The sequence below is a fragment of the Devosia rhodophyticola genome, assembly GCF_028816475.1.
Taxonomy (GTDB): Bacteria; Pseudomonadota; Alphaproteobacteria; order Rhizobiales; family Devosiaceae; genus Devosia; species Devosia rhodophyticola.
Map to the genome: position 1 here is coordinate 1,998,005 of NZ_CP118247.1, position 55,181 is coordinate 2,053,185.

Annotated in this window: 59 protein-coding genes, 2 tRNA genes and 3 pseudogenes (1 of these 64 cut by a window edge); 28 read left to right on the plus strand and 36 right to left on the minus strand. The window is 58.5% G+C overall.

The window, feature by feature from the left end; translation table 11 throughout:
• The 6 genes from PSQ90_RS09820 to PSQ90_RS09845 form a co-directional block, all read right to left on the minus strand.
• A protein-coding gene (locus PSQ90_RS09820; RefSeq protein WP_282210148.1) for a hypothetical protein crosses the window boundary here: on the minus strand, nt 1-127 show its 5' portion. It extends 89 nt beyond the left edge of the window; 127 of the gene's 216 nt are visible here — the first part of the coding sequence; the start codon lies at nt 125-127; its stop codon lies off the left edge, out of view.
• Nucleotides 128-132: 5 nt separating this feature from the next.
• A complete protein-coding gene (locus PSQ90_RS09825) occupies nt 133-315 on the minus strand; it encodes a hypothetical protein (protein WP_282210149.1) in 183 nt (60 codons plus the stop codon).
• Nucleotides 316-409: 94 nt separating this feature from the next.
• Nucleotides 410-1,093: a rhomboid family intramembrane serine protease gene (locus PSQ90_RS09830; protein ID WP_282210150.1), complete on the minus strand. Its 684-nt coding sequence runs from the start codon at nt 1,091-1,093 to the stop codon at nt 410-412.
• 33 nt (nt 1,094-1,126) lie between these two features.
• Nucleotides 1,127-1,720 (minus strand): cob(I)yrinic acid a,c-diamide adenosyltransferase, encoded by a 594-nt coding sequence (locus tag PSQ90_RS09835; protein ID WP_282210151.1) that lies wholly within the window; start codon nt 1,718-1,720, stop codon nt 1,127-1,129.
• A gap of 4 nt (nt 1,721-1,724) precedes the next feature.
• Entirely contained in the window at nt 1,725-1,925 is a 201-nt protein-coding gene (locus PSQ90_RS09840) for a twin transmembrane helix small protein (RefSeq protein ID WP_282210152.1), read from the minus strand.
• Nucleotides 1,926-2,004: 79 nt separating this feature from the next.
• Complete coding sequence (locus PSQ90_RS09845; protein ID WP_282210153.1) at nt 2,005-2,856, minus strand: LysR family transcriptional regulator; 852 nt, start codon at nt 2,854-2,856, stop codon at nt 2,005-2,007.
• A gap of 88 nt (nt 2,857-2,944) precedes the next feature.
• Between PSQ90_RS09845 and PSQ90_RS09850 the strand changes: the two genes are divergently transcribed.
• Nucleotides 2,945-3,895, plus strand: coding sequence for an NAD-dependent epimerase/dehydratase family protein (locus PSQ90_RS09850; protein WP_282210154.1), 951 nt, complete (start codon nt 2,945-2,947; stop codon nt 3,893-3,895).
• Here the strand turns inward: PSQ90_RS09850 and gluQRS are convergent.
• Nucleotides 3,892-4,746, minus strand: a complete 855-nt coding sequence (gene gluQRS, locus PSQ90_RS09855) for a tRNA glutamyl-Q(34) synthetase GluQRS (RefSeq protein ID WP_282210155.1) — start codon at nt 4,744-4,746, stop codon at nt 3,892-3,894. The genes PSQ90_RS09850 and gluQRS overlap by 4 nt on opposite strands.
• Before the next feature lie 29 nt (nt 4,747-4,775).
• Here gluQRS and PSQ90_RS09860 point away from each other — a divergent pair, with 29 nt between their 5' ends.
• The 3 genes from PSQ90_RS09860 to PSQ90_RS09870 all read left to right on the plus strand — a co-directional run bounded on the left by PSQ90_RS09860 (nt 4,776) and on the right by PSQ90_RS09870 (nt 6,833).
• Nucleotides 4,776-5,432, plus strand: coding sequence for a DNA-3-methyladenine glycosylase family protein (locus tag PSQ90_RS09860; RefSeq protein WP_282210156.1), 657 nt, complete (start codon nt 4,776-4,778; stop codon nt 5,430-5,432).
• 81 nt (nt 5,433-5,513) lie between these two features.
• The gene (locus tag PSQ90_RS09865; RefSeq protein ID WP_282210157.1) at nt 5,514-6,185 is read left to right on the plus strand and encodes an alpha/beta hydrolase; all 672 of its coding nucleotides are present in this window, start codon (nt 5,514-5,516) and stop codon (nt 6,183-6,185) included.
• Between the two features lie 90 nt (nt 6,186-6,275).
• The gene (locus PSQ90_RS09870) at nt 6,276-6,833 is read left to right on the plus strand and encodes an HNH endonuclease (RefSeq protein ID WP_282210158.1); all 558 of its coding nucleotides are present in this window, start codon (nt 6,276-6,278) and stop codon (nt 6,831-6,833) included.
• Here the strand turns inward: PSQ90_RS09870 and PSQ90_RS09875 are convergent.
• From PSQ90_RS09875 to PSQ90_RS09900, 6 genes and pseudogenes are all read right to left on the minus strand, one after another.
• Nucleotides 6,806-7,372 (minus strand): annotated as a pseudogene (locus PSQ90_RS09875) (AAA family ATPase). The gene PSQ90_RS09870 and the pseudogene PSQ90_RS09875 overlap by 28 nt on opposite strands.
• Before the next feature lie 22 nt (nt 7,373-7,394).
• Nucleotides 7,395-7,907 carry a disulfide bond formation protein B gene (locus tag PSQ90_RS09880; protein ID WP_282210159.1) on the minus strand — a complete coding sequence of 171 codons (513 nt, stop codon included), beginning with the start codon at nt 7,905-7,907 and terminating at the stop codon, nt 7,395-7,397.
• A 77-nt stretch (nt 7,908-7,984) separates the two neighbouring features.
• Entirely contained in the window at nt 7,985-8,821 is an 837-nt protein-coding gene (locus tag PSQ90_RS09885; protein WP_282210160.1) for a DUF72 domain-containing protein, read from the minus strand.
• Between the two features lie 104 nt (nt 8,822-8,925).
• The gene (locus tag PSQ90_RS09890; protein ID WP_282210161.1) at nt 8,926-9,585 is read right to left on the minus strand and encodes an amino acid ABC transporter permease; all 660 of its coding nucleotides are present in this window, start codon (nt 9,583-9,585) and stop codon (nt 8,926-8,928) included.
• Nucleotides 9,582-10,232 (minus strand): amino acid ABC transporter permease, encoded by a 651-nt coding sequence (locus PSQ90_RS09895; protein ID WP_282210162.1) that lies wholly within the window; start codon nt 10,230-10,232, stop codon nt 9,582-9,584. The genes PSQ90_RS09890 and PSQ90_RS09895 overlap by 4 nt, the downstream gene beginning before the upstream one ends.
• 2 nt (nt 10,233-10,234) lie before the next feature.
• Nucleotides 10,235-11,044, minus strand: a complete 810-nt coding sequence (locus tag PSQ90_RS09900) for a substrate-binding periplasmic protein (protein WP_282210163.1) — start codon at nt 11,042-11,044, stop codon at nt 10,235-10,237.
• A 153-nt stretch (nt 11,045-11,197) separates the two neighbouring features.
• On the opposite strand from PSQ90_RS09900, the gene PSQ90_RS09905 reads away from it, so the two are divergent.
• Nucleotides 11,198-12,112 (plus strand): ABC transporter substrate-binding protein, encoded by a 915-nt coding sequence (locus PSQ90_RS09905; protein ID WP_282210164.1) that lies wholly within the window; start codon nt 11,198-11,200, stop codon nt 12,110-12,112.
• 35 nt (nt 12,113-12,147) lie between these two features.
• Here PSQ90_RS09905 and PSQ90_RS09910 read toward each other — a convergent pair whose 3' ends face one another.
• Entirely contained in the window at nt 12,148-13,365 is a 1,218-nt protein-coding gene (locus PSQ90_RS09910) for a mandelate racemase/muconate lactonizing enzyme family protein (protein ID WP_282210165.1), read from the minus strand.
• A 151-nt stretch (nt 13,366-13,516) separates the two neighbouring features.
• Here PSQ90_RS09910 and PSQ90_RS09915 point away from each other — a divergent pair, with 151 nt between their 5' ends.
• The 10 genes from PSQ90_RS09915 to PSQ90_RS09960 all read left to right on the plus strand — a co-directional run bounded on the left by PSQ90_RS09915 (nt 13,517) and on the right by PSQ90_RS09960 (nt 24,106).
• Complete coding sequence (locus PSQ90_RS09915; RefSeq protein ID WP_282210166.1) at nt 13,517-14,602, plus strand: LacI family DNA-binding transcriptional regulator; 1,086 nt, start codon at nt 13,517-13,519, stop codon at nt 14,600-14,602.
• Nucleotides 14,602-15,633: a mandelate racemase/muconate lactonizing enzyme family protein gene (locus PSQ90_RS09920; RefSeq protein ID WP_282210167.1), complete on the plus strand. Its 1,032-nt coding sequence runs from the start codon at nt 14,602-14,604 to the stop codon at nt 15,631-15,633. The genes PSQ90_RS09915 and PSQ90_RS09920 overlap by 1 nt, the downstream gene beginning before the upstream one ends.
• Nucleotides 15,634-15,682: 49 nt before the next feature.
• Nucleotides 15,683-17,143 carry a sulfatase family protein gene (locus PSQ90_RS09925; RefSeq protein WP_282210168.1) on the plus strand — a complete coding sequence of 487 codons (1,461 nt, stop codon included), beginning with the start codon at nt 15,683-15,685 and terminating at the stop codon, nt 17,141-17,143.
• A gap of 115 nt (nt 17,144-17,258) precedes the next feature.
• Nucleotides 17,259-18,854, plus strand: a complete 1,596-nt coding sequence (locus PSQ90_RS09930) for an ABC transporter substrate-binding protein (RefSeq protein WP_282210169.1) — start codon at nt 17,259-17,261, stop codon at nt 18,852-18,854.
• Nucleotides 18,855-18,916: 62 nt separating this feature from the next.
• Nucleotides 18,917-19,864 carry an ABC transporter permease gene (locus tag PSQ90_RS09935; protein ID WP_282210170.1) on the plus strand — a complete coding sequence of 316 codons (948 nt, stop codon included), beginning with the start codon at nt 18,917-18,919 and terminating at the stop codon, nt 19,862-19,864.
• A complete protein-coding gene (locus tag PSQ90_RS09940) occupies nt 19,864-20,757 on the plus strand; it encodes an ABC transporter permease (protein WP_282213025.1) in 894 nt (297 codons plus the stop codon). Before PSQ90_RS09935 ends, PSQ90_RS09940 begins: the two co-directional genes overlap by 1 nt.
• A 26-nt stretch (nt 20,758-20,783) precedes the next feature.
• Entirely contained in the window at nt 20,784-21,809 is a 1,026-nt protein-coding gene (locus PSQ90_RS09945; protein ID WP_407648214.1) for an ABC transporter ATP-binding protein, read from the plus strand.
• On the plus strand, nt 21,806-22,852 hold the full coding sequence (locus tag PSQ90_RS09950) for an ABC transporter ATP-binding protein (RefSeq protein WP_282210172.1): 1,047 nt from the start codon (nt 21,806-21,808) through the stop codon (nt 22,850-22,852). The genes PSQ90_RS09945 and PSQ90_RS09950 overlap by 4 nt, the downstream gene beginning before the upstream one ends.
• A gap of 36 nt (nt 22,853-22,888) precedes the next feature.
• Nucleotides 22,889-23,212: an L-rhamnose mutarotase gene (locus PSQ90_RS09955; protein WP_282210173.1), complete on the plus strand. Its 324-nt coding sequence runs from the start codon at nt 22,889-22,891 to the stop codon at nt 23,210-23,212.
• A 51-nt stretch (nt 23,213-23,263) separates the two neighbouring features.
• Nucleotides 23,264-24,106 (plus strand): amidohydrolase family protein, encoded by an 843-nt coding sequence (locus PSQ90_RS09960; protein WP_282210174.1) that lies wholly within the window; start codon nt 23,264-23,266, stop codon nt 24,104-24,106.
• Nucleotides 24,107-24,119: 13 nt separating this feature from the next.
• Here PSQ90_RS09960 and PSQ90_RS09965 read toward each other — a convergent pair whose 3' ends face one another.
• Entirely contained in the window at nt 24,120-25,151 is a 1,032-nt protein-coding gene (locus PSQ90_RS09965; RefSeq protein ID WP_282210175.1) for an L-idonate 5-dehydrogenase, read from the minus strand.
• A gap of 191 nt (nt 25,152-25,342) precedes the next feature.
• Between PSQ90_RS09965 and PSQ90_RS09970 the strand changes: the two genes are divergently transcribed.
• Complete coding sequence (locus PSQ90_RS09970) at nt 25,343-25,693, plus strand: DUF2200 domain-containing protein (RefSeq protein ID WP_282210176.1); 351 nt, start codon at nt 25,343-25,345, stop codon at nt 25,691-25,693.
• An 83-nt stretch (nt 25,694-25,776) separates the two neighbouring features.
• On the opposite strand, the gene PSQ90_RS09975 is transcribed toward PSQ90_RS09970, so the two are convergent.
• The 6 genes from PSQ90_RS09975 to PSQ90_RS10000 all read right to left on the minus strand — a co-directional run bounded on the left by PSQ90_RS09975 (nt 25,777) and on the right by PSQ90_RS10000 (nt 28,939).
• A tRNA-Leu gene (locus PSQ90_RS09975) sits at nt 25,777-25,860 on the minus strand.
• A 76-nt stretch (nt 25,861-25,936) separates the two neighbouring features.
• A complete protein-coding gene (locus tag PSQ90_RS09980) occupies nt 25,937-26,557 on the minus strand; it encodes a hypothetical protein (protein ID WP_282210177.1) in 621 nt (206 codons plus the stop codon).
• A gap of 58 nt (nt 26,558-26,615) precedes the next feature.
• Nucleotides 26,616-26,924, minus strand: coding sequence for an AzlD family protein (locus PSQ90_RS09985; RefSeq protein ID WP_282210178.1), 309 nt, complete (start codon nt 26,922-26,924; stop codon nt 26,616-26,618).
• Nucleotides 26,908-27,648: an AzlC family ABC transporter permease gene (locus PSQ90_RS09990; protein WP_282210179.1), complete on the minus strand. Its 741-nt coding sequence runs from the start codon at nt 27,646-27,648 to the stop codon at nt 26,908-26,910. The genes PSQ90_RS09985 and PSQ90_RS09990 overlap by 17 nt, the downstream gene beginning before the upstream one ends.
• 91 nt (nt 27,649-27,739) lie before the next feature.
• The gene (aac(3), locus tag PSQ90_RS09995) at nt 27,740-28,522 is read right to left on the minus strand and encodes an aminoglycoside 3-N-acetyltransferase (protein WP_282210180.1); all 783 of its coding nucleotides are present in this window, start codon (nt 28,520-28,522) and stop codon (nt 27,740-27,742) included.
• A gap of 3 nt (nt 28,523-28,525) precedes the next feature.
• Nucleotides 28,526-28,939 carry a winged helix-turn-helix transcriptional regulator gene (locus PSQ90_RS10000; RefSeq protein ID WP_282210181.1) on the minus strand — a complete coding sequence of 138 codons (414 nt, stop codon included), beginning with the start codon at nt 28,937-28,939 and terminating at the stop codon, nt 28,526-28,528.
• A gap of 194 nt (nt 28,940-29,133) precedes the next feature.
• Here PSQ90_RS10000 and PSQ90_RS10005 point away from each other — a divergent pair, with 194 nt between their 5' ends.
• Both PSQ90_RS10005 and PSQ90_RS10010 read left to right on the plus strand, forming a co-directional pair.
• On the plus strand, nt 29,134-30,855 hold the full coding sequence (locus tag PSQ90_RS10005) for an ABC transporter ATP-binding protein (protein ID WP_282210182.1): 1,722 nt from the start codon (nt 29,134-29,136) through the stop codon (nt 30,853-30,855).
• 71 nt (nt 30,856-30,926) lie between these two features.
• Nucleotides 30,927-32,135: a D-alanyl-D-alanine carboxypeptidase family protein gene (locus tag PSQ90_RS10010; RefSeq protein ID WP_282210183.1), complete on the plus strand. Its 1,209-nt coding sequence runs from the start codon at nt 30,927-30,929 to the stop codon at nt 32,133-32,135.
• Here PSQ90_RS10010 and PSQ90_RS10015 read toward each other — a convergent pair.
• From PSQ90_RS10015 to PSQ90_RS10030, 4 genes are all read right to left on the minus strand, one after another.
• Nucleotides 32,132-32,359, minus strand: a complete 228-nt coding sequence (locus PSQ90_RS10015; protein WP_328517497.1) for a sulfurtransferase TusA family protein — start codon at nt 32,357-32,359, stop codon at nt 32,132-32,134. The genes PSQ90_RS10010 and PSQ90_RS10015 overlap by 4 nt on opposite strands.
• Nucleotides 32,349-32,843: a CAP domain-containing protein gene (locus PSQ90_RS10020; protein ID WP_282210184.1), complete on the minus strand. Its 495-nt coding sequence runs from the start codon at nt 32,841-32,843 to the stop codon at nt 32,349-32,351. The genes PSQ90_RS10015 and PSQ90_RS10020 overlap by 11 nt, the downstream gene beginning before the upstream one ends.
• A 137-nt stretch (nt 32,844-32,980) precedes the next feature.
• Nucleotides 32,981-34,147 carry a M24 family metallopeptidase gene (locus tag PSQ90_RS10025; protein ID WP_282210185.1) on the minus strand — a complete coding sequence of 389 codons (1,167 nt, stop codon included), beginning with the start codon at nt 34,145-34,147 and terminating at the stop codon, nt 32,981-32,983.
• Between the two features lie 43 nt (nt 34,148-34,190).
• Complete coding sequence (locus tag PSQ90_RS10030) at nt 34,191-35,237, minus strand: diaminopropionate ammonia-lyase (RefSeq protein WP_282213027.1); 1,047 nt, start codon at nt 35,235-35,237, stop codon at nt 34,191-34,193.
• 174 nt (nt 35,238-35,411) lie between these two features.
• Here PSQ90_RS10030 and PSQ90_RS10035 point away from each other — a divergent pair, with 174 nt between their 5' ends.
• The 3 genes from PSQ90_RS10035 (at nt 35,412) to PSQ90_RS10045 (ending at nt 37,393) form a co-directional block, all read left to right on the plus strand.
• On the plus strand, nt 35,412-35,903 hold the full coding sequence (locus PSQ90_RS10035) for an Lrp/AsnC family transcriptional regulator (protein WP_282210186.1): 492 nt from the start codon (nt 35,412-35,414) through the stop codon (nt 35,901-35,903).
• A gap of 196 nt (nt 35,904-36,099) precedes the next feature.
• Nucleotides 36,100-36,876: a VOC family protein gene (locus PSQ90_RS10040; RefSeq protein WP_282210187.1), complete on the plus strand. Its 777-nt coding sequence runs from the start codon at nt 36,100-36,102 to the stop codon at nt 36,874-36,876.
• A gap of 46 nt (nt 36,877-36,922) precedes the next feature.
• On the plus strand, nt 36,923-37,393 hold the full coding sequence (locus PSQ90_RS10045) for a VOC family protein (protein ID WP_282210188.1): 471 nt from the start codon (nt 36,923-36,925) through the stop codon (nt 37,391-37,393).
• 134 nt (nt 37,394-37,527) lie between these two features.
• Here PSQ90_RS10045 and PSQ90_RS10050 read toward each other — a convergent pair whose 3' ends face one another.
• From PSQ90_RS10050 to PSQ90_RS10065, 4 genes and pseudogenes are all read right to left on the minus strand, one after another.
• Nucleotides 37,528-38,730: an efflux RND transporter periplasmic adaptor subunit gene (locus tag PSQ90_RS10050; RefSeq protein WP_282210189.1), complete on the minus strand. Its 1,203-nt coding sequence runs from the start codon at nt 38,728-38,730 to the stop codon at nt 37,528-37,530.
• Nucleotides 38,731-38,769: 39 nt separating this feature from the next.
• A complete protein-coding gene (locus tag PSQ90_RS10055) occupies nt 38,770-41,133 on the minus strand; it encodes an ABC transporter permease (RefSeq protein ID WP_282210190.1) in 2,364 nt (787 codons plus the stop codon).
• On the minus strand, nt 41,130-41,837 hold the full coding sequence (locus tag PSQ90_RS10060) for an ABC transporter ATP-binding protein (protein ID WP_282210191.1): 708 nt from the start codon (nt 41,835-41,837) through the stop codon (nt 41,130-41,132). Before PSQ90_RS10060 ends, PSQ90_RS10055 begins: the two co-directional genes overlap by 4 nt.
• Before the next feature lie 659 nt (nt 41,838-42,496).
• A pseudogene (locus PSQ90_RS10065) lies at nt 42,497-42,724 on the minus strand (RidA family protein); the annotation flags it as partial.
• Here PSQ90_RS10065 and PSQ90_RS17150 point away from each other — a divergent pair.
• Nucleotides 42,647-43,051, plus strand: a complete 405-nt coding sequence (locus PSQ90_RS17150; RefSeq protein ID WP_407648109.1) for a GIY-YIG nuclease family protein — start codon at nt 42,647-42,649, stop codon at nt 43,049-43,051. The pseudogene PSQ90_RS10065 and the gene PSQ90_RS17150 overlap by 78 nt on opposite strands.
• 163 nt (nt 43,052-43,214) lie before the next feature.
• On the opposite strand, the gene PSQ90_RS10070 is transcribed toward PSQ90_RS17150, so the two are convergent.
• Both PSQ90_RS10070 and PSQ90_RS10075 read right to left on the minus strand, forming a co-directional pair.
• Nucleotides 43,215-43,291 (minus strand) — tRNA-Arg (locus PSQ90_RS10070).
• A gap of 45 nt (nt 43,292-43,336) precedes the next feature.
• Nucleotides 43,337-44,059 carry a hypothetical protein gene (locus PSQ90_RS10075; protein ID WP_282210192.1) on the minus strand — a complete coding sequence of 241 codons (723 nt, stop codon included), beginning with the start codon at nt 44,057-44,059 and terminating at the stop codon, nt 43,337-43,339.
• Nucleotides 44,060-44,310: 251 nt separating this feature from the next.
• Here PSQ90_RS10075 and PSQ90_RS10080 point away from each other — a divergent pair, with 251 nt between their 5' ends.
• The 5 genes from PSQ90_RS10080 (at nt 44,311) to PSQ90_RS10100 (ending at nt 47,744) form a co-directional block, all read left to right on the plus strand.
• Entirely contained in the window at nt 44,311-44,979 is a 669-nt protein-coding gene (locus PSQ90_RS10080) for a thermonuclease family protein (protein ID WP_282210193.1), read from the plus strand.
• A 2-nt stretch (nt 44,980-44,981) separates the two neighbouring features.
• Entirely contained in the window at nt 44,982-45,119 is a 138-nt protein-coding gene (locus PSQ90_RS10085) for an OB-fold nucleic acid binding domain-containing protein (protein ID WP_282210194.1), read from the plus strand.
• Nucleotides 45,116-46,588, plus strand: a complete 1,473-nt coding sequence (locus tag PSQ90_RS10090; protein WP_282210195.1) for a M48 family metalloprotease — start codon at nt 45,116-45,118, stop codon at nt 46,586-46,588. The genes PSQ90_RS10085 and PSQ90_RS10090 overlap by 4 nt, the downstream gene beginning before the upstream one ends.
• Nucleotides 46,589-46,619: 31 nt before the next feature.
• The gene (locus PSQ90_RS10095; RefSeq protein ID WP_282210196.1) at nt 46,620-47,306 is read left to right on the plus strand and encodes a helix-turn-helix transcriptional regulator; all 687 of its coding nucleotides are present in this window, start codon (nt 46,620-46,622) and stop codon (nt 47,304-47,306) included.
• A 69-nt stretch (nt 47,307-47,375) separates the two neighbouring features.
• Nucleotides 47,376-47,744, plus strand: a complete 369-nt coding sequence (locus PSQ90_RS10100) for a VOC family protein (RefSeq protein WP_282210197.1) — start codon at nt 47,376-47,378, stop codon at nt 47,742-47,744.
• Between the two features lie 63 nt (nt 47,745-47,807).
• Here PSQ90_RS10100 and PSQ90_RS10105 read toward each other — a convergent pair whose 3' ends face one another.
• The 5 genes and pseudogenes from PSQ90_RS10105 to PSQ90_RS10130 all read right to left on the minus strand — a co-directional run bounded on the left by PSQ90_RS10105 (nt 47,808) and on the right by PSQ90_RS10130 (nt 54,537).
• On the minus strand, nt 47,808-48,374 hold the full coding sequence (locus PSQ90_RS10105) for a CarD family transcriptional regulator (RefSeq protein ID WP_282210198.1): 567 nt from the start codon (nt 48,372-48,374) through the stop codon (nt 47,808-47,810).
• A 384-nt stretch (nt 48,375-48,758) separates the two neighbouring features.
• On the minus strand, nt 48,759-49,097 hold the full coding sequence (gene fdxA / locus PSQ90_RS10110; RefSeq protein WP_282210199.1) for a ferredoxin FdxA: 339 nt from the start codon (nt 49,095-49,097) through the stop codon (nt 48,759-48,761).
• A 274-nt stretch (nt 49,098-49,371) separates the two neighbouring features.
• The gene (locus tag PSQ90_RS10115) at nt 49,372-49,734 is read right to left on the minus strand and encodes an RNA-binding S4 domain-containing protein (protein ID WP_282210200.1); all 363 of its coding nucleotides are present in this window, start codon (nt 49,732-49,734) and stop codon (nt 49,372-49,374) included.
• A pseudogene (locus tag PSQ90_RS10120) lies at nt 49,731-52,840 on the minus strand (helicase-related protein). The gene PSQ90_RS10115 and the pseudogene PSQ90_RS10120 overlap by 4 nt, the downstream one beginning before the upstream one ends.
• Nucleotides 52,841-53,742: 902 nt before the next feature.
• On the minus strand, nt 53,743-54,537 hold the full coding sequence (locus tag PSQ90_RS10130) for a DUF3108 domain-containing protein (RefSeq protein ID WP_282210203.1): 795 nt from the start codon (nt 54,535-54,537) through the stop codon (nt 53,743-53,745).
• Between the two features lie 243 nt (nt 54,538-54,780).
• Here PSQ90_RS10130 and rpmB point away from each other — a divergent pair, with 243 nt between their 5' ends.
• Nucleotides 54,781-55,065, plus strand: coding sequence for a 50S ribosomal protein L28 (gene rpmB / locus PSQ90_RS10135; RefSeq protein WP_282210204.1), 285 nt, complete (start codon nt 54,781-54,783; stop codon nt 55,063-55,065).
• Nucleotides 55,066-55,181: the final 116 nt, after the last annotated feature.

Genomic DNA, 55,181 nt, shown 5'->3' on the forward strand with positions numbered 1-55,181 from the left:
CAATGGCGGTGCGCACTTTTTGGGCGAGCACCGCAACCCTGGCCAGTTCGGCGCCGGTCGGGGTGGCTTCGCGGTGCACGATGCGGTTGATCATCGCTGGAGGGCTGATGCCGACGGCGTTGGCCATGATGGTTATGCCAGCTTGTCGATTTTAAGACCCTGCCCGGCAGGCGGGGCGGCGCGGCTGACCTCGGCGACCATGTTGGCGGTGGCCTGGTCCAACTCAAGACTTTTCTTGAGCACTGCCTGCTGGACATTTGCCCGGCTGGAGCCATTGGACATGGCAACCATCTGCATTGTCAAATCGGTATCCATTGCGGTCTCCCTAGCCAGTATTGCACCGGCACCCTAGGGGGCGGGTGTGAAAAAAGACTTGGGCTGGATAGATAATTTTATGCAAATGCCGGGTTTATCGTCCGCCCAGCAAGGGCACGGCGCGGCGGCGCAGGATGAACGTCAAGGCGATGCCGGCGGCAAAGCCGCCCAGATGGGCCCACCATGAAACAGGCTCGCCCTGATCAATGATGAGATAAAAAATCTGGCTGGCGATCCAGAACCCCAGCATCCAGAAGGCGGGCACGGGCAGGGGTATGGGAATGACGATGCGGGCCAGAACAAAAACGCGGGCGTGGGGGTACAGCAGCACATAGGCGCCCATGACCCCGGCAACGGCTCCCGAGGCGCCGACCAGCGGACCATTGCCATCAAGATTGAAGGCCAGGTGGGCAAGGGCAGCAAGACCAGTGCAGCTGAGATAGAACAGGAGGAAGCGCCAGTGGCCCATGGCATCCTCGATATTGTCGCCGAAAATCCACAGGAACAGCATGTTGGTGAGCAGATGCAGCCAATCGGCGTGCAGGAAGGCGTAGGTGAAAAGGTTGGCCCAGTCGGGGAGCCAGGCAACCGGCTGGGGGTAAAGGTCGCGCACGACAATCGGGATCATGCCGAAGCCGATGGTTGCCTGTTCAAAGGCTGCCGGGGAAAGATTTGCCTCGATGAGAAAAATCAGGGCGTTGAGTGCGATCAACCCATAGGTGACGTAGGCGACCTTGACGTAGCGGATGGGGTTTGAATCGTGCAGGGGCAGGAACATTGCTTCTCCTTGGCGAATGGTTCCGGCGCCCGATCAGTCCTGTTTTGTGGTTCGTGTATTGTTGCCGGGCACCCACATTACATCCTTGTCGCCGTTGGCATTGGTGACCCGGCCGAGAACGAACAGCAGATCGGAGAGGCGATTGAGATAACGGATGGCTTCGGGGCTGACATCGGGTTCGATGCTGGCCAGTTCGACCACAATCCGCTCGGCACGACGCACGACGGTGCGCGCAATATGCAGCGTTGCCGAGGTGGGGGTGCCCCCAGGCAGGACGAAGCTTTTGAGCGGGGTCAGGTCATCGTTGTACTGGTCAATTTCGCGCTCGACCCAGGCGGTTTGTACCTCGGTTACCCTTAGTGACTTTGGCCCGTCCGGCGCGTCTTCGCCCGGGGTGGCCAGATCGGAGCCAACATCGAACAGATCGTTCTGGATGCGGCCAAGCAATCGGTCGATCTTGGGCATTGAGGTGGTATGCAGACGGGCCTGGCCAATGAAGGCATTGGCCTCGTCGATGGTGCCGTAGGCGGCAACGCGCAGATCATATTTGGCGCGCCGGGGACCGCGTACGAGGCCAGTGGTGCCATCGTCGCCGGTCTTGGTATAGATGCGATTGAGCTTGACCATGGGTTCAGCCCCGTCCGTTGCCGAAGAAGAACAGGGCGCCCATCAACAGGATGAGGGCGACGGCCTGACCCATGACGCGCAGGCGCATGAGTTTTTGACTGGTATTGCCGGGGCCGCCCTTGGCCATGTTCCACAAGCCCATGCCAAGCACCCCGAGAACGAATAGCAGGGCAAGGGCAATGGCGATGTTGAATAGAACGTGCATGGTAACCTCAGGGGTAGGATCGTGCCTGCCTTATACGGGGTTGCCAGCGATCTGGCTCACAAGTGCTTCGGCAAGCGCATCATAGATGGCACGGATCTCGCCCGCTGGTGAACAGTTCACGATGGGTCGTCAACCAGACTTCGAGCGCGGGCACCGGCAATTGGGGCAGCAACGCCCGCATACCGGGAGTATGCGCGACCATATGGCGCTGGGCAAAGCCGATGCCAAGACCGGCGCGGATCAATTCCCAGAGATTGGTCTGGCTGTCGCAGCGCAGGGCGAAATGATCGCGCGTCAAAGCAAAGCCAAGCGAATTGGCATGGGCGATGATCAGTTCGGACCGATCAAGGCCGACCAGATCGTGCTGGTAAAGATCCTCGATGGCCTGGGGCGTGCCGCGACGGTCGAGATAGCTCTGGCTGGCGCAGCAGATGATGGGCAATTCACCGAGTCTTTTGGTGATGAGATCCAATTGGGTGGGCCGAAACATGCGAATGGCAATGTCGCTTTCGCGCAGCAGCAGATTTTCGGCGCTGTCGGTGGGCACCAGTTCAATGGCGATATTGGGGAATTTTTCGCGGATGCCGACAAGTATGGACGGCAGCATATAGTGGCAGACGACGGCGCTGGCGGTCACGCGTACCGAGCCGCTCGGGTCCTGTTGCACCCCCTGGGCCATCATCGATGCCTCGGCCAGTGCCGATTGGGCGAGCTCGACCGGTTCGAGCAGGCGCAGGGCGGTGGGGTTGGGTTTCAAACCGCTGAGGGTTCGTTCAAACAGGGGAATGCCCAGATGCTGTTCGAGTGCTTCGATATGGCGGCCGAGCGTTGGTTGGGAGAGGGAGAGGGCGCGCGCGGCGCCGGAAAGCGAGCCGGCTGCAACGACGGCGGCAAAACTGCGCCACAGGGTCCAATCGACAGATCTATTCATTTTTGAATATCAATTCTGCAAATTTTGCGAATGGTGCAACGATAATGAATATTGGATGCTGTGTCCATCAACAGATTGGAGCGAGACCATGGACAAGCATAAAATCACCATCCTGGGTATCAATGGCCACATCGGGCATGCGGCAGCCGAGGCGTTTGCAGCGGCCGGATGGCAGGTGACCGGGTTTGGGCGGAGTAACAGAAAGCCAATCAAAGGCGTTGGTTTCATCAAGGGCGATGCCGGGCAGAAGGGCGACATCGAGGCGGCGACTGCCGGGGCCGAAGTTGTCTTTAACGGGCTTAACCTGCCGTATGACAAATGGGACAACGGGCGGGCCGAAGCGCAGTTGGCAACGGTTCTGGCGGCGCTCAAAAATTCGGGCAAGACGCTTCTTTTTCCCGGCAATATCTACAATTTTGCCGCCAGCGACCGGGTGTTGACGCCCGAGCTTGCGCAGCATCCTGAAACGGCGCGCGGCGCCATCCGGGTGCGGCAGGAGCAAATGCTGGAGCGGGCAACCGAGGCGGGCGATATACAGGTCATTATTTTGCGGGCCGGGGATTTTTATGGCCCCAACAACCAAGGCGACTGGTTCGATCAGGCGATGATGATGAATATTGGCAAGGGGCGCCTCCACCATATGGCGGATCTGAGCCTTGGGCACGCCTGGGCCTATCTGCCCGATCTGGGGGCGGCTTTTGTCAAACTGGCAGAGCGGCGTCAAAACCTTAAAAGTTTTGATCGGTTTCATTTTGCTGGTCACTACGTCACCCACGGCGCGATGATGGCGGCGATCAAGACAAGTTCGTCGCGGCCCCTGCGGGTGGTGCCGATGCCGTGGATATTGCTGCGCCTGATGGGCCTTGGCATGCCAATGATCCGCGAAGTGGTCAAGATGCGCTATCTTTGGGACAATCCGATGCGGCTTGAGGACCAGCGGCTGGTCGACATTCTGGGGTCCGATTTTGGCACCGAGTTCGGGGCGGCTGTGGGGGCAAGCGTCGTGCAATATTTCGCCGAACCTGCCAAGGCGGCTTAGGCAAAACCGAGCTGGGCGCACACTTGTTGGGGCGTCCAGCCGCTCTCGCGCAAACTGGCCAGGCTGGGCGATCCCCTGGATTTGGCCAGTTTGGTGCCGTTTTCGTCGCGGATCAGGGTGTGAAAATTATAGATCGGGCTGGGTAGGCCCAAAAGAAATTGCAGCAAGATGTGAATGTCGGTGGCCGCTTCCATGTCGCGACCACGGGTAACGTGGGTGATGGCCTGGGCGGCATCGTCGACGACAACACTCAAATGATAGGAGGTGGGCGTCTGCTTGCGCTGGAGCACTATATCGCCCCAACGTTGGGGGCGGGCATAACGGATCTGGGGTCGGTCAAGAGCGCTGGGGCCGACAAGGGTGAAACTGAGGGGGCCGGTCATGGCCATGGCGCGGTCCATATCAAGCCGATATTGGACCGGTTCGCCGCGCCCGAACTTTGCGGCAATGTCATCCTGGTTCAGGTGTCGGCAATTACCAGCGTAAAGCGGGGCGCCATCGGGATCGGTGCCGCTGGCGTGAGCGGCTATGGTTCGGCGGCTGCAAAAGCAGGGATAGAGTAGTTGGAGGGCCCGCAACTGGTCGGCGGCGGCGCTATAATGCGCAAAACGCTGGCTTTGGCGCCAGACGGGGGTGGGCCAGTCCAGACCCAGCCATGCCAGATCACGCAACATGGCCGCGTCAAATTCGGGTTTACAGCGTTCAAGGTCGATGTCTTCGATCCGCAGCAGGACGCGCCCGCCCAACTGACTGGCGGCCTGCCAGGTAAAAAGGGCAGAATAGGCATGGCCCAGATGCAGCAGGCCATTGGGGCTGGGCGCAAAGCGCAGAAGTGGTAGATTTGCCGACATCGAATCCTTCCTTCAAAGATCGGTCTAGCATGGTTCAAACACTGCCGACACGGCTCGATACCCAAGAGGCGCTGGCGCTGCATATTGATCGTTTGGTGACATGTGATCCGCGACTGGCCGCGGTGCGGGCGGTTGCGGGCGCGGTTGATCCGCGGGTCAGCCCACGCGGTTTTTCGGGCATGGCCAAGGTGATTTGCGGCCAGCAATTGTCGGTGGCGAGCGCTCGGGCGATCTGGTCGCGGTTTGAAGCGCTCGCCGGGGCGACCGAGCCGCACAGTTTTCTGGCACTGAGCGAAGAGACGGTGCGGGCCACCGGCTTTTCGGCGGGGAAGTTTCGAACCGTGCGGGTGATTGCCGAAGCCATCACGGCAGGAGATCTGGATTTTGAGGCGTTGGAAACGCTCCAAATTGACAAGGCGATTGCGGTGTTGACGGCGCTCAAGGGGATCGGGCCGTGGACGGCTGAAATCTACATGATGTTTTGTGCAGGACATTCTGACGTTTTTCCGGCTGGTGATCTGGCGCTGCAAAAGGCCGTGGAGCACGGATTAAAACTCAATTCCCGGCCCACCAGCGCTGAACTTTATGTAATCGCGGCGCTCTGGACGCCACATCGGGCCGCAGCTGCGCTATTATTCTGGCGCTATTTTGCCGCGATCAAGGAGCGGGATGGGGTCGCACTATAGAGTTTGGAAATCGGGGGTGGGGTTGCCAAGGTGCTGCGGCGCTGGCACTTGGAAAGCACTACCACCAAACTGGACGGATAAATGCCCAAACTTTCAGGTCCGATGATGCCGCCGCTTTCGGGTGGTGACCCCAAACAGGCGGTCATTTTGCTGCACGGCTATGGCTCGGATGGCAATGATCTGATCGGGCTGGCGCCGCATTGGCGCGACATGCTGGCTGACGCTGTATTTATCGCGCCCAACGCGCCCGAGCAGGTGCCGGGCCACCCGTCGGGGTATCAGTGGTTTGCCCCTGATTTTGAAGCGGACAGCATTGCCATGCGCCAAAAGGGTCTGCATGCGGCAGCGCCTGTGCTGGGCGAATTTCTGAGCGATTTTTGGACCCAGTCGGGGCTTGGTGCCCAGGATACGATTTTGGCCGGTTTCAGCCAGGGGGCGATGATGGCGTTGCATTTCGGCCTGTCGCTGCCCGAGCCGCTGATGGGCGTGCTTGCCTTTTCGGGCCTTTTCCAGCCCGCCGACAATTTTGGTGCCGAAAATCTGCCCAAGCCGCCGGTGGCCATTGTTCATGGTGATATGGACACGGTTGTGCCGTTTTCGCTGGGCGAGGCGGCAGCGGCAACGCTGACCAAGGCCGGTTATGCGGTCAAATTTCACAATTCGGCTGGTGTCGGGCACGGGATTGCCCCGGACGGGCTGGCCTTTGCCGCCGATTTCATCGGTGGGATCATCCCAAACAAGAAACAACGATAAATCATTGTAATCCCGCTTCACAGCCACGTCACAAAAGGCTTAGAATATAGGGGCTATGGACCTACTCGATTCCCGTTCCGGGAGCCTCAAGTGACTATCCATGTGTCGCCTGAGTCCTGTCCCGCTCTAGTATTGAACGCCGACTTCCGGCCGCTCAGTTACTATCCCTTGTCGCTATGGTCGTGGCAGGACGCCATCAAGGCTGTGTGCCTGGATCGGGTCAATATCGTTTCGGAATATGATCTGAAAATTCATAGTCCCAGCTTTGAAATGAAGCTGCCCAGCGTTATTTCGCTGCGCGAATATATCAAGCCGGCGCGGCATCCCGCTTTTACGCGGTTCAATGTATTTCTGCGTGATCGCTTCCAGTGCCAATATTGCGGGACGCGCGAGGATCTGACGTTTGATCACGTCATTCCGCGATCCAAGGGCGGGCTGACCACGTGGGAAAATGTGGTGGCGGCTTGTGCGCCGTGCAATTTGCGCAAAGCCAATCGCATGCCCGCCGACATCAGGATGTTTCCGCGGCAGGCGCCTTATCATCCGACGGTGCATGATTTGCACAATAATGGCCGGGCCTTCCCGCCCAACCATTTGCACCAGAGTTGGCTCGATTATCTCTATTGGGATATCGAACTGGAGCCTTGATCGGGACTGGGGTTTGCCAGAGCTGCGAGCAGGGAATCGGCGCGTTCGCTCACTGAAACTCTGGAGAGTTTGATGATCTGGTAGCCAAGGGCCGGATAGGCCGTGTACAGGCTTTGATATTCCTTGAGGGCGACATCAAACCCATGTTGGCGTTCGGCATCGGTGACGTAGATTTCGGGCCATGGCGGGATCAGAAAGACGCGGTGGTGATAGCGGTGATCGTGCTGCATTTGATTGAAAACTGTTTCGTCGCCCGAAGCCTTCAAGGCGACCGCCGCATCGATCATACCACGATCAAAAAACACACAGCCTGAATGGCTTTTTGCCAGTTGGCGGTCTGCCAGTGCCATGGCGACGGCGCGCCGAGAAAAGGCTTTTGGGTCTATCCATGGCAGGGCCGCGCCATCGCCGGCTTATTCCTCGATAACGATACGGCGGCCAGGTTCAGGCACGGTGCTGAACCCGCGGGCGGCCAGTTCGGCAAGAAGCGTTGATTTTCCGCCGCCCGAGCAACCTGAAATGACAACGAAGCGGTTCAAGAATTCCTCGTGAAAGTCTCGATCAAGCGGTGCGGTTGTGGCGGTATTGGGCCAACATGGAAATGCCGATCAGGGCAACGCACATGGCCGAGATTATGGCATTGTAGCCGGCCAGCGTAATGCCGAGAAAGCTGAACTGGACCTGATCGCAGGGCACCAGATGGGCTGCATTGAGGTTCGAAAGTGCATCGAACGTTGTTGTTTCTCCGGTGCCGGTACAAGCGGTGGGGCCGGGCCAGAAGCCATATTCGACCCCGGCATGATAGCCGCCCATGAAGGTGCTCCAGACGAAAATGGCACCGACGATGGCCATGGCGATATACCAGACAGGCAGCGGCAGGCGGTTCCAGATCAAAAGGATCAGCCCCAGGATCGGCAGGCCCCAATAATAGGCCATGCGCTGTTCAAGACACAGCTCGCACGGCACCAGCCCGAACAATTGCGAGGTCCAGGCGCCCGCGATGGTCAAAAGTGCGAGCACAAAGGCGAGTGCTGCGGATTTCTTGTCGAGGGGGGCGAATAGCGAGGTGGACATGGGGAAGCCTTTAGGAGTGACGCTGGTCGTCCTTACTGTGGGTAGGTGCGAATGGCCAGCGTTCAACCGATATGTGATCAATTATCGCCGGGCAGGGCGATGCCGAGGGATCTGCGCAGGGCGATGGCATTGGCGGGGGCGTGCAGTTTGTCCTCGTGGACGAAATAGGCAAAAACGGGAAATTCCTGCTCGGCCCAGTTCGACATCACGGCGGCCCAATCAGCAATATCCTGTTGGCCATAGCCGGATGCCCCTTCGTAGGCGGGGCCTTGCAGGCGACAATAGACGAAATCGGCGGTACGCAAGCGTTTTGGCTGTTCGGCGACATCGGCCAATACCAGCGCCACATTGTGTTCGGCGAACAGGTTGAAGATTTCCTCGGTATAAAAGGCAGCGTTGCGCACTTCGATGGCGTGGCGGATCGGCACGTCGGCGCTTGTTTCGAGAAAAGGCTCGGTTTTCAGCCGGCCATCGGCCTTTTTGGCCAGCGCCACATAGTCGGGCAATGATTTGGGCAGCATGGCGATAAAGTTGGTCAGCACGCCGAGATCAAAGCTGAGGTTGGGGGGCAACTGCCAGACGAACGGTCCCAGTTTCCCGCCCAGTGCCAACGGACCCGAGGCAAAGAAATTGGCCAGCTCGGCTTCGCAGTTCTTGAGCCGCTTGATGTGGGTGACCAGTTGCGGGCCCTTGATCGAAAATACAAAGCCGTCGCGCGATTCGTCGGCCCATTTGGCAAAACTGGCGGGCTTTTGGTTGGCCCTGAAGGTGGCGTTGATTTCGATGCTGCCGAGCAGGGAGGAGGCGTAGGCCAGTTCTTTTTTCTGCACCAGCCCGTCGGGATAAAATTCACCGCGCCAAGGGGCATAGACCCAGCCGGCGGTTCCAGTGCGCACATTTTCCAGTTTGCTCATCGCCATGCCTCCGTTTGAGGGGCATTGTCGGAGAAAGTGCGGCGATTGTCAGGTGAAAATTGGTGGCGAGGGCGCTGTGTCTTTCTGATCGGGCGACGCTGGCATCAGGATCGTGGTGAGATCCAGCGCTGGCGCCTTTCGTATGTCCCTTGTAGCGCCAGAACCGCCAAGGCAATCAGTCCATAAAAGCAGGCGATGACCAGCAGGACTTCGAGCGCCTTATAGGTTTCCGAAATGATGGTCGTGGATGCCGCTGTCAACTCGTCAATGGCGACGAGGCTGGCCAGCGAACTGCCCTTGACCATCTGGATGGCATTGGAAAACAGAGCCGGGGAAGCCGCGGCATAGGCTTGCGGGGCCATGACCTTGAACTGGGTGGCCACCGGCCGCAGCCCAAGGGCACGCGCCGCGTCCATCTGTCCCGGCGCAATGCTCTCGTATCCGGACCGCAGAAATTCGAGATTGTAGGCGGTGGAAGAAAAGGTCAGCCCGATCAACGCCGAGGGCAGCGGATCGAGATAGATGCCAAATCGAGGCAGCCCGTAATATAGCGCAAACAGCAGGGCCAGAACCGGGGCGGCGCGGGCAAAGAAGCTGTAACCGATGATGAGGCCACGAAGCCGTCCGCGGGGGCGCTGCATATATATGGCCATGGGCAGGGCCAAAATGTTTGAGCCGACGATGACGACCACCGAGATAAAAATTGTTGTGCCAAGGGCACGGATCAACAGCCCCTGATAGTAGGGATCGAACACAAAGCTCATAGCCGCGCTCCCTGTCGTCGCTCGTTGAACACCAACAGCGGCATGACGATCACAATGTAGAGTCCCACAGCTATGGACAGGAACAGGAAGGGCGCATTGCTTGCAGCGATCGCCTGCTTGGTCACATACATGATTTCACTCACCGAGACCGCAGAGGCGATCGAGATGCGCTTGATGGTGCCAATGGCATAGGTGATCCATCCCTTGCGGGCGATGGGGAGCATTTGGGGCAGGATGACGAGGAGATAGGCCTTCCATGGCCGCAGGCCGAGCGCCCTGGCTGCTTCGAACTGTCCGTTGCTGACGGCACCCAGTGCGCCCTTGAACACCTGGTAGTCGTAGGCGATGCCCACCAGTCCAAATGCCAGAATGGTGGAGCCAACGGGGCCGAATTGCAGCCCCAGTTGCCGCCCGCCGAAGTAGAAGAAAAACAGGATCACCAGCTCTGGAATGGAGCGGAAAAATCCACTGAACATCTCGATGCAGCGGCGTACCCACTTGTTGCCATCTCGATTGGTCATGGCCAGCATCAAGCCGAAGACGGCGGAGATTGCAAAAATCACCGCCGCCAGGCCGAGCGTCAACACCGCTGCCCAGATCAGCCGAGGCATCCACGCCAAGGCAAGGTCAAGCGGCGTGATGGTCATGCTTATTCTGCCGCTGACCAGTCGATTGATGCGCCAAACCATTTTTCGGCCAGCCCTTGCAGGGTGCCGTCATTTCGCCACGTGACGAACAAAGAATCAATTTCGTCGGCAAGGGGTTTGTTTTTGGCACTGACCGCTACCGACTGGGTAATGGTGGCGAGAAGATCGTCGATCACTACAACGCCATTGAGCTTGCCCGATTTGACCAGATAGTTCGGTCCCAGGAAATCGTGTGCGGCAAAATCAATGCGTCGGTTGGCCAGATCGAGGAAGAGTTCAGTGGCGCCAGGATATTCGCGCGTTTCGGTCACGCAGTCGGCGGGCAGATTTTCCATTGCCACCTTCTGGAAGGTACCGCCGCGCACCGAGCCCATGACTTTGCCACATACGGTCTCCCAGCCGGTGATATCGGCACTGTCCTCGCGCCGCGTTACGGCAACGCCGTTCACGATATAGGGCGAGAGCAGAAAAAAGTCGGTGGAGGCCAGGCGCTCGGGCGTCCGGGTGACGCCGGATGCGATGATGTCGAACTGCCCAGAGGCCAGACCCGGCAGCAGGCCGGCAAAATCAAGCTGCTCGAATTTGACCTCGACCCCCAGTGCATCGGCAATCGCGGTGGCGACGTCGATGTCGAAACCTTCAAGTTCGCCGGTGGGCCCGGTCATGCTGAATGGGGGCGCGGAACCGGACGTGCCAATGGTCAATGTATCAGCGCTCACGAGACCGGCCTTGAAATCCTGCGCCATGGTCGGCATCGCTGTCAGGACACTTACTGCCACGATGGCAGACGTTACAATTTTGGTAAACTTCATGTTGGGCTCCTTTGCTCTCGACTTGCCAAGCTGCCTTTCAGCCTATACGCTTTTAAAAGATAAAAAAAGCTCAAAGTATGCAATACTTAGTATTATGTTGCTCAAAAATTGAGCAAATTAGCACTACGTTCCCTGTATCGGTAGAATTAAAGCATGAAGTTGCGTTTTAAGCTGAATTATCTATATCAGGGGCAAAATGCCCCCTTTCTATATGCCGTCGATGCAGGCCTGTATGCACGCCACGGCATCGAAATAGCGTTTATCGAAGGGTTTAGTTCCTCGTTGGTGACCAAGGCCATTGCTGCGGGAGAGGCGGATTGTGGTTTCGGCGATCTGTCTTCACTGATGACACATGCGATCACCAGCGGTTCGCCCTCCATCCAGGCCGTCATGCCAATTTACCAGCGCAGCCCATGCGCGCTGGGATATCTTGCACCGGGGCGACCGCTCGAGTTGGCCGATATTGCCGGGAAGGTGCTGTGCGGCCCCAATGGGGACACATCGGCCCGCCTGTTGCCGCTGTTGTTGCAAAGAAACGGGCTTGGCGATCTGCAATACGAGATGCGCTGGGTGCAACCGCACGAGCGCGATGCGATGATCGCCTCCAGGGCCGCCTTCGCGGCAACCTGCTTTGACGCAACGCTCAAATTTGCCATGACGATGCGCGGACATGACAGCAGCAAAGTCCGCTTTCTGTACTTCGCTGACCATGGCCTCGACATCTATACCGGCAGTCTGGTCTGCCGGGCAGATTTGCTGGAAGCCAATGCTGGTCTGCTCGATGCTCTTCGCAGTGCGACAACCCAGGCCTGGCACGATTGCCGGGCAAACCCGGACCTTGGGGTGGCATCTGTGCTGGCGCGCGCGCCGCATCTCGACCCCGTGCTGATCCGTCAGCAACTGAGTTGGGTCATCGACCGTCAAGTGCTTCCCGATGGCCCTACTCCGCTGGTTTTTGACCGCAACGGCGATCAAATGCTGACAACGTTGGAATGCGCCACCATGGCGCGCGACGATCTGGGTTCTTATTCGGCTTCAGAGTTGATCGCCGCGGTTTGTGCAGCCTGAACGAGGTCGGGCCAGATCCGTATGGAGCCACCGTATCATGCCCCCACTTTAAGTTGGACCGACATGGCTGAGAGGCGGTTTTCGTCGACGGTGATGCCAAATCCGGGTGCATCTGGAATCCGGGCGCGGCCATCACTGAGTGAGATGCCGCCAACAAACGGCGTTTGCCTGAAGAAGGTGTGGCCTTCCGCGTCGAGTGGATAATGGGTGCGTATTGTTGCGCCGAGATGGCAGAGCATGGTGTCGCCCAGAACGGTAAATGGCATGGTGTCGAGGCTGACCCCAATGCCGTTTGCCTCGCAGATGTCGATTATCTTGAGAGCAGGCCAAAGGCCGCCCACCCGGTTGGGCTTGAGAACGATGCGATCAGCTGCCTGCATCCGCACGATCTGAATCATGGCGGCGGGCGAGGTGACGGCTTCGTCCAATATCACCGGATAGGGCAACACGCGGCGAATGAGGGCGTGTCCGGCGAGGTCGAGGTGATGCAGCGGCTGTTCGATCGACATATTGGGATGGTGGGCGATCCGGCGAACATTTTCGAATAGCCCGATTGCGACCTTGGCGTTCATCAATCCCTGATTGGCGTCCACGTCGACCTGAACGGTGCCGGGCAAATGTCCCACCACCCCGGCAATCTTTTCGGCTTCCTCATCGACCAGCGCCTTGGAATAGCCCTCGCGGCGCAATTGCCCGCCGATCTTGAGTTTCAGGCCGGTGAATCCCTGATCCAGATAATGATGGCAGACGCCGAGCAGCTGTTCGAGCGAATAGCCGTGCATCTGGGTTTGCAGTTCCAGTTCGGTGCGCAATGCGCCCCCGAGCAGCTCATAAACCGGACAATCGTGCGCCTTTCCGGCCAAATCATAAATAGCCATGTCGATGGCAGCCTGCGCCGGTCGGCAACCGGGCACGCCAATGCTGGCCACGCCTTCCATGGCCCGGTGAATGCCGGCAATGTTTAGCGGATCGCAGCCTATGAGCACGGAACGGAAGCGCCCCAGCCAATCCATCATGCTGCCGATGCCGTGGCCGAAATAGTGCGGGAGCGTGGCACCGTCACCGAGGCCCTCTAGCCCGGCATCGGTCTTGATCCGCACCAGAACCGTTTCGGGCGGGGTATAGCGCAGCTTGGCAATTTCCTCAGGCGGCAGGTTCATCTGCTCCTCAGGATTGACATTTGGCCCGGTAGCCGTGGCCGTGCCCAGCATCTCAAGATGGAGGGGGATCATTTCGATCGCCGTGATCTTCATCCAAAACCCTTCAATTTGGGTGGGAACAACGCTTCAGGCGCATCATTTCCAATCAGTTAGTATATCGATATACATTGACGTCCCACAATTCAATCGCTAAGGGACATCATCGCTTCGACCGGCAAGTCACGCTGACACCAAGGCGCCCCAGTTGACCAAAAAACCCGCCACTTTGAAGGATGTCGCCGCCTCGGCCGGGGTTTCACTGGCCATGGCGAGCCGGGTTCTGAGCAAATATGGCTCCTACAGCAACGCAACACGTGAACGGGTCGAAACCGCAGCTCATGAACTGAGCTACCGGGCAAACGGGGTGGCGCGGTCGCTTCGCCTGCAGCGCACCAATTCAGTTGGCGTGCTGATCAGCCAGATTGCCAGCTACCATTGGACTACCTTTGTGCAAGGCGTCGAGGAGGCGGCCCGTCAGGCCGGCTATCACGTCATCCTGTGCAACACCAATGATGATCCGAAACGCGAGCTTGAATATCTCGCCGAAATGCGGGAACGCGGCGTGGATGGCATCATCGCGTCGCCGTTAGCGGCCAATCATCGCGCCTTCAAGCAGCTTGGACCCGCCGGTTTTCCTGCGGTTGTGGTCAATGCCCAAATCGCAGGCAGCAAGCTGGTTCACATCACCTCTGATGATCGCAGCGCCGCCGTCGATGCGGTGCGGCACCTTGCGGACTTTGGTCATCGGCGCATTGGCATCGTTGCCGGTCCGCAGGAATTCGAGACCGGACGCGCGCGCCTTGGCGGTTATCGCGATGCGCTCAAGCAGTTGGGAATGCCCGAAGATGAAACTCTGATTGCCTATGGCGATTTCAAGCAGGTCGGTGGTTATGAGGCGACGCGGTCCCTGATCGGGTTGCCGACGCCGCCAACGGCAATTCTTGTTTGTTCGGAATTGATGTCCGGCGGCGTTCTGCGCTGCCTCAAGGATCACGGCGTGCGCATTCCGGACGAGATGAGTGTCATCGCCTTTGACGATCCGGACTGGGCCTCGTTTTTTACCCCGTCGATGTCGTGCTTGCGCGAAGAGCGGTTTTATATGGGCAAGTTGGCGTTTGATGCTCTGGTGGCCAACATTGAAGACCGCGCATCACCTGCGGGTCAGACCCGCGAAATCGTGCTCAAATCCGAATTGATCCAGCGGGAGTCGGTTGCAGCGCCCCGAACCAATACCAGGCAATTGGATCAGGTTTTGCCGTCCGATATGTCCTACGACACGGGGGCGATGTGATGCAGATCGAACATTTGGAATTAGCAGCGATTGATGCCAGTGGCGCAATGGCGTCGTCGACCGGATTGGGTATATTGGTTCGGGTACGGGCGCAGTCGGGGCTGACGGGTTTGGGGGAGGCGCCGACGGACGAAACGAGCGTCTTGGGGTCCCAAACCACGGTGTCGGATTGGCTGAACCGATATGGTGCTGAGGTCGTGGGCGCCGAGTGCGGCAATATCAATCGACTGAACCAATTGCTGGACGGGGTCGATGCGGGGGGCAAGTCCGGATGCCCGGCAGCACGGGCGGCTGTTGAAATGGCGGTTTATGATCTGATCGGCAAGGCGCGCGATTGTCCGCTGCATGTGGTGCTGGGGGGCGGCTATCGCGACACGCTTGAACGGGTCGGGCAAATCGGGAGCGATGACGAAGATGTTGGCGGATCTGCCAGCGCAATGATCGAAGCGGGCTTCGCCGCTATCAGATTGAAGATCAAAGATGGTTCGGCCCAAACCGTTAAGCGGATCCAGTCTGTTCTTGACGCTGTTGGCCACCGCCCATTGGTTGACATTGTCGCGGAGCAGTCGCTCGGCAATGAGGCAAGAGCCAGCATGCTGGTCGAAAATCTGCTGACCCGGCAATTCTGGCCCAATCTTGGCCTGGTGCAGCCGCTGCATCAGCTTGATCTTGAAGGACACCGCCGACTGCGGGAAAAACTACCGATACCGATTGTTCTCGAAGAGTCGATCACCTCACCAGCGGCAATGAGTCAGGTCGTGCGAACGGGTGTCGCGGATCGGATTGTGCTTGATATCTGGCGTGTCGGTGGCCTGCTGAATGCCCGGCGTATTGCCAATATGTGCGAGAGCGCTGCCATTGGCGTCATGGTGTCGGGAACGTGCCGCAGCGCCGTGGGACGCGCGGCGATGGGCCATCTGGCGGTTACCGTGCACGGGAGCTGTCCGGTTCATTTTGGATCGGACCAAACCGAGGCAATGGACCCCTTGGGGCAGGGTAGCGGTCTGGGTGTGGACTTGAAATGGGATTGAAATTTTACGTCAGAACGTAGCGGAAGCCATCGGGTAAATCGGAGGGACGATGAAAGCGCAGCCGAATATTTTATGGGTCTGTACCGATCAGCAGCGCTTTGACACCATTGGGGCGCTTGGCAACAGCAGCGTGCATACACCCAATATCGACCGGCTGGTGCGGCAGGGAACAGCCTTTACCCACGCATTTTGCCAATCGCCCATTTGTACGCCCAGCCGTGCGTCGTTCCTGACCGGCATGTACCCCAGCGCCGTGCATGTGAACGGCAATGGAAATGACCAATTCCCCCAGAGCCCACGCCTTGTCACCAAGCTTTTGGCGGAGGCTGGCTATCGCTGCGGGAATGTTGGCAAGCTGCATCTGGCAAGCGCCTACAAGCGGGCAGAGCCAAGGGTTGATGATGGTTACAGCTATTTCAAATACAGCCACGCGCCGCGCGATGATTGGGCAGAGGGGCATGATTATGCCGACTGGCTCGCCGCCGCCGGGCACAGTCTGAAAGAACTAACGGCCAGCGCCGACGGTGTTCCCGAGGCGTTACACCAGACTACGTGGTGTGCGGACATGGCCATCGCGTTTATTGAGCAGCAGGCCGGGTCGCCCTGGGCGCTGACGGTGAATATTTACGATCCTCATCCCCCGTTCAATCCGCCGAAACGCTATCGCGACATGTTCGATCCGGCGCAGATGCCGGGTCCACACTTTCGCCCAGAAGATATTGACGAGCAGCGCCGGTTGGCAGGCGTGGATTTTCAGTCCGAAGCGCGCCAGCCGGCCCAGTTGGATATCGCCAATCCGGTGTTGCCCAAGTCGCTTGAGCGTGGCGAACGTGATCCAGCTGGAATGACCGCTGGTGCCCGCGACGCCCAAACGCTTCAGGCAGCCTATTATGCCATGATCAAGCTGATCGATGATCAGATGGGCCGGATATTGGCGACACTCGAACGGCAAAATCTGGCGGATGACACGATCATCATCTTCATGAGCGATCACGGCGAGACTCTGGGCGATCACGGATTGATCCAGAAAGGGTGCAGGTTTTACGAGGGGCTGGTCCGGGTGCCGCTCATCGTCAGTTGTCCGGGACGACTGGGGGCCGGGGTGAGGAGCGACGCGCTGGTAGAACTGCTGGATGTCACACCGACCCTGCTCGATCTGGCCGGTATCGAGGTGCCCGCGAACATGCAAGGCAAGAGCCTGTTGCCGATCCTTGTGGGTGAGAAGAGCCCGGCGGAACATCGGGACTTTGTCCGGTGTGAATTTTACGACGCGCTTGATCTGCCTGATGGCACGCTGGCAACGATGTATCGCGAAAGGGACTGGAAGATCGTGCACTACCACCAGCACGGTTTTGGTGAATTGTTCGATCTGCAAACAGATCCATGGGAACATCACAATTTGTGGGACGACCCGGCTCACGAACAGGAGCGATTTCGACTGACGCTTGCCAGTTACAATGCCTCAATCGCCATTATCGACCGCGGCGCGCCGCGTATCGGTCCGTATTAGCACCTGAGCGAACCAGCCAATTGTCGCTTTTGTGAGTTTCGACTTGTAGGAATTCGAGGACTGAGATAAAGAAGTATAACGATATACCTCACGACCTTTCATGGAGGAGAGCACTATGGTACGTCGGCGCACTTTACTGAGTGGGGTGGTAGGCGGCATTGCCGCAACCTCGCTGAATCTGCACTTCGGGGGATTGGTCCAAACCGCACTGGCGGCGGGCGAGCCAATCAAGGGTGGCACGCTTAATGTCGGCCTGCATATCCCCCTTACAACACTTGACTGGCAATCCACCGTGTCCCACCCGCTGCCCCATGTCATGGGGCATGTGTTTGAGGGCCTGTTCGGATTTGGTAAGGATTTCAACGCCGAGCTTGAACTGGCCGAAAGCGTCGAGGCGGCGACCGATGGCAAGACCTGGACGATTAAGCTGCGTCCCGGTGTCAAATTCCATAATGGCGAGATGCTCAAATCGAGCGATGTCAAGGCGTCGCTGGAGCGGTGGCGTACGGTTGGTCCCAAGGGTTCGGGGCTGAATACTCTTGGCTCGATTGACCTGCCGGATGATCTGACGGTGGTCATGAATTTTGACGAACCGATGGGCCGCTTCCTGCTGCTGCTGCTTGGTTCGGACGAAAACAAGGCGGTGATCATGCCGCAGGCGATTGCCGAAGCGTCAACGACGCCGGGGCAGTTGACTGAAGTGGTGGGAACAGGGCCCTATCGCTTTGTTGAGTATAAGGAAGACCAATACGCCCGGCTTGCCCGCTTCGATGACTATGTGGCGCGTGATGATGGACCCAACTATCAGACCGGCAAGAAAGTCGGCAATCTCGACGAGATCATTTTCTGGATCGTACCCGAGGCAACCACGAGGGTGGCGGGCCTTGAATCGGGCGAATATGACATCATTACCGAAGTGCCTGATGGCGAAGCGACGCGGCTCGAGGGAAATCCCGATCTTGATGCGATCAAGAACGGTCCGGGCGTGTTGCTCTACATGATGTTCAACCACAAGGTTGGCCCAACCAGTCAGCTCAATATCCGCAAAGCTATCCAGTCGCTGATCGATCCATCTGAAATTGCGGCGGCTGCGGTGTCGAACCCGGATTTTGCGCTCACCAACCCCAGCATTTATGCGCCTGAAAGCGCCTATAATACTGATGCTGGTTCTGAGCTCTATACCCCCGGCGACATTGACAAGGCCAAGGAATATCTGGCCGAAGCCAACTATAATGGCGAACCCGTCACCATTCAGGTCATTGCCACCAACTCGCTGCAGAACCGGCTGGCGGTTGCCATTGTCGAGCAGGCGAAGCGGGCGGGGCTCAACCTTGAGATATTGAGCTATGATCTGGCAACCTGGGTGGCAAATCGCCGGGATCCCGAAAAACTCAACATCTACACTTCAGGCGGTTATTGGGTTGATCCATCGCTTTGGAATGCGGAGTTCAATGGCACGTTCCCGTCGCCCGAAGTCGGGTTCATCAGCGATGCCACCGAGAAGATCTTCAACGAACTCTCGGCTGAAACCGAGTTCGAAAAGCGCAAGGCACTGGGCGAAGACCTGCAGCGCGAATTCTATTCTCAGGTCGCCATGGTCAACCTCGGCTATGTCTATCGACTGGTGGCCAAGCGCAGCAATGTGATGGATCCAGACGGTAATCTGGCATTGGGCAATCTTACCCTCAATGGGGTCTATCTGGACGCCTGAGCCTGGCGACATCATGGGATGGGCGGGATCAATTAGTCCCGCCCTTTTATTAAGAGACCGCAATGCTCCGGTATACGCTGCGTCGAGTTCTGGAATTCATCCCAACGATATTCATCGCGGTGACGCTGATCTTCGTGATTACGCGTCTGGTGCCGGGCAGTCCGATTACCGCGCTGATCGGCAATCAGTCAGTTGATGCCGCCAAAATCGACGCCATGGCGCAGCAACTCGGTCTCGACCGGCCGGTTTGGGAGCAATATATCGAGTGGCTCCCGAGGGTCGTCACCGGTAATTTCGGGCAGTCGATGTTCTTTTCGGCGCCGGTGGTTGATGTGATCCTTGATCGTTTTCCGGTCACCTTCAGCCTCACCTTTCTCGCCCTGATTGTTACGATTGCCATCGGGATTCCGATTGGGATTCTGTCGGCCATGCGGCGGGGTGGCATTTTTGATTATTTCGGTAATGTATTGTCGAGCCTTGGCATGGCATTGCCGCCATTCTGGCTTGGGTTCATGTTGATGCTGGTGTTCGCGGTCGGGCTGCAATGGGTTCCCGCGTCCGGTTACCGACCGATTGAATTCGGGTTCTGGAACTGGTTCAGCCGCCTGCTGCTGCCGGTTGCAGCGCTCAGCGTCTCACAAATTGGCCTGGTTGTCCGGATGACCCGATCGACAATGATCGAGGTGCTGGGCACCGAATATGTCGGGATGGCGCGGACCAAAGGATTGCGGGAGCGCACCGTCATCCTCAAGCACGCCCTGCGCAACGCGATGATCCAGATCGTGACCGTCATTGGCCTGGTCTTTGCGCTGGGCCTTGGCGGCTCGGTGATCATCGAGAATGTGTTTGCGCTGCCGGGGCTGGGCGAACTGATCACCACAGCGGCTGTCCGGCGCGATTATCCAACCCTTGAGGGCGGCATTTTCTACCTGACCCTGGTGGCGCTGGCGATCAATCTGGTGGTCGATCTTGCCTATGCATATTTCAACCCCAGGATCCGATATTCGTGATGAAATCCGCTGACGCCACTGAGGTTTTGCCATCACCGCACGCCCGCTCCGGTCTGTGGACGCTCTGGTCAATGATGCGATCCGAGCCAATGCTGCTCGGTGGTGGCGCGGTCCTGTTGTTGCTGGTTCTGGCCGCGGTTCTGATACCGGTGGTGATGGCCATTGATCCGCTCAGCATCAATGTCACCCAGAAACTGCTGCCACCAAGCCCCGAACACTGGTTGGGGACCGATGAATTTGGCAGGGAAGTGTTCGACCGGCTGGTGATCGGGGCTCATCTATCGCTGCGCGTGGGGTTTGCTGCAACGGCATTGACGGCACTGGTGGGGATTACGCTGGGCGCGCTTTCGGGCCAGTATCGGCTCGCCGACTCGATTATTGGTCGGTTCTCGGACGCGCTGATGATCTTCCCGGGCTTTGTGTTGGCGATTATGATCCTGGCGGCGATCGGCCCATCCGAATTCAATGTCGTGCTGGCGGTGGTGGTTCTTTATGTCCCCCGCGTCATCCGAACCGTGCGGGCCTCGATCATTGAATATCGGTCGGCAGATTTCGTTCAGGCCGCGCGCGCCGTAGGGGTGGGGGACATGCGATTGCTGGTGGTTCACATTCTGCCCAAATCCTTCGGGCCGGTCATGGTCCAGCTGACTTTTGGATTTGCCTGGGCAATCCTTGTCGAAGCGGGTCTCAGTTTTCTGGGTCTTGGACCGCCGCCGCCGGACCCAAGCTGGGGCAATATGATCAGCGCCGCCCGCGAGTTCATCCGAACCGCGCCGTGGATCATGATTGCACCGGGCCTGATGATCACAGCGACGGTGTTGAGCCTGAACCTGATCGGCGATGGACTGCGCGACTTGCTCGATCCGCGTCTTCAAAGCCAGGTCAATCCGTGAGCCCGTTGCGCAGCGCCAATGCCCCAATTGCGCAAGGGCCCATTCTTGACCTCGCCCAGGTCGAGGTACGCTTTCCCTCGGCACGCGGCACTTTTGCGGTGGTTGACCGGGTGGATCTGTCGGTCGCGCACGGCGAGGTGCTGGGTCTCGTCGGAGAATCGGGATGCGGCAAGTCAATGCTGGCCCGTTCGATCATGGGGCTGGTTCCGCCACCTGGTGTGACCACCGGCGGCACCATGCTGTTCAATGGCGTTGATATGGTTGGCTTGTCCAAGGACGAACGGCGACGTCTTCGTGGCGACAGAATTGCGGTTGTGCCTCAGGAGCCGATGACAAGCCTTAATCCCACACTCAGGATCGGGGATCAGCTGACCGAAGTACTGCGGGCACACAGGCCCACCATGAGCAGCGATGAACGGCGCGCCCGTGCGCTGGTTGTCATGGAGCAGGTTGGCATCCAGTTTGCTGAACAGCGACTTAGCCAATATCCGCACGAGCTTTCCGGTGGCATCCGGCAGCGGGTGATGATTGCCATGGCCCTGATTTGCGGCGGCGTCGAACTTTTGATCGCTGATGAGCCGACCACGGCGCTTGATGTGACCATTCAGGCGCAAATTCTCGAACTGTTCATGCAGCTCCAGTCAGAACAGAAGATGGCGGTGATCCTGATTACCCACGATCTGGCGGTCATTGCCCAGACAGCGCACCGGGTTGCGGTCATGTATGCTGGCAATATCGTGGAGTTGGCGCCAGTGCTTGATCTGTTCGATGTCCCCAGACATCCCTACACGCGCGGGCTGCTGGAATCGATGCCGCGACGCGGGATCAGCGCGTCCAAAACACACCTCGCAACAATTTCGGGTTCCGTGCCGGACCCGTCCAATCCGCCTGCCGGCTGTCGGTTTTTTGATCGCTGTCAGTTTGCGGTCAAAGGCACCTGCGACGCTGAAAATCCGGCGCTCGAGCAGATCACCGAGGACCGTTGGGTTCGATGTTTCCGTTGGCGTGAACTGCCCGAATTCGTGCTGGCGGACGCAGGAGCTGGCTCATGACAACCAACACGGCTCCCGGTGACCCGGTCCTTACCGTCAAGAACCTGATCAAGCACTACAGCTTGAAAACAACGCTGCCGGGCCAGCGGCGCACCAAGGTGCCAGCGGTCGACGGCGTTTCGTTTGATATAGAAGCTGGCACGACCATGGCCCTGGTCGGCGAGTCCGGCTGCGGAAAACCGACAACCGCCAAACTCGTCCTTCAGCTCGAACAGGCAGACCAGGGCGAAGTCTGGTTGAGCGGCGAGCGAATTGAGGCAGATGCCCGCCATAGCGTGCGGCGACTGCGGCGGAACGCCCAGATGGTGTTTCAGGACCCTTATGCCTCGCTGACGCCGCATATGCGCGTCAGTGCGATCCTGCGCGAACCCTTTATCGTCCACCGAATTTGCAGTTCGGGTGAAATCGACAAGCGGGTCGCCAAGGTGCTTGAATCGGTTGGACTATCGGGCGAGATCGGGCGGCGGTTTCCCCATGAGCTTTCGGGCGGGCAGCGGCAGCGGATTTCCATTGCGCGGGCGATTGCGGTGGAGCCGGCACTGGTGATCTGCGATGAACCAGTTTCAGCACTCGATGTTTCGATCCGTTCGCAGATCGTCAATCTGCTTTTGGATCTGCAACAGAGCCGGGGGCTGGCCTATCTGTTCATTTCACACGATCTCGGTCTGGTCGAGCACATCAGTGACACGGTCGCGGTGATGTATCTTGGAAAAATCGTCGAGACGGCACCTTCGCGTGTATTTTTTGCCAATCCGCGTCATCCCTATTCAGCCGCGCTGCTAGCGTCCTCACCGACGCCGGACCCACGCCAGCGCGGTCGCCCGGCTGCGCTGCGCGGTGAAATATCGAATATGGGAGAACTTCCCAGCGGTTGCCGGTTTCGCCTGCGCTGTCCGATGGCAATTTCGAAATGCGCCGAGGTTGAGCCATTGCTACGCCCGGTGGGTGAGGGGCATTTTGCCGCCTGCCACCGTAGCGAGGACATGGCGGTGCCCATACCAGCGAGCGGTCAAGCGAGTGGTTCAGCGCCCCCTGGAACTTGATCCATCGCCAAACTGGCGGAGAAACAGGAGTTATTAATGCAACGATTTGGGCAGGTGATCGGGCTGCGCGAGGAGCGGCGCGCCGAATATGTCGAACTGCACGCCGGGTCGGGTGTGCGCGATGTGCTGCATGATTTTCATATCCGCAACTTCAATATTTTCGTTCACCAAATGCCGGATGGCAAACTTTACGAGTTTGCCTATTTCGAATATGTCGGCAACGATTATGAGGCGGATATGCGCGCCATGGCGCTTCATCCGCGAACCAAGGCCTGGCGGGCGCTGTGCGACCCAATGCAGGTTCCTCTGCCCGGCGAAACGTCCTGGGCGCGGATGGAATGCGTGTTCTTGCAACCATAAGATCGGGCGAGTGATATTTGGCCCGACGCGGATTATACGAAGGGCAGTCAGGTGGCACCACCAAGGATCGATTCTCACCAACATTTCATCGATATCAGTCGTGGCGTCCACGATTGGATCAGAGACGATATGGCTGTGCTTCGGCGCGATTTGGGGCCGGACCAACTACGGCCGCTATTGGCCGCCAGTGGCGTCGATGGAACCGTGCTGGTTCAGGCCAGCCAAACCTGGGATGAAAACGCCTGTATGATCAATGAAGCCAAGCGGGCAGGCTTTGTGCGCGGTATCGTTGGTTGGCTGGATCTTGAGGCGCCTGATGCAGTGGAGCGCCTTGAGGAACTGGCGCGTGAACCGTTGATCAAGGGTGTCCGTCCGATCCTGCAGGGCATGTCTGACGATAATTGGGTGCACCGCGATAAGGTTGTTGCCGCCCTGTCCCACCTGCCACGATTAAATCTCTGCCTTGATGCGTTGATTCAACCCAGACATCTTGGTGTGATCGAGCGATTGGCGCGCCAACTGCCGGACCTGCCTATCGTTATCGATCATGGGGCAAATCCCGAAATTGCGGGGCGGTCCGAACCTGATCCCGCCTGGCGACGCGGATTGGCGGCGTGTGCGGGACACCAACAGGTCATGTGCAAGCTCTCCGGGTTGGCAACGCACGATGTCGAAGGCTGGCGACAGAGCGGATCGCTGGACGCCAGCGTCAATGATCTGCTGGACATCTTTGGGACTGATCGCCTGATGTGGGGCAGCGACTGGCCCGTGCTCAATCTGGCCGCCGATTACGCGGGCTGGGTCGAGCGTTCCACGGGGCTGGCCCAATCCCTGAGCACCGACGAGCGCGCGGCGCTATTTGGCGGAACGGCCACCAGTTTCTACAAATTATAAACTTCTTGCTGGTCTAAAGCGCCAGCTGCACCTTCATCGACCGCGAGCGGTCCGACGCAAGTTCGAAGGCTGCGACCGCATCCTCGATTGGCAAAGTGTCGCTAAGCAAGGGCATGACATCGACGCGACGCCGGTTGATCAAATCCACCGCCAAAGCGAACTCCTCATGGAAGCGGAAGGAGCCCCGGATATCAATCTCTTTGCCCACCAGAACGCTGAGCGGCAGGGGCACGTCCTCGCCCATGCCGAGTTGCACCAGAATGCTGCGGGGTCGCAGAACACTTAGCGCCGAGGTGAACGCTGCAGCGTTTCCGGATGCCTCGAACATCACATCAACGCTGCCCTTGCCACTGGCAAGCGCTGCCAGGCTCTCCGGCGCGTCCGCCACATTGATCGTTCTGTCGGCACCCACCTTTGGCGCAAAGGTGAGGGGGGCATCGAGCACATCGGTGATGATGATCTCGCTGGCGCCGTGGGCTCGGGCCGCAATGACGCATAGCGCCCCGATGGGGCCGCATCCCGTGATCAGCACCCGCTTGCCGAGCAGGGATCCGGCGCGCCTGATGGCGTGCAAGGTAACGGCGAACGGTTCGGCAAAAGCACCTTCGACCAGCGAGATACCCTCAGCCAGTTTGTGACACTGACGCGCCTCGGCCACCAGCTGTTGTTGAAACGCGCCATCGACGTGTGGATTACGCATGGCGCTGCCATAGTAGCGCATGTCGAGGCAGTGGTTTTGTTGGCCCGCAAGGCAGTATTCGCACTGATTGCAGGGGAGGGACGGGGAGACGGCGACCTTGTCCCCGACTGCAAGGTTTTTCACATCGGGGCCAATCGCGGTCACGGTGCCGGCTACCTCATGGCCAAGCACCATCGGATGCCTGACGCGCACAGCACCAAATCCGCCATGATTGTAGTAATGCAGATCCGAGCCACAGATTCCGCCTGCGCCGATGGTGATGCCAACCTGGCCGGTTCCGGGCTCGGCGGCGGACCGCTGTTCGACCCGGAGATCCTTTGCGGCGTGAATGATAACGGCCTTCATTGATTTCCCCTTGGCGCGTCGCGCAACCGCATTCGGTGGCGATACGGGCGATAGTTTTGCGAGCACGATGAAACCCTATCGCGCTATTGTCCAGCGTTACCCGTGATTGGCGCCAAAAGGATTGCACAACCTTTGGCTGCGGTCATAATCTGTGCTGACCCAAGGGAATTTTTGAACCGTCAGGAAGGCGCATGACCAAGCACCGAACCTATTCTGTCAGTGTCGCAAGCGTCTATCCCCTAAATGTTGCCAAAGCCGAGAAGAAGGGGCGCACGAAGGCAGAAGTCGATGAGATTTTCCATTGGTTGACCGGGCATGATCAGACCTCGCTTGAGGAGCAGTTAGAAACGAACGTTAGTTTTGAGGATTTTTTTGCCGGGGCACCGCGGATGAATCCCGCCCGATCATTGATAAAGGGTGTGGTTTGCGGGGTTCGCGTCGAAGATATCGAGGAACCGGTGATGCGCGAAATCCGCTATCTGGACAAGCTGATTGACGAGCTTGCCAAGGGCAAGGCAATGGACAAGATCCTGCGGGAATAACTTTTTGAGCCTTGCAGCGTCTTTGCGCGCTTGAAATGCGCGCTCAAGCGGCGTGCGCTATTCTGGTCTATAATCAAGGAAAGTGGTGCCCTCCGCCAGACTCGAACTGGCACGAGTTTCCCCGCCTGATTTTGAGTCAGGTGCGTCTACCATTCCGCCAGGAGGGCACAGGGCTTCTCTAGCGCAGGATTTTGCTGGCCGCAACAGGCAGAATGGCGAGATCGAAATTTTCGCGCGTCAGATTTAGTGTCGGCGGGGAAAATTGCGCAGGTCGCGGCCGCCCAGAAGCGGATCCTGAACGAAGGCGGGGGCGTCTGGATCAAAGCGCTCCCAGCCCGTGGTTTCGAACTGGGCGCGCTTTTCATTGAGATCCACCCGACCGGCCTGATCGAATATGGCTTCGGCGGTGTGGACGTCTTGATCGTTGGTGCGCACCGAAACCACGGTGCCGCCACGGCGAATGCCTTCGGCAAGGACGTGGGCATCGGGTTCGTGCACGCCTGACTGGGTGAGCGCGCCAACAATGCCGCCGGTGGCGCCACCAACGGCTGCGCCCGTTACTGCCCCGATTGCCGTGGCGACAAGCCAACCGCCAGCAATGACCGGCCCGATGCCGGGAATGGCCAATGCGCCAAGGCCAGCCAGAAAACCGCCAGCTCCACCAACCACCGCGCCAATGCCGACGCCCGCCTGGGCGTCGTCGGCGATTTCGTCATCGACGGGGGTGGGCTCTTCGGGAATATTGTCTTCAAGCGTTGCGATGACGAGGGAAATCTCGTCGCTCTTGAAATTGGCCGCTTCGAGCGCCCGCACGGCACTGGCGGCGTGGTCATAATCTTCAAAAAGCGCAGTTACGGTTCTCATTTGATCCTCCAATGACAGGGGTCAGGAGAACAACGATTTTGCGCGGTATGGTGTTCCCTTAAGCGCCGAGCGCCAGACGCACGAGATATACCGACAGCACGCCAATGGCCATGGCGGCAATCAGGCTGCGGGTGAGAATGAAGACAATGCCGGTGGCGATGGCGGCCAGCGCTTCGGCCAGATTGCCGGTGATGATGGCGGGGGCGACAAGCGAAGCCAGGACCGCGCCGGGAATGTTCTTGATCCAGGCGGCGGCAAAGCCCTGACGCGGCAATTTGTTGGCCAGCATCAGGCCGCTGGCCTTGATGGCAAACGACACCAGCGCCATCCCGGCAATGGCAATGAGGGCTTCAGGCGAGCTCAGCACGGCGGCCCCCGACAAAAGTTTCGATGGCGGCACCAGCAAGGCTGCCGGTGATGCCACCGATCAAAATGTACCAGCTGCCCGGCAGCAGTTTGGCGCAGATGATGGCTGTAACGGCAGCGACGAGCCAGGGAATCAGGTCGGCCTTGCCGCGCCACATGCCCAAAAGCAATGCAAGGAAAGTGGCGGTAAAGGCGAAATCGAGGCCGTAGCGGCTGGGATCATCAATGACGGCACCGAGCATTCGCCCAGTCAGGGTCGACACCATCCAGCAGCAATAGGCGAGAACGCCGCCGCCGAGCAGGAAGGCGCGGGAGCCGCCACCACGCGCCATTTCGGCCACGGTCATGGCCCAGTTTTCGTCGGTGACCAGGAACATGCGCCAGAAACCGCCGGTCATTTGATCGGGGGCGAACAATGGCCGCAGGGTCGCGGTCAACAACATATAGCGCAGATTGACGATCAGGGCGGCGATAATCAGTGCGCCGATAGGCAGGGCTGAGGGCGTTGCAGTCCAGAGTTCAAGAGCGACGAATTGGGCGGAACCCGCAAAAACCAGCCCGCTCATCAGGATTACTTCGAGCACAGTCAACCCGGCACCCTTGGCCAGAACACCCCAGACCAGACCATAAGCGGAAACAGAAATGGCAACGGGAATGCAGGCGCGGGCGCCCAGAAAAAACTGGTCCTTGGCGATCTGGCGGGTGTGGGGGGCCGGGGCGTTCATGGCGCGCACGCTATAGCGTTCGCGGTTGGTAGGAAATCGGCTTTGCGATGAATTTTGCTGATGGCAGGCATATGGGTTGGCGATGGCAAGGTCATGGTCGGTCGGGAAAACGGTTCTCCAGCCAATCCACGCAAAATTGCACGATTTCGCGGGCATCAACAAGGACGGTGTGCGCGAGGCCAATTGAGGCAGCGTTGCCGCGACCGGTGGCGAGGAAAGCGCTGACAATGTCGGCAAAATAATCGTCGGCCAGACCCGCGGCCACCGGGATCGAGGTGTCGTATTCCTCGACTGATCGCCAGATATTATGACCGTTGACCAGCATGGGCGTTTCGTAGCGCCGCAGGCGTTTATTGGGGATTTGTGCCAGATGTTCGGCATGATGCAGCAGGGTCATGGTATCGAGGGGCGCGCCGATCAGCATGGTTTTGCCACCCGATTGCACCAGTTTGCCGAAAGGGGATTGCGGACCATAGCCATAGTTGAGGGCATGATCGGCAGTGAACCAGTTGGCTTTGCCGCCGAGCGCGGCGCAGGAGGCTCCGGGGCTGGCGCTGCGACGGGCACCGGGGGTGGTGCGCAAAAATTCAGGGAATGCGCCATTGTCGCGGGTTGACCGGGACGATTGCGGATCGAATGGCGGCACAGCGTGGCGAAGGTCCGGCGATGCGTTGGCATCGTCCTCGCCCTGCCAATCGCAATAGCCCAACAAGGTGCCGCTGGGGCCGATGACATCAATGATGGCGGCAATCAAGGCGTCGGGACCGCCTACAATTGGCCCGACCTTGCGCAGTGCTGCGTGGGCCAGTACGGCGTCGCCTTCCTCAAGGCCCAGATCGGCAAACTGGGCGGCGAGGTTGGCGCGGGTCAGCATGGCTTAGCCGCGGGCGTAGGCGATTTTGGCGGGAGCATTGTCCGTACCGGGCTGGCGGGCATCGTAGTTGGCTCGGGCCTCAACAATGGTGGCATGGTGTTCGGCCGACCAATCCCAAAGGCCACTGATCGGCACCTGCAGGGTTTTGCCCAGCTCGGTCAGTCCATATTCAACCCGGGGCGGCACTTCAGGATAAATGGTGCGGGTGACCAGACCGTCACGCTCCAGATTGCGCAGGGTCAATGTCAGCATGCGTTGGGAAACGCCATTGATGGTGCGCTTGAGTTCGTTAAAACGCAGGGTGCCGCTGCGCCCAAGGATGCCCACGACCAGAACACTCCACTTGTCGCCAATACGATTGAGCACGTCAGACATGGCGGCGCAGTTGGATGATTGGCTTGTGTCGGTCAGCGACATGGTCATTTCTCACTTTATGTGGTGTGGTTACTATTGTAGACACAGTTACTAGTTGTGCCTAGCCCCATGTTGCAGCAAACTATGGGATGGTGCTATGCGCTGAGGCGCCGGGTGATTGCCACCGGCGCGGGGCCATGCGTCGCGTTTGTGAACCTGGCGGGTCTTCGTGATGGACCGCCTATGCTGGAAATATCATGTTAGCCCGCTTTTTTGCCTACTATCTGCCTTACAAACGGCTGTTCCTGCTCGATTTTGGCTGTGCCGTGCTGGCGGGGGTGCTCGAACTCGGCTTTCCTCTGGCGGTCAAGCTCTTCATCGACACTTTGTTGCCGGGGCAGAACTGGGGCCTGATCGCGGCGGTGGCAGCGCTGCTGTTGGGGATATATGCTCTTAATACCGGGTTGATGGCGGTGGTCAATTATTGGGGCCATGCGCTGGGTATTTCGATTGAAACCGACATGCGGCGTGAGGCATTCGATCATATCCAGAAACTTAGTTTCCGGTATTTCGACAACAACAAAACCGGGCATCTGATCACCCATGTGACCAAGGATCTCGAAGAGGTTGGTGAGGTAGCGCACCATGGGCCCGAGGATCTGTTCATCGCCATCATGACCTTTGTTGGCGCGTTCATCCTGATGTTTACCGTGCAGTGGAAGATGGCGCTGATCGTTACGGCAATCGTGCCATTCATGACCTGGCTGGTGAGCCGGTATGGCGCCAAGATGACCGAGAACTGGCGGCGGTTGTTTCGTCAGGTCGGCGAGTTCAACACCCGAGTCGGGGAAAGCGTTGGCGGCATTCGCGTGGTCAAGGCGTTCGCCAATGAGGACCATGAGCGAGCGCTTTTTGCGGTCAATAACGAAGGGTATCGCGCCACCAAACTCAATGCCTATGCCTATATGACGGCCAGCATCACACTATCCTATTTCAGCACCCGATTCGTGCAGCTGGTGGTGATGGTGGCGGGGACATTTTTCGTGATTGGCGGCGAATTGAGCTATGGCGGATTTGTCGGCTTTCTGCTGCTGGTCAATGTGTTTTTCCGGCCCATCGACAAGATTACCTCGGTGCTGGAAAGCTATCCCAAGGGGATTGCCGGGTTCAAACGCTTTACCAGTCTCATCGATACCGCACCCGACATTGCCGATCGGGCCGATGCGGTGGCGGTTGGCGCGCTTGTCGGCGATATTGAATATCGCGATGTCAGTTTTGGTTATGGCGAGGTTGGCAAGGTATTCGAGGAGTTGAACCTTTCGATCAAGGCGGGTGAAACGGTTGCATTTGTCGGCCCGTCGGGAGCCGGGAAGACGACGATCTGTTCGTTGTTGCCGCGATTTTACGAGGTTGATGGCGGGCAGATCTTGATTGACGGGCGCGATATTCGCGACATGACACAGGCCAGTTTGCGGGCGCAGATCGGCATTGTGGCGCAGGATGTTTTTTTGTTCGGCGGCACCATTCGCGAAAATATCGCTTATGGGCGGTTGGATGCGACTGATGATGAAATCGTCGAGGCATTGCGCCGTGCCTCGCTGGACCGGTTTGTGCTGGGGTTGCCGGAGGGGCTGGATACGCTAACGGGCGAGCGCGGGGTCAAACTTTCGGGCGGGCAGAAGCAGCGGCTGGCGATTGCCCGGATTTTTCTCAAGAATCCACCGATTCTCATTCTGGACGAGGCGACATCGGCACTGGATACGGCCACCGAATTTGCGATCCAGCAATCGTTGGCGGCCTTGTCACAAGGTCGCACCACGCTGGTTGTAGCCCATCGCCTGGCCACAATTCGCAATGCTGACCGCATTGTTGTGGTGGGGGAAAACGGTCTGGTTGAGCAGGGCACGCACACCCAATTGCTTGCAGCCAAAGGGGCTTACGCGCAATTACATCAGGCCCAGTTCGGGGCAGTTGCCTAACCGCAATGGAGCGCATTGCGTTGCCGGTTCAAAACCCTGTCAGGTGCGGCGCGGTGCATTGAGATCGGGGCGTGGCGCTGTTAAGAGAGGCGCGCGCCATTTCCCCGATCCGGAGCCGTTTCTTCGTGCGATTTGCTCAACGACTGGTTTTTATTGTCCTTGCCGTGATCGGCCTTGGAGCCGGGGTGGCGCGTGCCACACCGATGTTGCTGGTCGATATGGATACACTCGAGGTGCTTTATGCACAGGACGCGGGCGCCCCATGGCATCCGGCCTCGCTGACCAAGCTGATGACGGCCTATGTGACCTTTGAAGCGATTGCGGCGGGCAGGATCAGTCTTGATACCCCGGTGACGCTTTCGCGCAAGGCGGTCAATCAGGCGCCGAGCAAGTCGGGCCTGCCGGTCGATACGGCCATGACCATGAAGGATGCGCTTTATATCATGCTGGTCAAATCGGCCAATGATGTTGCCATGGCGATTGCCGAGACGGTTGGCGGTTCGGAAGCCGGATTTGCAGCGATGATGAACGAGACGGCAGCGCGCATGGGGTTGAGCGCTACCCATTACGTCAATCCCAACGGGCTAGACGACAATCAACAGGTGACCTCGGCGCGTGATCTGGCAATCCTGTCGCTCTATATCTGGCAGAATTTTCCACAATACGGGCCGATCTTCGGGACTGACTATGTGCAGTTGGGCAAGGCCAAGCTTGAATCAAACAATGAGTTATTGACCAGTTTTGCCGGTACTACCGGCATGAAAACCGGGTTCATCTGTGCCTCGGGGCTCAACATGGTCGCGACGGTCAAGCGCGGGGAGCGGCGTTATATGGCCGTTGTTCTGGGCGCATCGTCAGCGCGCGAGCGCAATGAGCGGGCAGCCGAACTGATGCTCAAGGGGTTTTCAGGGACGCTCAAGGGGCGGGGGCAATCGGTTCTGAATTTGGCCAATAATGTCGGGGTGGCGCCGGTCAATATGCGGCCGCTAATCTGCGGCAAGGACGCCAAGGTTTATGTAAAGGCGCAGGAAAGCGAGTTTCCCTACGGTCTTAAGGGTCAGCCGACCAATCTGACCGACACGTTGTCACCCGTTGTTTATCAGGCGAGCACCATGGGGCGAATCCGAACCGGCGTGATGCTGCCGCGACCCCGGCCACTGCATTTGCCTGAGATGGGGGTTCAGGCCGATCTGGCACCGGATTTACGCCCGGCACTGGTGGCCAATCCGGCAAACCAGAATATTCCGCATCCACGGCCGCGCCCGGCGTTTTTGAATTAGGCTTTTACGACGACAAAGCGCATGGCGTCGGGCTGTTGCTCGATTGACAGGCCATGCCCGTTCTGGCGGCAGAACAGGGGAATATCAATCTTTGCCATCGGGTCGGTGGCAAGGATGGTCAGGGTCTGGCCGGACGCCAACTGGGTCAGGCGTTTTTCCATTTTCAGGACCGGCAGCGGGCATTTGAGCCCGCGCGCGTCGATCAGGAAAAGATCACTGATCAAGGACCAATACCCAGTAAACGCCATAGCCGGAGGTGCCATTGTAGGCCGTGGCAATACCAGCCTTGGTGGCGTTGGCTGGGGTCAGGCCCGCAGCATCAGCGGGATTGTTACGCCAGCCGGAAAAGGTTTCAGCAAAGGTTGAATAGCCAGCGCTCAACTTCATGCCGACAAGCCCCGATGGGGTTTTTGGCGGGGTACCGGTTGAGGCATATTGATTGACCAGCGCCTGGGCGGTACCATCCAGACCAATATCGTTTGACAGGGGACCGACACCTTGGGTCGTGCGATAGGCATTAACGATGGCCACGGCCTGCGTGCGATCCAGCACTGCATTGGGCTGATCCATGCGGGCGCTCAGGCCGGGATGCAAAGGTGTCATCGCCCCGCCGCTGCTGCAGGCAGCAACGGTCAACCCGGTTGCCACGACAATGGCTGCGGCGGCAAGGCGGGAAAGCGAGCGTGCGGTCTGGTTGTGGGCCGTCATGATTTTCCTCAAGAGGTGAATGTCTAGCCGCTCTCATTGCCGCAGTTCACGTCAATTCCAAGGCGCACTGCGGGCTTTGGTATCACAAAGCCCTTAAGGAAGCGGCAATGGGGGTGTTTGTCGCCCCCCAGCAGGCTTTACGGGTTTATCACTGGCAGTTTGGGCGCGGCGCGCTGGCTGATCAGTTGGGGGCCATTAACCCGGATGACGATATTTTCTTCGTGCACCATGCCGCGTCCGGGGCCGGTCGAGAGGCTGGGTTCAAGTGTCAGTACCATGCCCGGGGCTAGCACCGTCCGGTCGGCTGCCCTCAGGGAGGGCCATTCGGTCAGCTGCATGCCCAGGCCATGTCCGAACCGGCCCGCGTTGCCGATTTGGTATCCGGCGTCGGCAATCACCCGTCCCATGGCGTTGAACAGATCGGCGCAGGTTGCGCCGGGATGCGCCGCCGCCAGCCCTGCTTCGGTTGCGGCAAAAAGTGTGTCATAGGCCCTGCGCGTGGCGTCATCTGCAAAGCCAATGGCGAAGTTGCGGTCAAAATCGGAAAAATAGCCGTCTCGGGTCGCGCCGGTATCCATCATCAGCAGATCGCCAGCCGCGAGTGGCGCGTCACGGGGCGGGGCGATAATGTTGTCATAGCCGCCCGGTGCTGCCGCGCCGATCAGATAGGGCACTTCGTCGGCGCCGCGACCGATGAGATCGGTGCGAAAGGCGGCAAAGACATCGCACAATCGGTCGCCAGCGTGAACGTTGGCGGGAACGGCGGCAAAGCCATTCGAGACGATGCGGCATATATCGGCGAGCTTGGCGATTTCGGCCTCCGACTTGACCATGCGCAGGGTCCGGATGATGTCGGTCGCGTCAACGAATGTGGCGTCACAAAGGTGCGCGCGCAGTCGCTGATAATCATTGAGCGGCATTCTCAGAACCGTTTCTGGTCCCATTGGCAGACCAATGTTGCCGTGGCTGGCACCAATGTCAGTCAGGGTCTCGATCAGCAGGGAAACGCCATCGTCTTCTGGGCGAGGGCTAGGCCAATGCCTGATGTCGTCCAGCCAGGTTGTTGCCATCAGCGGCACCCCGATTTCGGGGATTACGGCAATGGGTTTTCCAGTTGGCGGAACGATGAGGAACCAGGGTCGGGTCGGACTTTGCCAGAACGGGGTGAGAAAGCCGGTGAAGTAGCGCACCTCCGGCTCGGTGCAAACAAGCAGCGCGCCTAGTCCGCGCTCAGCCATCAATTGTTGGGCATGCCTGGTTCTTGCTGCAAACTCGGCCTTTGAAAAGCCGCGCGCGATACTCATCGAGCCAACGCCGTCCGGACCAGTGCGAAGCGAATTTTCACGCCTAACCCTCCGGGCCTTCAGTTACGAAAATGAGCACGCGGCTTTGGTCATTGAGGCCGAACGTGTCGCGGTCGGCGCCGAGGTGGGTGAAACCGGCGAACCCGGCAGCGCCCGAAGGCGTGGTCGGTATGCCGAGGCGGCCAAGATCGCCAACGGTTTCAAGACTTTGCTGATCGGATATGGTCTGGAATATGTCGGCGTTGCGCGCCAGTTCGGCGAGCGCTAGATGTGATGGTGATTTGCAATCGAGCCGACCCATGATGGATTCCGGGCCCGGCACATCGGTGGGTTGACCCGCCCTGACGCTTTCCAACAGTGTTGCGGCAGCGTCGGGTTCGACCACGATGATTGTTGGTTCTTCGCCCCAGCACATGCGGAAATGTGCGGTCATTGCCGCTGCGAAGCCGCCTACGCCGGCCTGCAGAAAAATGTGGGTGGGCGGTGCGTCGATCTGGTCGGCAACTTCGGCTCCGACAACGAGATAGCCTTCCATGACACGCATCGGCAGTTCGACATAGCCGGGCCAGGAGGAGTCCGAGAGCAGCGTCCAGCCGTTGCGCTCGCAATCGAGTTTTGCCGCTTCCATGCTGGCTTCGTAGAACGCGCCGACGCGGCGGACCTCTGCGCCCAGATCGCGAAGCCGTCCGGCGAACGGCTCGGGCACGGAATCTGCTATATAGACAATGGCGCGGGCACCAAAAATCCGCGCGCCCGAGGCGACCGACAGTCCATGGTTTCCCGCGCTGGCGCAGGCGAATACCATGTCGGACAGAATTGTCTGCCGCTGCGAATGCCGGGCCAGTGCCTCGGGCCCGCCGGCGCGTTCCATGGCAAAACGGGCAATGACGTATGCTGCCCCCAGCGCCTTGAAACTCCCCAGGCCCATGCGGGCGCTTTCATCTTTGACAAAGACTTTGGCAACGTTGTTCGTGCGAGCGAGTTCGGGCATGTCGCGCAGCGTCGTGGTGTTCGCGGCAGGGCAATGGGCCAACAAGCGATAGGGCTCGGCAGGGTCCGACAGAATCCTGCCACCCGCCAATCCCACCATATCGGTCAATCCAGTTCCGCGATGTGGATTACGAAAAACCGCCATAAGGCACCTTGCTGCTACTTGGTCTTGTGTCTGCAAAGTCTAACAGGCTGCAACGCCGCTCGCTTGCACCACGAAGGCGAATTCAATATAAATGTTGCGAATTTCGGGGAGGTGGCGAGAGGTTTTTGCGTGGTGATTGACTTGGACCGGACCGACCGACATCTTCTGGACCTGCTGCAGCAGGATGCGCGCCAATCGCTTGAAAACCTTGCGGCACAGGTCAACCTGTCTACGGCAGCCGTGCAGCGGCGGATCAAACGATTGCGCGACAGCAAAGTCATCACTGGCGAGGTGGTGCGGGTCGATGAGGCGGCAGTCGGCATGGCGATGACCTTCATCGTCTCGGTGGAACTGGACCGAGAACGCGCCAGCGAGATTGACGCCTTCCGGCGCAAAGCCAGCAAAGAACCCCAGGTACAGCAGGCATACTATACAACTGGCGAAGCCGATTTCGTCCTGATCGTGCTGGCGCACGACATGGATGATTATGAATTGCTGACGCAACGGCTGTTTTTTGATGATCCCAACATAAGGCGCTTTCGGACCTCGGTGGTCATGGGCAAGTCCTATCGATCATTGACGGTCCCAACCACCCACAGCGCTGCCAATTTGGCCGACTGACCCGCCCGCATCGGCGAAAGATCCAACGCCTGAGCGGGCAGGGCACGACAAGCAAAATGACCCACGCGAAAGTGTCGGTCATCTGAAGCGCCATATCGAGCTGCTATTTGCCCAAGACAGGACAGGGGCGTCGAGCAAAGAATGACCGGCGGCGTCGCAGCAGGCAGTCAAGTTCGTAAACAGAGGAGGAAAGATCATGAGCAATCGCCAAGGCACACCTATTTGGTATGAACTAATGACAGACCAACCCGATACGGCGCGGGCATTTTATGGCGCTGTTCTGGATTGGACGGTCGAGAAAATGCCGGGCGGGTCGGCGGCTGAGTACTGGATTGCCTCGAGCGGCAGCAAAACAGTTGCGGGCCTCTTGAAAACGCCAGAGCATGCCGAGAACATGCCCAACATGTGGTTCGTCTATTTCGGTGTGGATGATGTCGATGCGTCGGCTAAACAGGTCAAGTCACTGGGCGGCAGAGTGGACATTGAACCAACCGACATTCCCGGGGTCGGCCGGTTTGCCTTTTGTAGCGACCCGCAGGGGGCCCATTTCTATTTGATGCGCGGCGACAGCGACGACGACAGTACCGCTTTTTCGACCATGCAGCCCGGCCACTTCAGCTGGAATGAACTGGTCACCTCAGACCAGAAGGCAGCGCTTGAATTTTATGTCAGCCTGTTCGGTTGGGAGCAGGGCGGCGCGATGCCGATGGGGGATCTGGGCGACTACACCTTCATCAACCAGCACGGGGCAATGATCGGTGCGGTCATGAATGCGCCGGAAAAAGGCACCAAACCCTACTGGAATTTTGCCCTGCAGGTTGCCGATATCGACGTGGCCAAATCGGCCGTCGAAGCGGGCGGTGGCACGGTACGGAGCGGCCCGAACGAGTTGCCGGACAATAGCGGCTGGCTGTTTCAGGCCGACGATCCGCAGGGTGCGAAAATGATGTTTTCCGGTCCACGCAAATCATGACTTGTACTTCAAATTACCCTCCCACGCTCAACAATGAGGAAACGCAATGCCAAGCAATCACAGGGTTAGAACCTGCCTATGGTTTGACAAGGACGGCGAAGCTGCGGCAAATGCCTATGTCGCGCTGATCCCGAATAGCGAGATTGAAGATGTGGTCCGGGCTCAACCCGGGGGCGATGCCATTGTTGTCAACTTTACGCTCGGTGGCGCGCCATTTCAGATTCTCAATGGCGGGCCGCACTACAAGGCAACTCCGGCGGCCTCGATTTCGGTTTTGACAGAAGATCAAGCCGAAACAGATCGGCTCTGGGACGCTCTGATCGCCGACGGTGGTGAGGCGGGGCGCTGTGCCTGGCTAGAGGACCGCTTCGGCATCTCGTGGCAAATCGTGCCGAAGGCACTGGCCGAAATGTTGGGCGCCAAAGACCGGGCGGCTGCCGGACGGGCGCAGGCCGCGATGATGGAGATGAACAAGATTGAAATCGCGACGCTGGAAGCGGCCTTTGCAGCAAGCTGAAGGCGGATGATTGGCGTGGTTGCATGCCCCTGAACCGTCGACGCCTATTATTTTTTGAGTGAACGACCGGCCTGATGCAAAGCTCGAGCAGTGAGCTGGGTGAAGGACGAAGGTGACACATTGGGCAACACGACTTACTCGATCTCCCGTTTCGACACATTCGCCCCATCGTTAAGGCCAGAGGCGGGATAAAGAATAACCTGCTGGTCCTCGGACAACGTGTCACTCAACACCTCGGCCTCAATCCCGTTGTTGTGGCCAATGCTGACGGGCGTGAGCCGGGCGGAGCCCTCTGAAACCACGAAGGTTGACCAGCCGTCGCCTGACCGAAAGAGCGCTGCGGATGGCACAATCAATGCGTCATTCTTTTCCCAGACGACAATCCGGGTTTCGATGCGAAAGCCGTGGCCGAGACCATCGTAGTCGCTTGACGGTTCGGTGAAGCGCAAAACTGCGTTAACCCGCTGCTCCTCGACCCCGAGCGCCGAGAATTTGGTTACGCCGAAAGGGTCTATGCGAACAACTTCGCCGGAAAGCGTCGTATCGCCACCCCAGTCGTCAACGATAACGCGGTCGCCTACCTTGACCTGCACCGCATCGGTGGACAGCAGATCGACGACGATTTCAAGATCGTTAGAGGTGTTGCCAATCTCCATTATGGGCGCACCTGCGGGCAGGGTGGTTTCGCTCTGTTGAATCACCCGCAGGATGAGTCCGTCCGCTGGGGCATAAAGCGGGATGTCAGTGCTGCCACTGGCATCGACAGAGGCACTTAGTCCAGTCTCGCTAAATCCGATGAGCTGGGCCTGGGCGTTCGCTACGTCAGCTTCCCTTTGGGAAATTTCGGCTTCGGCGGTCTCGACGTCTGCCATGGCGACGCGAAAGCTCTGTTGCGCACGTTCCAGCGTTGTCTCGCTGGCAGCGTTACGGTCGACAAGTTGCTGGGTGCGCGAAAGCGAACTTTCGGCGTAGTCGCGATTGGCAATCGCGGCGTTGAGACCGGCGCGCGCTACGCGCAGTGCCGCCTGTGCAACTGTCACTGCGGCGCGGGCTTGTTCGCGGGTTCGGATATCCATCGCAACAGGGTTGATCGGCAACATGTGCGCAACGATCGTTTCATTCTTGACCACGGAATCGCCGGGTTGGACCTCTACCCGTTGCAAACGACCAGCTACGGGGGTCGAAACGATATAGGCGTCCTTGACGCGCGTGCGTCCATCCTGGTCGATTGTGACCATCATCTCGCCGCGTTTCACCACCCCCATGTCCACCATGGTCGGGCGCGGCCAAAACACTGCGGTCAGGCCGCCGCCAACCACCACAGCGGCTCCGATCATAAGCCAATGTCGTGAATGTTTCTTGTTTGCCATTGCCTGTTAGTCCCTTGTCTTCAGGGCGGAAATTAAATCTGCCCGGTCGATGTCGCGCTTCACCAGCCATCCCGATGCGACCGCTGCACCAATTACCACAACGGCAGCGGTGCCATAACTGGAGGGATGGAAAACCGCCGGAATCTGGTAGAGATCAGTTGAAAATCCTGCAGCAACGCCGAATGAGATGTAATATCCCAACATTGATCCCAGCGGGATTGCGATCAGAGTGACAATGCCCAATTCGCCTAGCAGGACAAAAGCGGCCTCGCCTTTGGTGAAACCGATAACCCGCAGACTGGCGAGGTCGCGCTCTCGCTCTGCATAGGCGATTCGCGCGGCATTATAGACGATGCCGAAGGTAATAATGAACGCGACGGCGCCCATCACATAACGGATTGCACCTGCGCCCTGGTTCATGACAGTCCGAAAGGCGTTCCGCGCGTCGGCCTTGAGGCTGACCCCTGCGACAGAGGGCATGTCCTGTAATGTCTGGTAGATGGCCTCGGATTGGTTGGAATCTATGGAGAGATAGGCGCCCGACACCCGGTTTGGTTCTCGTAACGCCCGATTGAGCGCCGTGAGGTTCATATAGGCAGGCGACCCGAGAAGGCTTGTGGCAATGCCGGCAACGGGCAGCTTTAAAACGGGCTGACGACCTTGACGCACTTCAACCGTCAAAGTGTCGCCCGCCCTGACGTGCAATATATCGGCCAGCGCCGACGCGAGCGTCACGCCTTCTTTCGGCAGTGGAATCGGTGCAAGTCCTTGGTCAATGGCGCGGTTGAGGCGCGGTGCCTGGGTCAATCCGTTGATCGCGCCGCGATAGCTGTAGAGCCCGCTGTGCAGCACCGCAGGCACTATCCGCACCGGCTCGACCAGCAAAACACCGGGCAATCGCTTGAGCTCGTAGATGGTCGTGTCCGGAGCGGCATGGGTAAAGCTAACCGTCACGTCACTGCGATCAACAACATTGAAAGTCAGGTCGATGGTTCGGTTGAACCCCTCGAACAGGGTCAGCATGGCGACACTCAACGCCATACCCGCCGCAATGCCGATGACCGATCCGGCCATTCGCCCTGGTTGCCGGGTGATGCGGCGCAGCACCATTCGACTCGGCTGGTCGAGAATACGATTAAGCGATCTGCCGATACGCCCGGTTCTGGAGAAATCTGGCGGCGCGGGCGGGCGCATCGCGCTGGCAGGAGTAAGTGTAAACACCTGTCTAAGCACAAACAAGCCGCCAGCCGAAGCGGATAGAATACTAACACCAACACCAATCACGAAGGAGGACGGTTCGAGTTGGAATACGAGGAATGGAAATTTGAAATAGGCAGTGTAAACCTGGATCATCGCGCGGCCACCGGCGATGCCCATGAGACAGCCAAGCAGGGCTCCCCCAATTGCGATGGCTAGAACCAGCTTGAAGTAATGGGCTCCAACCTCGGCGTTGGTGTAACCGAAAGCCTTCATCAGGCCGATCTGGCTGCGTTCCGATTGCACCATTCGGCTGATGACAATGTATAGTAAAAAGGCCGCGACAGCGAGGAATATTGGCGGAACGCCTGTGGCTGCGGCGCGCAGCCCGTTGGTTTCCTCTGATACGAAGCGGTTCGAGGTCTGTTCCGATAGCGGGTAGGCCCCTGTCCCGCCATAGGAATCCAGCAACCGGTCGACCGCGTCCAGGACCGCAGGCTCCGAGGCTCCATGCGCCAGCGACAGCAGCGCTTCATTGAAGGCCCCCTGCATGTCGTAGGCGGCAGCTAGCGCGGAATTACTCATCCAGATCACGCCAAATCGGGCGTCATCGGGCAGCAATTCGCCGGGTGCGGTCGTGTAGAGAAATTCCGGCGACTGGGCGAGGCCGACAATGTGGAACTTTCGGCGCGCACCGTTCATGGTAGCCGTTAGACTGTCCCCCGGCCGCAGACTGTTGGCATCGGCGAACGCCTGGAGCAACAGGATCTCGTCGCTCTTGTCGTTGTCGATCATGCGACCGTCGGTCAGGTAGACTGCGTTGAGCCGGGGATCACGCCGGTCAGGCAGGGAAACGGCCTGCGCCTGCACCGGCAGGGCGCTGTCCGGGAGATCTATCAACGCACCGCCCTGCACCCGGCCTTCGACCGATGCGACTCCGGCGATACCAGCCAATCGCCCAAGCAGACTATCCGGCGCACGGCTGACGGAGGCAAAAACATCGGCCAAACGGTAGCGTTCATAATAGGCGCGTTTGGTTTCATCGAGCGACGTTACCAGGCCGGTCATCATCACCAGCATCATCACCCCAACGGCGATCACCATACCGATGGCAGCAGCCTGCCCTTTCATGCGCCAGAGGTCGCGCAGAAGTTTGTGATCGAGCGGCGTCACCACTCGATCTCCTCGGGGGTGAGTTTGTGCTCGTTCTTGACGACCTGGCGAATGTTGCCGTCGGCAAAATGGATCACCCGATCGGCCATCTGGGCTTGGCTGGCGGCATGGGTCACGATCAGCACCGTTGCGCCAAGTGTCTGGTTGACGTCTCGCAACACGTTCAGCACCGACTTCCCGGTTTTGCTGTCGAGCGCACCGGTTGGTTCATCGCAGAAAAGCACAGTAGGATTTTTTGCCACCGCACGGGCGATGGCGACCCGCTGCTGCTCGCCGCCCGACATTTGAGCCGGAAAATGGTCGACCCGTTCTTTCAATCCAACCATCGCCAGTGCTTCATCCGGGTCCATCGGATCGTCAGCAATTTCCGTCACCAGTTCGACATTCTCGTGCGCGGTCAGACTTGGCATCAGATTATAGAATTGGAAGACAAAACCAACATACTGTCTTCGGTATTTCGTCAATTCCCGGTCTGACATGTCCGTCAAATTCTGTTCTTGAAATGCCGCCACCCCATCTGTTGACCTGTCCAGCCCGCCGATGATGTTTAGAAGTGTTGACTTGCCGCTGCCCGAAGGGCCAAGCAGCACAACGATCTCGCCCTTGGGTATTTCCAGATCGACGCCACGCAGGGCATGGACGGCAGAGCGACCAGTTCCGTAAACTTTGGTCAAACCCTTTGTGGTGAATGCCATCTCGGCCATGGTTTCGCGCCTCGTTTGCCTAATACCGCGCAGCATGAGGCGGAATTCGGTCAGATTGGAGTGTGGACGCTAAACCTTTGGGTAGGTCCAGGACCAGCCGCTCACCTAGAAAATAACATCATTCAAATCGCCGGTTCCAGCCAGCATAGTGTCGCAATACTGGAAGCAAGACATAAACCTGTATTTTCGCGCCAACTGAGCCTTCGTTCGGCATTCCAATTGCAGTGGCGAGGCAACATCGGGTACCAGACTCTGGCGCTCTCCATTAGGTGCAATCGAGTCCTTTGCCCGCTAAAATTTTCGAGATCGCAAGTTAAATCATAGTTGGCTACGGCCTGCATTCGCACCGAGTTGGATTCGGCACACGGGTTCAACGTACGCTCGGAGCGTCGGAGAAGCCAGCCATGGAGGCAGTATGTTCTTTCGCACGCGCAAAAAAGGGTGTCTCGTCCGCAAACGGGCTGGCGACATCCCAATGTCCACTGGTCCGAAGGACTGCTCTACCTTGCGCAGGTAGTTGACTAGGCGATCAGCGCCAGGACGACCACGAGCCGAAACCCGACGCTCCATGCGGCCACATAGCTGTCTGTTCCGCCTGACGATCGCGTCGTTCAAGGCGCTCGTGGAAACCGAAATTGGTCTTGTGATCTGTAGTTTGTCTACTGCTCGTTAATGGCGAAGACAGTCTCGATTTCTACGCTCATCTGGCCCGGTAGGGAGGCCATGCCCACCGCGGACCGAGCGTGCTTGCCGATTGCTTCGCCAAATACGCTAACCATCAGGTCCGAGTAACCATTGAACACGCGCGGATGATCGGCAAAGTCGAGCGGTGCATTGACCATGCCGACCAGTTTGACGACCTGGCGCACGATGGCCATCTTTTCAAGATTGGCTTCACGACAGGGCCATTCGAGGATCGAATCAGGGCTGCTAACGATGACCCGACATTCCTCTTTGCGCCCGTTCATCCGCTTCGTACCTATGATGCAATCGACTTGAACATATCGATGTTTGAGACGTTGCTGCACCGCTTTTTCGGTGAGGCAAGATTGGACATCGAAATCACGGACAGGTTCAAGAAGCCATTCAGGCCAAAAGAATGGTTCTTGTTGCCCTTGGAGGTTATTGAGCAGGCCATCCCCATGATGCTGAATGGTAGAATCCTTAAGCACCGGTATGACCCGAAGGCTGCGGCTATCATTCGGGTCGAATGACGAAACCCGACGAAAAGGGCATCCTTGGCCGGTCATTGAGGAGGAGAATGGTGCCGACGGAGGATCGAACTCCCGACCTCCAATTACAAATTGAAGCGGCAAATCGTTTCGGGCGGGTAGGCTGAGGTCCTGCGACCGCGTCGAGGCCAGGTTGCGCTGGAAATGGTGATCCCGGCGGGATTCGAACCCACGACCCCGAGATTAGGAATCTCGTGCTCTATCCTGCTGAGCTACGGGACCAGCCGGGCGCAACTTAGACAAAGAGGGGCGAGGAATAAAGCGATTTTAGCCCGAGTAGGCAGCTTTCCAATCGGGGTAAAAGGCCATGTCGTGTGTGCGGCGCCATTTGCGGCTGTCTTCGCCGAACGGGGCGACTTCCCAGGTCCAGCGATGGGGTGCGGGCGGCATGGGGCGATCTGCGAGTAGATCAAAGGTCTGGCGCGATTGCCCACTCCTGTCAGTTATGACGCAGCTGAGGTCAGTTGCCAGCGACACCGGGCAATCAAGCCCCAAAAGTGCCTCAAGATGGGCATCGATGATGCCGCGCTGGTCGGGCAGGGACACAGCGGCGGCCAATTGGGAAACAAGGTTGAGCGAAACGACCCAATCCAGCCCGTTGATGGCGTGGAGAAAATCGAGTGCGGCGGGATTTTTTGCCGGGCACAGATCGCGCCAAATTGGCTCAACATTGGCGAAATTGCGCATATGGCGTCGGGCCGGGGCGAGATGGGCGATATCAACGAGCAGCACCCGGGAAAATTTTTGAGCCAGAGCGTCCAGCGGGACGTCGAACAACGGCCCGGAGCCGAGGATCACAACAGTATTTTGGCCGGACTGGGCGTCGCAGCTCTGGCGCAACAGCAGGTTGGTGCGCGCTATATGGCGCGCCCAGGCGACCTGTTGACGACGACCACGCGCCCAAAGGCCAATCGCGGGGCCGAGGTGCTGGCGAAAGGGTTTTGGGGTGGCAATCATGCTGGTGGCATAGGCGGTGATTTCGGCCAGCATGGAAGCGATCCGTCAGGCAGGGCGTTCATGGCGATATTGCCCTGATTCGCGCACCGATGGGATTGCCCGCCTCATTTTGCCGGTGCGATGGCAACCGATTTGGGCAGCGTGCGGCCAAATGTGGCGCATGAGGGACACACTGGGAGCAGTATCGGGGGATCGGGACAACAAAAAAAATTGTGTGCGACCGAAGTAATCATTTTTTGCCTTATTAAGATGCATGGTGAACCAATTCTTGTCCGAGGCCTGATTTGCTCAAATCGACAATTGCCAGTATCGCAGCGGTCGCCGCCTTTTCTGCGAGTCTTGTGGACGCGCAAGCGTGCGCGCAGTTGCGTCCGGGTCCCGTCGGCACAGTGGTGCAGGTGACCGATGGCGACACGATCGTGCTCGACAGTGGTCTTGTTGTGCGCATGATTGGCACGCAGGCGCCCAAACTGCCGCTGGGCCGCGAAGGTTTTGAGGTTTGGCCCAAGGCTGAAGAATCGAAAGTGGCGCTGGAAAAGCTGGCCTTGCATCAGCAGGTTCGGCTCGAATATGGCGGCGCGCAGGTTGACCGCTATGACCGTGCGTTGGCCCATGTTTACATCAAGACCGAAACAGGTGACGTCTGGGCGCAAGAGGCAATGGTGGAGCAGGGATTGGCGCGGGTCTATTCATTTGCTGACAATCGCCGATGTCTTGATCAACTTTATGCCGCAGAGGGCGCGCGCGCGCGGCAAGGCTTGGCATTTGGAGCGACCCATATTACAGCGTTCGACTGGCCGAGCATCCAGACAAGATTCTGGAGCGCGTTGGCCATTATGAACTGGTCGAAGGCCGGGTGTTGCTGGCCGACGAAGCGAGCGGGCGGATCTATCTCAACTTCGGGCGGCGGTGGAAGGAAGATTTCACCGCGGTCATCGAAGCGCCGGCGCTGAAATTGTTTGCGGGCGTTGATCTTGATCCACTGCGGTTCGAGGGCTCGCTGGTGCGTATCAGGGGATGGGTGGACGAGCGGGACGGTCCGCGCATCGAAGTTACCCATCCCGAGCAGATCGAGGTCCTGGCCACGCCATGAAGATAATTGTCGGCTTGTCGTTTGCATTGCGCAATAGTGTGCTGCTCGCCGCCATGGTGACGTTGGCGGCCTGCACCTCCCTCACCGGTTCTGACGTCGCGGTCAGCTCGATTGGCGACAATCGCGCGCCCACCGTTGTACCTGCCGGGACCGAGCCTGATGATGAGGTCATTGGGCGGCGTGAGCATCCGCGCACCATTGCGGCTTATGGCGGGGTCTATTCGGATCGTCCTGCCGAGATCATGATTGCCCGGATTGTGGGTCGGCTGCTTTCGGCGGCTGATCAGCCTAACACCAAGTTCACCATCACCATTCTGGACAGTGCCGAGGTCAACGCATTTGCATTGCCGGGGGGCTATATTTATGTGACGCGCGGTATTTTGGCGCTGGCGTCTGACACCAGCGAGTTGGCAGCAGTTCTGGCCCACGAAATCGCCCATGTGACATTGCGCCATGCGCGGGCGCGCACCGAGCGCAATCGTACGACCGGGTTGGTCGACCGGGTGCTGAGTTCGGTTTTCGGGCAAGATAGCCAGACCGAGGCTGCCAATCGTGCAAAGTCGATGGCGGCCTTCAGCCAGAATCAGGAGCTTGAGGCGGATCGCGAAGGGATCAAGATTGCCGGAAAAGCTGGCTATGATCCGCATGCTGCCGCGCGCTTCCTTGGGGTCATGGGGCGGTTTGCAAAATTTTCGGCAGGTGAGTCATCTGGCGGCGACTTCCTGTCTTCACACCCCTCAACACCAGACCGGATCGCCAAGGCGGTGCAGACAGCGAGCAATCTGTTTGGTGCTGCCGGGGCAGGGGATACTGATCGCTCCGGCTATATGGCCTCGATTGATGGTCTGACGTTTGGCGATAGCCCGGAGCAAGGCTCGATCATTGGCCGGCGTTTCATTCAGTCTTCGAGCAAGTTCACTTTCAGCGTGCCGAGCGGCTATACGCTACAAAATTCGCAAAGTGCTGTTGTTGGCGTTGCTGGCGATGGCGAGGCAGTGCGGTTCGACAGCGCAGAAGTGGCGTCCGATGTGCCGCTGGTCGACTATCTCAATTCGGGCTGGATTGCCGGGCTGAAGCCCGAAAGTGTCAAGGCGCAAAGCTATAATGGCATCGAGATGGCATCTGGCGTTGCCCGCACCGATCAGTGGTATTTCCGGGTGTCGGTGGCTCGGCTGGATGGGGACGTCTATCGGTTCATTTTTGCGGCCAAGGCGGATACGTCAAGGTTTGCAACGGGCGCCGAAGCAACGCTAAAGAGTTTCCGTCGCACCACGGCAGCCGATCTTGGTTCGATCCACAAGGTTGGCATCAGGGTGGTTACTGCCAAATCAGGCGATACGGCCAATAGTCTGGCCGGCCGAATGTCCGGGCTGAGCCGGGGGCCCGAGCTGTTCTATATCATCAATAATCTGTTCCCGGGCGACCCGGTGGAGACGGGCAAACAGTACAAGACCGTGACGCTGCAATAGTCTGGCGTCGGGGGTCGGGAGGCGCGGACTGATGACGCGATCCGAACGTTTGTTGCAATTGTTGCAGGCGCTGCGCCGATATCGGCATCCGGTCAGCGGGCGGGTGTTGGCAAGCGATATTGGTGTGTCCATCCGCACGCTTTATCGCGATATTGCCAGCCTTCAGGCGCAGGGTGCCCAGATTGAGGGCGAAGCTGGCGTGGGATATGTCTTGCGTCCCGGTTTCATGTTGCCACCGTTGATGTTTTCAGCCGACGAGATCGAAGCGCTGGTTTTGGGATCGCGCTGGGTAGCGCGGCGGGCTGACGACCAGTTGGGTGCCGCTGCCAAGGATGCGTTGGCCAAGATCGCCGCCGTCATTCCCACCGAGCTTCGGGACGAGCTGGAAAGGTCGACCCTGTTGGTCGGCACGGCTGCACCGCTGGAACAGGTCAACATCGATATTGCCCAATTGCGCGAGGCCATCCGGGCTGAGCGCAAGGTGCACATAACCTATGCGGACGTGAGCGGGGCTGGGACGGACCGCACCGTCTGGCCGTTTGGGTTAGGGTTTTTCGACCGGGTGCAAATTGTGCTGGCGTGGTGTGAGTTGCGTCAGGCATTTCGCCATTTTCGGCTGGACCGTATCAGTGACATGCAAGTAAGCGGCAGTCGCTATCAGCCGCGACGTCAGGTGTTGTTGAAGCGCTGGCGCGCCAGCGAAAAATTACCGATGTAGCGCAATCCATGCTGCCAATTTCTGGCAGTACGATGGGTTAGCGTGGAGCTCCAAACAAAGGAGATCGCCATGTCGGTTTTTACGATTTTATATGTCAACGATCCTGCGGCCAGCGCCGAATTTTATGCGCCGCTTCTCGGCGTGCAGCCGGTTGAGCAATCGGCTGGCTTTGCCATGTTTGTGTTACCCGACGGGGCAAGGATCGGGTTTTGGGCGCGCGAAGCGGTACTGCCGAAAGGGGCCGGGGTCGGGACGGGAGGCGGCAGTGAAATCTGCATTGCCAAACCGGACATGGACGCAGTTGGCGCTTGTTTTGAACAGTGGTCGGGGTTGGGCGTTAAAATGATCCAGGAGCCGATTATGCTCGATTTCGGGCTGAATTTTGTGGCGGAGGACAGCGACGGCCATCGGCTTAGGGTCTATCATGGCGCCAACTGAACCTGGCAAAAAAACAAGGCCGGGATTACTCCCGGCCTTGTTCATTCAAATTCGAGTCGCCAATCAGGCGGCAGCTTCCTCGGTGTCGGAGTCAGAGGCATCCGATTTGGTGCGTCGTGGCGACTTTGCGAGGTTCTTTTCGATGAGCTGCACGGATTCAGTCAGTGTCAGACGATTGACGACGCTGATTTCGCGGCTCATGCGATCCATGGCCTGCTCAAACAGCTGGCGTTCCGAATAGGATTGTTCCGGCTGATCGTCAGAGCGATAGAGGTCGCGAACAACTTCGGAGATAAAGATAAGGTCGCCGGAATTGATCTTGGCCTCATATTCCTGGGCGCGACGCGACCACATGGTACGCTTGACGCGCGCACGACCGGTAACGGTGTGCAAGGCCTGGGTAACAAGGTCATCCTCAGCGAGCTTGCGCATGCCAACAGACTTGATTTTGGCGACTGGAACGCGCAGCGTCAGCTTGTCCTGTTCGAAATTGATGACGAACAATTCTAGGGTAAGTCCAGCAATTTCCTGCTCTTCGATCGAGACAATCATGCCGACGCCGTGCGCCGGATAGACAACATACTCGCCCGTTTTGAAACCGAGCCGTTGCTGTGTCTTCTTGACTACCATTTGGAACTCCTTGTTGACGCCCCGGTGGATGGTTCCTTGCGGGAAGGACATCCACTTCACACTCTATTGCCCTGAGCGGGCTACACGCAGTCAAACTCACAGAAGTCCGGTTCCGCATTGGCCGGGCTACTGCGCATCGATGTTGATGATCCTGTCAAAAAAAGAGTGCCACTGGGGCACGTGTCGAAAGACGGGCTTATGCTGCATGTAAAGACAACATAGCACAAAAATTCAGCAAAATCAAAGGCGCGAATCAACTAGCAATCGGTTGCGAATTGAACCGATAAAACCGCCACATGCACAAAAATAGTGCTGGAAATGCTTGTAGGCCTGCAAATCGGGGGTGTTCGTCCGCGACACTGAGGTCGGCCCTGTGGAAAACGCTCAGTCGCCTTCGCCCGCTTCGGGGGAGAAGTATTTTTCGAACTTGTCGGGCTTGCCGTCAAACTCCTCAGCGTCGGCAGGCGGATCGCGGCGCTCGGAAAGGTTGGGCCAGACATTGGCGTATTTGGTGTTGATCTCCAGCCATTTGTCGAGGCCACCTTCGGTGTCGGGAACGATGGCTTCGGCAGGGCATTCCGGCTCACAGACGCCACAATCGATGCATTCGTCAGGATGGATGACAAGCATGTTTTCGCCTTCGTAGAAACAATCCACGGGGCACACTTCAACGCAATCGGTGTATTTGCATTTGATGCAATTGTCGGTGACGAGATAGGTCATCTGGCGGGCAATTCCTGCGGGCAATTCTGGCGGATAGGCTGGCCTCGCGTCAAAACGGGGGCCAACCCAGACGGTGCTAAACTCTTTTCAATGCAGCCGCAAGTGCGACAAAGAGCAGGTTTTGGCGCGGCGGTGGCTCTGGCTAGAAGCAAGTTGCGTGCTGGCGACAAGCGTTGCAATTCTTGATTCAAACTGGTGATTTTTCGCCGTCTTTTGCGCTCGTATACTGATCAGTCGTCGTTGTAGGTGTCGTTGTCCGTGCGGAGCTGGTCGGTCAGGCGGCGCTGCTTTTTGTCGGGCGCCCGGAACCCGGATCGCGCTCGGCAATGGCCACGTCAAAGGCGGAGCGCTGTTCGCGGGCAATGGGGGGCGGGGAAATGTCGTCGTAGAGCAGGGCCGCCTCGGCTGCCGGGCCACGGCGGGTGCCGGTTGCAACGATACGCCAAACCAATATGCGCTCATGCAGGCTCATGGTCAGGACGTCGCCGGGGCCGACCTTATGGTCGCTGGCGGTGGTGCGCTCGCCATTGACGCGCACCACGCCGGTTTCAATAGTCTTTTGGGCCAGCGTGCGTGATTTGATCGCACGTGCATAAAACAGGAACTTGTCTAGACGCTCCTTGCCCGCTGTACTCATTCAGGCTTCTTGTTGCGCAGCGCCGCCAAAGCGGCGAACGGGCTATCGGGATCAAAGCCGGTTTTGCGCTCGGGCCGCGACGATTTGTCCTGCCGAGAAGCGTCATTGCGGGGCTTGTCGGCACGGGGACGACCTTCGGCCTTGCCGCGATTTTCAAAGCGAGCCTTGCCATTGAGGTGGGCGGCCTTGCTCAGATCCTGGACCTCGCCTTCGGGGCGACGGTTGGCCGGGCGCTGCTGGCGAGGTTTTTGCACTTCTCCCTCAGGTCGACGCGGGGCGCTATGGCGGCGATTATTGTCGCGCCGTCCACTCGGGAACCAGATTTCGTCGAACTCGGGTTCGGCGGGTGTTTCCTCATCAGGCGTTGCAACGTCAGCTTGTTCCGCTAATGCGGCTGCGGGCTCGGCGGTTGCAGCGGCTGGCTCTGCGGGTGCGGTTTCAGCCGGTATCGCCAACGTAACGGCGGCTTCGGCAGGAACCTCGGGGACCATCTCAGGCTCTGAAGCCGGGACTGCCTCAGCGTCAGGTGCGGCGGTCGGCGCGACGGGGTCGGGATTTTCCTGCTGGATTGTCTCAAGGGCGGACGCTTCGGCCACTACTTCCACAGCGGGTGCCTCGGGCGCGGGCGTTTCGGACGCGGGCGCAGATTGCGTAGGGGTTTCGATCGGCTTTTTGGGTGTGCGGCGGAGCCGGTAACCCAGGGCGTTGAGGATCGAGGCAAAATCGTCGCCAGCGCATCCCAGAAGCGAGGTCATTTCCACGGTAACGCGGAAACCATTGGCTTCGGCCGCACCAGCGGGGGGCTCGTTCTGATTGCGGGCCGGATCGAAGGCGATCAGGGGGCGGATGATGTCGGCCAGACGTTCAAGAATATCGACGCGAACGGCGCGTTTGCCGACAACCTTGAAACCTGCCACTTCATAAAGGCTCTGGGCAACCTCGGGATCGACAAGGAATGAGGTGCGGCCTGACAAGACGATATGGGGCAGGTCAGTTACGCCGGGCTGGCGGACGCCGCCGTGCTTGAGCGCATAAAGGATAATGGCCAGCTCGCGCGGGGCGGGTTTGAGCATCAGCGGCAAATAAATGTGGTAGGCGCCAAACTTGATGCCGTGTTTGCGCATCCTGCCGCGCACATCCTGATCAAGGTTCTTGACCTCATCGGCGACGGCCTGACGGGGCAACAAGCCCAGATGTTCGGAAAGCTGGAAGGCGATGCCGCGTGCGGTGCCTTCAAGGTCCGCAGGCTGTGCCAGGGTCACGATCGGCTCAAGGACAGTATTGATATGGTGGCGGAGCCAGAGGTTCAGCCTGTCCTGCACGCGTTCGAGATCCGGGCCGGTCAAGGTCTCGTCCGCCAAAATCAAAATGCGGGGCCGCAACAGTTCGTCGCCCTCGAGCAGTTCGGCGACGATGTCGCCGCGCCAGCGCAGGCGACCGTCAGTAGCGAGCACAAATTCCTCGTTGGGGGCGCCAGCCAACCGGTCGGCCCGGTTGTGAATTTCGGGTGCGACCACATGGTCGGCGGCGGCGCGCAGGCCCTTGACGTCAAGATCGCCTTCGGTGCGTGCCAATGAGAAGCGGAAGCCTTCGAGCGTGCCAATGAGATGGCCTTCAAGCCAAACTTCGCCACGATCATTAATTTCTGGAGATGCCATACGTTTGTCTTTCAGGTGACGAAGCAGCACGCTGGTGCGGCGATCAACGAAGCGCTGGGTGAGGCGTTCATGGAGCGCATCGCTCAGGCGATCTTCTATGTCACGGGTCTTTTCGCGCCAATGGGATGGGTCTTCAAGCCAGTTTTTACGGTTGGCGATAAATGTCCAGGTCCTGATCTGCTTGATCCGGTTGGACAGAGTATCAATATCACCCGAACTATTGTCGCAGAACCGGACTTGCTCGGCAATCCAGTCTGCGTTGACCGCGCCATGGCGGCGCAAGTCGGCATAAATGCGGGTGATGATCTCGCCATGGGCTGCCGGTGAGATGCCGCGATAGTCCGGCGTCTGGCAACAATCCCACAAAAGAGCCACGTTTTGCGGGCCTGTCGCCAGCTTTCCCGCTTCGTTTCGCGCCAGAAATTCGAATGCCTGCTGATCGGTTGCAACGGGCACGCGGGTCAATTTTCGATGGTCTGGTGCGGCATCAAGGCTGTCGCGGAGCGCGGCAAGGGAGGAAAAATCAAGTTTATTGTTGCGCCATTGCAGCACTTTTACCGCCGAAAAGTCGTGGGTTTCCAGCGCAACGATCATTTCTTCTTCAAATGGCTCGGTGCCGCTGGTAACCCCAAAGGTGCCATTGCGGCTGTGTCGACCAGCTCGACCGGCGATCTGACCCAGTTCCGCCGGGGTCAGCGGACGGCTCTGGCGGCCATCAAATTTTGTGTCGTCGGCAAAGGCGACGTGGTGAATATCAAGGTTGAGCCCCATGCCGATAGCATCGGTGGCAACGAGAAAATCGACGTCGCCATTTTGATAAAGTTCAACCTGGGCATTGCGGGTGCGCGGGCTAAGGGCACCCATGACAACGGCGGCGCCGCCGCGTTCACGCCGGATCAGTTCGGCGATCGCGTAAACCTGCTGAGCGGAAAAGGCCACGATTGCTGAGCGGGTTGGCTGGCGCGAGAGCTTTTTGAGCCTGCATAAGTCAGTTGGGAAAAGCGTGGCCGATCAATGATTTCAGCGTTCGGCAACAGGGTTCGGATGATCGGGGCCATGGTCGCCGCGCCCAGTAGCAGGGTTTCGCTGATGCCGCGGGCGTTCAGGATGCGATTGGTAAAAATATGTCCCCGGTCGAAATCGGTGGCGGTCTGGATCTCGTCAATGGCGACGCACTGCACCGGAATATCGGTGGGCATGGCCTCGACCGTACAGACCCAATAGCGCGGCTTTGCCGGAATGATCCGCTCTTCCCCGGTTATCAACGCCACCGCCTGCTCGCCAACCCGCTCGACCACGCGGTGGTAGACCTCGCGCGCCAGGAGGCGCAGCGGCAGGCCGATCATGCCGGTGGCGTGGGCCAGCATGCGGTCGATGGCAAAGTGGGTTTTGCCCGTATTGGTGGGGCCGAGAATCGCCTTGAGCGAACTGGAGGATAAAAAGGTCATTGGCGCCTATGTAGGGCCTTCCGGGTTGGGTTGCGAGTGTCCCACGAAAGGACAGTTAGCACGACCTGTTTTTCGATCAATTCAAATCTGAAACGAATAGGGAACAAAGTCGGACCGAATCGACGCCAAGGCGTGAGTCCGGGTTTGTTCCATACCGCATCTAGTGTGAAGAAAATCGATTCGGCACTAAGGCGAAATTCTGGCGACCAATTGGTGACAAAACAGCCGGATGGCATTCACCTGCATTATCAAGGAGTTAATTTTGTATGGCTTCAAGGCACCCAAGGCGATGTGTTACCGAAATCCTAACGGGGAATGGGGCAAATTAATCTGGCTGTTGAGACGCGGAGCCGCCGTTGCGGGGCGGGGAGGGGCGGATAATTGATGATTTTGCAGTTGACCGTGCCAAAGCGGGACAATGGATTTGGTAGGGTTTGATTAACCATGCTTTTGAGCGCGACGCTGGCGGTGAAAGCGGGGATATCCCGCATCGGGACAGTTTGAGAGGCTATTGGTGCCCAATATTAATCATCGCATCAAAACAGGAACGAACACGGACCGAATCGGGCCAAGAGGCGCAATGCGGGTTTGTTCACGGCCAGATATGGGGGGTGGATGAGAATTGCCCCACAAGGCCGAAGCGATGGCAGCGAAAGGTCGTCGTGAAACGGATAATTGAATTTATCTTTATTAAATAAGGACTTAAATCCTGGAATCGCGATCAAATGCTAAGCAAAGGTAAAGGCGGGCGCGGGCATAAAATATTGTAGCTTAGCGATCCAGGCCGCGGAAACGGGCGCGTTATGATCAGTAAATTGAGGAAAACACCTGTTGACCGTCCCGTCGCGGGACGACGCGGACGTTAACATCTGAGTAACCAAAGGTTAGCGTTTGGTCGCTTTTTAGTAGCGCAGCGCGGTCAAAACCATCGACAGGTCACCAATGCTGGTGGTGAGTACGACGCGATAGGGAATGAAGTAGCCGCTGTCGCCGACCGGTGCGTACCAGATCAGGATGCGATCACTCTTGGCCAGATAGCTGGTCATTTCCGAGGTGGTGAAGTGGCCGGCGACGGGGGTGTAATTGATCCGGCAGAGGATTACCGGACCCTGGTAGCCGGTGCGGGGGGAGGTTGCCTCATCTTCGGCGGCAAAACTCATCGCGATATTGAAACGTTCGACGCCGGTAAATATCTGCATCTTGCGCTGGCAAAGACTACGATCAAGGCTCGTGCCCTTGAGTACGAAAGCTGAAAGCATGTCGGTGACGCCACTGAGGTGTTTGCGCTCGATCGGCACGCGATTGTAATTGTCGACGATGGGAGGATTGACGCGGAAGCCTGAGACATTGCCGTCGGCATATGAAACATCGACGGTAAAGCTTTCGCCGTTGGCGCGGGTATCAAGGTTGAACTGTTCAGGGGTCAGCGTGCGCGCGGTCGAGCGGCCGCGCGAGGTGATTTTTGCGGTGCCGCTGGCGACGAAATTGGCCAGACCGCTGACGCTGGCGCTGAGATCAAGCGAGAATTTTGAGCCATTGTCATTGAGATCAACCGCCACACTGGCAATGTTGAGCCCCCCAAGGGTGATGACGTATTTGGCGGTGCCATCGACTTCGCTGGCCATGGTGCCGGCTACGGCTGGCAGGCAGAACAGGCTGGCAAAGGCCAGGGCGCGCAGGTGGCTGGCAAGGTTCACGGGGCACAATCTTTCAGCACAAGTGGCAGGGTCAAGGACTGGCGCGGGGGCGCCGAATCAGTTTTACCGAAAAGGTGCCGCCAGAATCGGGTGCTTGCAAGGCGATTGCGGTGGTTTGAAATGCGCTTGTGCTTGACGTGAGCGTCCATTTTCTCTATCTACCGCCCAGATTTCAGAACAAGACTGGCCCAATGCGGGGCTCGATCTCCGCAACCGGGCCGTTTATGCAAACAGGATATGACCATGGCACGGCGTTGTGAACTGACCGGCAAGGGCGTTATGACCGGCAACAATGTGAGCCACGCGCTCAATCGTACCCGCCGCCGGTTCTTGCCGAACCTTGTGAAGGTTACTCTTATTTCGGATGCGCTGTCGCGTCCCGTCAAGCTGCGCATCTGCACCAACGCGCTGCGCACTGTCGAGCATCGCGGTGGTCTTGATGCCTTCCTGCTCAAGCAGGCTGATGCCGACCTGTCGCCACTGGCGCTGGGCATCAAAAAAGAAATTCGCGCCAGCCTTGCTGCCTAAGCATCAAGCGGACGATTGATATTTGCCGCGCTGGCCAGTTTGGTCGGCGCGGTTTTGTTTTGGGCAGGACTGGCATGAGGCTAGCGTCTGCGCCAAAGTCAAGCTGCGCCGGTCTG

Bases quoted from the DNA above. Each gene is read 5' to 3' on its own strand.
- PSQ90_RS17150 (WP_407648109.1), top strand. From the start codon at position 42,647: ATGATCGGCAAAGTCGAGCGGTGCATTGACCATGCCGACCAGTTTGAC.
- PSQ90_RS09850 (WP_282210154.1), top strand. From the start codon at position 2,945: ATGGACAAGCATAAAATCACCATCCTGGGTATCAATGGCCACATCGGG.
- PSQ90_RS10045 (WP_282210188.1), top strand. From the start codon at position 36,923: ATGCCAAGCAATCACAGGGTTAGAACCTGCCTATGGTTTGACAAGGAC.
- PSQ90_RS09880 (WP_282210159.1), bottom strand. From the start codon at position 7,907: ATGTCCACCTCGCTATTCGCCCCCCTCGACAAGAAATCCGCAGCACTC.
- fdxA (WP_282210199.1), bottom strand. From the start codon at position 49,097: ATGACCTATCTCGTCACCGACAATTGCATCAAATGCAAATACACCGAT.
- PSQ90_RS09900 (WP_282210163.1), bottom strand. From the start codon at position 11,044: ATGAAGTTTACCAAAATTGTAACGTCTGCCATCGTGGCAGTAAGTGTC.
- PSQ90_RS09990 (WP_282210179.1), bottom strand. From the start codon at position 27,648: ATGAACGCCCCGGCCCCCCACACCCGCCAGATCGCCAAGGACCAGTTT.
- PSQ90_RS09940 (WP_282213025.1), top strand. From the start codon at position 19,864: ATGAAATCCGCTGACGCCACTGAGGTTTTGCCATCACCGCACGCCCGC.
- PSQ90_RS09980 (WP_282210177.1), bottom strand. From the start codon at position 26,557: ATGAGAACCGTAACTGCGCTTTTTGAAGATTATGACCACGCCGCCAGT.
- PSQ90_RS09970 (WP_282210176.1), top strand. From the start codon at position 25,343: ATGACCAAGCACCGAACCTATTCTGTCAGTGTCGCAAGCGTCTATCCC.
- PSQ90_RS09845 (WP_282210153.1), bottom strand. From the start codon at position 2,856: ATGAATAGATCTGTCGATTGGACCCTGTGGCGCAGTTTTGCCGCCGTC.
- PSQ90_RS10115 (WP_282210200.1), bottom strand. From the start codon at position 49,734: ATGAGTACAGCGGGCAAGGAGCGTCTAGACAAGTTCCTGTTTTATGCA.
- PSQ90_RS09910 (WP_282210165.1), bottom strand. From the start codon at position 13,365: ATGAAGATCACGGCGATCGAAATGATCCCCCTCCATCTTGAGATGCTG.
- PSQ90_RS09955 (WP_282210173.1), top strand. From the start codon at position 22,889: ATGCAACGATTTGGGCAGGTGATCGGGCTGCGCGAGGAGCGGCGCGCC.
- PSQ90_RS10020 (WP_282210184.1), bottom strand. From the start codon at position 32,843: ATGACGGCCCACAACCAGACCGCACGCTCGCTTTCCCGCCTTGCCGCC.
- PSQ90_RS09950 (WP_282210172.1), top strand. From the start codon at position 21,806: ATGACAACCAACACGGCTCCCGGTGACCCGGTCCTTACCGTCAAGAAC.
- PSQ90_RS09965 (WP_282210175.1), bottom strand. From the start codon at position 25,151: ATGAAGGCCGTTATCATTCACGCCGCAAAGGATCTCCGGGTCGAACAG.
- PSQ90_RS09890 (WP_282210161.1), bottom strand. From the start codon at position 9,585: ATGAGCTTTGTGTTCGATCCCTACTATCAGGGGCTGTTGATCCGTGCC.
- PSQ90_RS09860 (WP_282210156.1), top strand. From the start codon at position 4,776: ATGGTTCAAACACTGCCGACACGGCTCGATACCCAAGAGGCGCTGGCG.
- PSQ90_RS09905 (WP_282210164.1), top strand. From the start codon at position 11,198: ATGAAGTTGCGTTTTAAGCTGAATTATCTATATCAGGGGCAAAATGCC.
- PSQ90_RS09935 (WP_282210170.1), top strand. From the start codon at position 18,917: ATGCTCCGGTATACGCTGCGTCGAGTTCTGGAATTCATCCCAACGATA.
- PSQ90_RS09825 (WP_282210149.1), bottom strand. From the start codon at position 315: ATGGATACCGATTTGACAATGCAGATGGTTGCCATGTCCAATGGCTCC.
- PSQ90_RS10000 (WP_282210181.1), bottom strand. From the start codon at position 28,939: ATGTCGCTGACCGACACAAGCCAATCATCCAACTGCGCCGCCATGTCT.
- rpmB (WP_282210204.1), top strand. From the start codon at position 54,781: ATGGCACGGCGTTGTGAACTGACCGGCAAGGGCGTTATGACCGGCAAC.
- PSQ90_RS09925 (WP_282210168.1), top strand. From the start codon at position 15,683: ATGAAAGCGCAGCCGAATATTTTATGGGTCTGTACCGATCAGCAGCGC.
- PSQ90_RS10040 (WP_282210187.1), top strand. From the start codon at position 36,100: ATGAGCAATCGCCAAGGCACACCTATTTGGTATGAACTAATGACAGAC.
- PSQ90_RS09835 (WP_282210151.1), bottom strand. From the start codon at position 1,720: ATGGTCAAGCTCAATCGCATCTATACCAAGACCGGCGACGATGGCACC.
- PSQ90_RS09920 (WP_282210167.1), top strand. From the start codon at position 14,602: ATGCAGATCGAACATTTGGAATTAGCAGCGATTGATGCCAGTGGCGCA.
- PSQ90_RS09930 (WP_282210169.1), top strand. From the start codon at position 17,259: ATGGTACGTCGGCGCACTTTACTGAGTGGGGTGGTAGGCGGCATTGCC.
- PSQ90_RS10005 (WP_282210182.1), top strand. From the start codon at position 29,134: ATGTTAGCCCGCTTTTTTGCCTACTATCTGCCTTACAAACGGCTGTTC.
- PSQ90_RS10105 (WP_282210198.1), bottom strand. From the start codon at position 48,374: ATGGTAGTCAAGAAGACACAGCAACGGCTCGGTTTCAAAACGGGCGAG.
- PSQ90_RS09840 (WP_282210152.1), bottom strand. From the start codon at position 1,925: ATGCACGTTCTATTCAACATCGCCATTGCCCTTGCCCTGCTATTCGTT.
- PSQ90_RS09895 (WP_282210162.1), bottom strand. From the start codon at position 10,232: ATGACCATCACGCCGCTTGACCTTGCCTTGGCGTGGATGCCTCGGCTG.
- PSQ90_RS10100 (WP_282210197.1), top strand. From the start codon at position 47,376: ATGTCGGTTTTTACGATTTTATATGTCAACGATCCTGCGGCCAGCGCC.
- PSQ90_RS10050 (WP_282210189.1), bottom strand. From the start codon at position 38,730: ATGATCGGAGCCGCTGTGGTGGTTGGCGGCGGCCTGACCGCAGTGTTT.
- gluQRS (WP_282210155.1), bottom strand. From the start codon at position 4,746: ATGTCGGCAAATCTACCACTTCTGCGCTTTGCGCCCAGCCCCAATGGC.
- PSQ90_RS10095 (WP_282210196.1), top strand. From the start codon at position 46,620: ATGACGCGATCCGAACGTTTGTTGCAATTGTTGCAGGCGCTGCGCCGA.
- PSQ90_RS09865 (WP_282210157.1), top strand. From the start codon at position 5,514: ATGCCCAAACTTTCAGGTCCGATGATGCCGCCGCTTTCGGGTGGTGAC.
- PSQ90_RS10060 (WP_282210191.1), bottom strand. From the start codon at position 41,837: ATGGCCGAGATGGCATTCACCACAAAGGGTTTGACCAAAGTTTACGGA.
- PSQ90_RS10030 (WP_282213027.1), bottom strand. From the start codon at position 35,237: ATGGTGGGATTGGCGGGTGGCAGGATTCTGTCGGACCCTGCCGAGCCC.
- PSQ90_RS10075 (WP_282210192.1), bottom strand. From the start codon at position 44,059: ATGCTGGCCGAAATCACCGCCTATGCCACCAGCATGATTGCCACCCCA.
- PSQ90_RS10090 (WP_282210195.1), top strand. From the start codon at position 45,116: ATGAAGATAATTGTCGGCTTGTCGTTTGCATTGCGCAATAGTGTGCTG.
- PSQ90_RS09830 (WP_282210150.1), bottom strand. From the start codon at position 1,093: ATGTTCCTGCCCCTGCACGATTCAAACCCCATCCGCTACGTCAAGGTC.
- PSQ90_RS09885 (WP_282210160.1), bottom strand. From the start codon at position 8,821: ATGAGCAAACTGGAAAATGTGCGCACTGGAACCGCCGGCTGGGTCTAT.
- PSQ90_RS10025 (WP_282210185.1), bottom strand. From the start codon at position 34,147: ATGAGTATCGCGCGCGGCTTTTCAAAGGCCGAGTTTGCAGCAAGAACC.